Source organism: Halomonas sp. KAO (assembly GCF_015595025.1).
Taxonomy (GTDB): Bacteria; Pseudomonadota; Gammaproteobacteria; order Pseudomonadales; family Halomonadaceae; genus Halomonas.
In genome coordinates, this window is sequence record NZ_JADNRL010000009.1 from 1 (window position 1) to 57671 (window position 57671).

Annotated in this window: 41 protein-coding genes (1 of these 41 running past the window's edge); 29 read left to right on the top strand and 12 right to left on the bottom strand. The window is 60.9% G+C overall.

The genetic code is table 11. The annotated features are described in order from the left end of the window. Positions 1-134: 134 nt before the first annotated feature. The 3 genes from IOC61_RS03180 to IOC61_RS03190 all read left to right on the top strand — a co-directional run bounded on the left by IOC61_RS03180 (position 135) and on the right by IOC61_RS03190 (position 3057). Positions 135-647, top strand: a complete 513-nt coding sequence (locus IOC61_RS03180; protein ID WP_229332894.1) for a glucosamine-6-phosphate deaminase — start codon at positions 135-137, stop codon at positions 645-647. A 1-nt stretch (position 648) separates the two neighbouring features. Beyond that, entirely contained in the window at positions 649-2238 is a 1590-nt protein-coding gene (locus tag IOC61_RS03185; protein WP_324254676.1) for a glycosyltransferase family A protein, read from the top strand. 72 nt (positions 2239-2310) lie between these two features. Then, complete coding sequence (locus IOC61_RS03190; RefSeq protein ID WP_195687429.1) at positions 2311-3057, top strand: hypothetical protein; 747 nt, start codon at positions 2311-2313, stop codon at positions 3055-3057. Positions 3058-3922: 865 nt separating this feature from the next. On the opposite strand, the gene IOC61_RS03195 is transcribed toward IOC61_RS03190, so the two are convergent. Beyond that, positions 3923-4435, bottom strand: a complete 513-nt coding sequence (locus IOC61_RS03195) for a hypothetical protein (RefSeq protein ID WP_195687430.1) — start codon at positions 4433-4435, stop codon at positions 3923-3925. Positions 4436-4822: 387 nt separating this feature from the next. Next, entirely contained in the window at positions 4823-7768 is a 2946-nt protein-coding gene (locus IOC61_RS03200) for a tetratricopeptide repeat protein (RefSeq protein ID WP_195687431.1), read from the bottom strand. 381 nt (positions 7769-8149) lie between these two features. On the opposite strand from IOC61_RS03200, the gene glmM reads away from it, so the two are divergent. Both glmM and nagB read left to right on the top strand, forming a co-directional pair. Further along, the gene (gene glmM, locus IOC61_RS03205; protein WP_195687432.1) at positions 8150-9487 is read left to right on the top strand and encodes a phosphoglucosamine mutase; all 1338 of its coding nucleotides are present in this window, start codon (positions 8150-8152) and stop codon (positions 9485-9487) included. Between the two features lie 38 nt (positions 9488-9525). Then, positions 9526-10296, top strand: a complete 771-nt coding sequence (gene nagB, locus IOC61_RS03210) for a glucosamine-6-phosphate deaminase (RefSeq protein ID WP_195687433.1) — start codon at positions 9526-9528, stop codon at positions 10294-10296. A gap of 3 nt (positions 10297-10299) precedes the next feature. Here nagB and IOC61_RS03215 read toward each other — a convergent pair whose 3' ends face one another. Beyond that, entirely contained in the window at positions 10300-11250 is a 951-nt protein-coding gene (locus IOC61_RS03215) for an IS481 family transposase (RefSeq protein ID WP_195687434.1), read from the bottom strand. 305 nt (positions 11251-11555) lie between these two features. Between IOC61_RS03215 and IOC61_RS03220 the strand changes: the two genes are divergently transcribed. The 20 genes from IOC61_RS03220 (at position 11556) to IOC61_RS03315 (ending at position 34414) form a co-directional block, all read left to right on the top strand. After that, positions 11556-13256 (top strand): glycosyltransferase family A protein, encoded by a 1701-nt coding sequence (locus IOC61_RS03220; protein ID WP_229332895.1) that lies wholly within the window; start codon positions 11556-11558, stop codon positions 13254-13256. Between the two features lie 76 nt (positions 13257-13332). Next, positions 13333-15288, top strand: a complete 1956-nt coding sequence (locus IOC61_RS03225; RefSeq protein WP_195687435.1) for a class I SAM-dependent methyltransferase — start codon at positions 13333-13335, stop codon at positions 15286-15288. Further along, positions 15288-17165 (top strand): glycosyltransferase, encoded by a 1878-nt coding sequence (locus IOC61_RS03230; RefSeq protein WP_195687436.1) that lies wholly within the window; start codon positions 15288-15290, stop codon positions 17163-17165. Before IOC61_RS03225 ends, IOC61_RS03230 begins: the two co-directional genes overlap by 1 nt. Before the next feature lie 61 nt (positions 17166-17226). Then, positions 17227-17844: a hypothetical protein gene (locus tag IOC61_RS03235; RefSeq protein WP_195687437.1), complete on the top strand. Its 618-nt coding sequence runs from the start codon at positions 17227-17229 to the stop codon at positions 17842-17844. 463 nt (positions 17845-18307) lie between these two features. Then, entirely contained in the window at positions 18308-19528 is a 1221-nt protein-coding gene (gene rfbB / locus IOC61_RS03240; RefSeq protein ID WP_195687438.1) for a dTDP-glucose 4,6-dehydratase, read from the top strand. Continuing rightward, a complete protein-coding gene (gene rfbD / locus IOC61_RS03245; RefSeq protein WP_195687439.1) occupies positions 19525-20424 on the top strand; it encodes a dTDP-4-dehydrorhamnose reductase in 900 nt (299 codons plus the stop codon). The genes rfbB and rfbD overlap by 4 nt, the downstream gene beginning before the upstream one ends. A gap of 81 nt (positions 20425-20505) precedes the next feature. Next, entirely contained in the window at positions 20506-21378 is an 873-nt protein-coding gene (gene rfbA / locus IOC61_RS03250; protein WP_195687440.1) for a glucose-1-phosphate thymidylyltransferase RfbA, read from the top strand. A 153-nt stretch (positions 21379-21531) separates the two neighbouring features. Beyond that, entirely contained in the window at positions 21532-21930 is a 399-nt protein-coding gene (locus tag IOC61_RS03255) for a hypothetical protein (RefSeq protein ID WP_195687441.1), read from the top strand. A 66-nt stretch (positions 21931-21996) separates the two neighbouring features. Beyond that, positions 21997-22188, top strand: a complete 192-nt coding sequence (locus IOC61_RS03260) for a hypothetical protein (RefSeq protein WP_195687442.1) — start codon at positions 21997-21999, stop codon at positions 22186-22188. A gap of 143 nt (positions 22189-22331) precedes the next feature. Beyond that, entirely contained in the window at positions 22332-22880 is a 549-nt protein-coding gene (gene rfbC, locus IOC61_RS03265; RefSeq protein WP_195687443.1) for a dTDP-4-dehydrorhamnose 3,5-epimerase, read from the top strand. A gap of 30 nt (positions 22881-22910) precedes the next feature. After that, positions 22911-23957 carry an HAD family hydrolase gene (locus IOC61_RS03270; RefSeq protein WP_195687444.1) on the top strand — a complete coding sequence of 349 codons (1047 nt, stop codon included), beginning with the start codon at positions 22911-22913 and terminating at the stop codon, positions 23955-23957. A 12-nt stretch (positions 23958-23969) separates the two neighbouring features. Continuing rightward, positions 23970-25910: a rhamnan synthesis F family protein gene (locus IOC61_RS03275; protein ID WP_195687445.1), complete on the top strand. Its 1941-nt coding sequence runs from the start codon at positions 23970-23972 to the stop codon at positions 25908-25910. 3 nt (positions 25911-25913) lie between these two features. Then, positions 25914-26906: a hypothetical protein gene (locus IOC61_RS03280; RefSeq protein ID WP_195687446.1), complete on the top strand. Its 993-nt coding sequence runs from the start codon at positions 25914-25916 to the stop codon at positions 26904-26906. After that, entirely contained in the window at positions 26896-27918 is a 1023-nt protein-coding gene (locus IOC61_RS03285; protein ID WP_195687447.1) for a hypothetical protein, read from the top strand. Before IOC61_RS03280 ends, IOC61_RS03285 begins: the two co-directional genes overlap by 11 nt. A 258-nt stretch (positions 27919-28176) precedes the next feature. Beyond that, entirely contained in the window at positions 28177-28668 is a 492-nt protein-coding gene (locus IOC61_RS03290; protein WP_195687448.1) for a hypothetical protein, read from the top strand. A gap of 293 nt (positions 28669-28961) precedes the next feature. Further along, positions 28962-29909 carry a sulfotransferase family 2 domain-containing protein gene (locus IOC61_RS03295; RefSeq protein WP_195687449.1) on the top strand — a complete coding sequence of 316 codons (948 nt, stop codon included), beginning with the start codon at positions 28962-28964 and terminating at the stop codon, positions 29907-29909. After that, entirely contained in the window at positions 29909-32218 is a 2310-nt protein-coding gene (locus IOC61_RS03300) for a glycosyltransferase family 2 protein (protein WP_195687450.1), read from the top strand. Before IOC61_RS03295 ends, IOC61_RS03300 begins: the two co-directional genes overlap by 1 nt. 5 nt (positions 32219-32223) lie before the next feature. Continuing rightward, positions 32224-32523 carry a hypothetical protein gene (locus IOC61_RS03305; RefSeq protein WP_420706327.1) on the top strand — a complete coding sequence of 100 codons (300 nt, stop codon included), beginning with the start codon at positions 32224-32226 and terminating at the stop codon, positions 32521-32523. A gap of 250 nt (positions 32524-32773) precedes the next feature. Further along, the gene (locus IOC61_RS03310; protein ID WP_195687452.1) at positions 32774-33382 is read left to right on the top strand and encodes an acyloxyacyl hydrolase; all 609 of its coding nucleotides are present in this window, start codon (positions 32774-32776) and stop codon (positions 33380-33382) included. A gap of 117 nt (positions 33383-33499) precedes the next feature. Next, on the top strand, positions 33500-34414 hold the full coding sequence (locus tag IOC61_RS03315; RefSeq protein WP_324254677.1) for a glycosyltransferase family protein: 915 nt from the start codon (positions 33500-33502) through the stop codon (positions 34412-34414). A 123-nt stretch (positions 34415-34537) separates the two neighbouring features. On the opposite strand, the gene IOC61_RS03320 is transcribed toward IOC61_RS03315, so the two are convergent. Next, on the bottom strand, positions 34538-35788 hold the full coding sequence (locus IOC61_RS03320; protein WP_195687453.1) for a Hint domain-containing protein: 1251 nt from the start codon (positions 35786-35788) through the stop codon (positions 34538-34540). A gap of 300 nt (positions 35789-36088) precedes the next feature. Then, on the bottom strand, positions 36089-37813 hold the full coding sequence (locus IOC61_RS03325; RefSeq protein WP_229332905.1) for an SLC13 family permease: 1725 nt from the start codon (positions 37811-37813) through the stop codon (positions 36089-36091). A gap of 202 nt (positions 37814-38015) precedes the next feature. Between IOC61_RS03325 and IOC61_RS03330 the strand changes: the two genes are divergently transcribed. From IOC61_RS03330 to cysQ, 4 genes are all read left to right on the top strand, one after another. Next, the gene (locus IOC61_RS03330) at positions 38016-38744 is read left to right on the top strand and encodes a helix-turn-helix domain-containing protein (protein ID WP_195687455.1); all 729 of its coding nucleotides are present in this window, start codon (positions 38016-38018) and stop codon (positions 38742-38744) included. 103 nt (positions 38745-38847) lie between these two features. Continuing rightward, entirely contained in the window at positions 38848-39750 is a 903-nt protein-coding gene (cysD, locus tag IOC61_RS03335) for a sulfate adenylyltransferase subunit CysD (RefSeq protein WP_195687456.1), read from the top strand. After that, a complete protein-coding gene (gene cysN / locus IOC61_RS03340; protein WP_195687457.1) occupies positions 39750-41657 on the top strand; it encodes a sulfate adenylyltransferase subunit CysN in 1908 nt (635 codons plus the stop codon). Before cysD ends, cysN begins: the two co-directional genes overlap by 1 nt. Before the next feature lie 219 nt (positions 41658-41876). Beyond that, positions 41877-42653, top strand: a complete 777-nt coding sequence (gene cysQ, locus IOC61_RS03345; RefSeq protein ID WP_195687458.1) for a 3'(2'),5'-bisphosphate nucleotidase CysQ — start codon at positions 41877-41879, stop codon at positions 42651-42653. A 156-nt stretch (positions 42654-42809) separates the two neighbouring features. Here cysQ and IOC61_RS03350 read toward each other — a convergent pair whose 3' ends face one another. From IOC61_RS03350 to IOC61_RS03380, 7 genes are all read right to left on the bottom strand, one after another. Continuing rightward, positions 42810-44312, bottom strand: coding sequence for a hypothetical protein (locus IOC61_RS03350; RefSeq protein WP_195687459.1), 1503 nt, complete (start codon positions 44310-44312; stop codon positions 42810-42812). A gap of 269 nt (positions 44313-44581) precedes the next feature. Continuing rightward, complete coding sequence (locus IOC61_RS03355) at positions 44582-45922, bottom strand: aminotransferase class I/II-fold pyridoxal phosphate-dependent enzyme (RefSeq protein WP_195687460.1); 1341 nt, start codon at positions 45920-45922, stop codon at positions 44582-44584. Beyond that, the gene (locus IOC61_RS03360) at positions 45919-53490 is read right to left on the bottom strand and encodes a type I polyketide synthase (protein ID WP_195687461.1); all 7572 of its coding nucleotides are present in this window, start codon (positions 53488-53490) and stop codon (positions 45919-45921) included. The genes IOC61_RS03355 and IOC61_RS03360 overlap by 4 nt, the downstream gene beginning before the upstream one ends. Continuing rightward, positions 53487-55103, bottom strand: a complete 1617-nt coding sequence (locus tag IOC61_RS03365) for an LTA synthase family protein (protein ID WP_195687462.1) — start codon at positions 55101-55103, stop codon at positions 53487-53489. Before IOC61_RS03365 ends, IOC61_RS03360 begins: the two co-directional genes overlap by 4 nt. Continuing rightward, a complete protein-coding gene (locus IOC61_RS03370; RefSeq protein ID WP_195687463.1) occupies positions 55100-55876 on the bottom strand; it encodes an SDR family NAD(P)-dependent oxidoreductase in 777 nt (258 codons plus the stop codon). The genes IOC61_RS03365 and IOC61_RS03370 overlap by 4 nt, the downstream gene beginning before the upstream one ends. Continuing rightward, positions 55855-57018: a capsular biosynthesis protein gene (locus tag IOC61_RS03375; RefSeq protein WP_324254678.1), complete on the bottom strand. Its 1164-nt coding sequence runs from the start codon at positions 57016-57018 to the stop codon at positions 55855-55857. The genes IOC61_RS03370 and IOC61_RS03375 overlap by 22 nt, the downstream gene beginning before the upstream one ends. Before the next feature lie 96 nt (positions 57019-57114). Further along, positions 57115-57671: the end of a capsular polysaccharide biosynthesis protein gene (locus IOC61_RS03380; protein ID WP_195687465.1), read on the bottom strand. Its footprint extends 1459 nt past the window's final position; 557 of the gene's 2016 nt are visible here — the last part of the coding sequence; the start codon falls outside the window, past its right edge; the stop codon is at positions 57115-57117.

The following is a 57671-nucleotide window of genomic DNA, read 5'->3' on the forward strand; positions in this document are numbered from 1 at the left end:
CTCGACCATGCGGAGTGAGACGGGCATTCTTATGGGTGTTCATCCGGGCCTCCTGGAGCGGTTGGTTGGTTCGCATCTCCAGTCTTCCGGGTTGGTTCCGGATGAACAACCTATAGAGAGATCACAGCTACTTCATGGCCCAACACCTGTTCGACACGTTGAACCTGCCCCAGGAGAGGGTGCATCTGCCCGATGGCCTGGCAGAGGATAGGGAGGGCGCCTGCGGGGCTTACTCCGCCGCCATTCAGGCCCTGGGCGGATTGGATATGCAGCTGTTGGGCATCGGCTCCAACGGTCATATCGGCTTTAACGAGCCCTACACCCCTTTTTCCAGCCGCACCCATGTGATCGAGCTCTCCGAGCAGACGCGACGCGATAACGGGCGCTTCTTCGACAACCCGGACGAGGTGCCCACCCATGCACTGACCCTGGGTATTCAAGATATCCTGGAGGCCAAGGAGATCCTGCTGGTGGCGACGGGGCCGAACAAGGCGGAGATCATGGCGGAGTTGTTTCACAGCCCGATCGATGAAGCCCTGCCTGCCTCGGCGCTCAAGCAGCATGGTAAGGCGACCATCGTGCTGGATAGCGAAGCGGCGGCGCTGTTGCCTACCTCTCTTCTTGAAACCCAAGCACTGGCGGGTTGAAGTGAGCGTAGATCAGCTGACTACCTCCCCCTGGTTCGATGCCGAGTGGTATCGGGCGCAATACCCCGATGTGGCGCTCTCCGGCCTGACGGCGGAGATACACTACCTGCGTGTGGGGGAGGCACTGGGGCGGCGGCCTTGTCCGAGTTTCGATCCACGCTGGTATCTGGCCGAGTATCCGGATATCGCTCAGGCGGGTGTTAGCCCGCTGTTGCACTTTATCACTCACGGCGAGACGGAAGGGCGTTTGCCCTGTGGGCTGGAGGCCCAGCGCTGGGATTCGGCGCTATGGCGCCAAACGGAGCCGGTAGCGGCCTGCCTGCAGGCGCTGGAGGAGTTGCTGGGCGGTGCATCCCTACCCGAGGCCAGCTATGCGGGGTTTGCCCTGGGGCGCTGGCACGCCTGGCAGGGGGAGTGGGCCAGTGCGGCGGCCTGTCTGGCCCGCCGTCCCAGCGGCAAGGGCGTGTTACCTAGCCACCATGGCCCCGAGTTGCTGACGGTGGAGGCCTTCGGGCGTAGCGGGCAGTTGAGCCGTGCCTGGCAGGCTCTTGCCACCCTGCAGGAGCACGCCCCCGAATGGGCCGATACGCGACTGGCGGTGGCCAATCTGCTGGGGTGGCAGGCCGAAGCCTACCCCGAGGCTACGGCGGCTCAACGAGGCGAGTGGCAGCGACAGCGGCTGGCGTGGATCAATGGCGTATGGCAGCGACATGGCCTGGCGGAAGTCGAGCTCAAAGACCCGTCGGCTCCGCCCTCTTTGGATAACCTCACCCCTCATGCCTCACTCCTCACCCCTCACCAGCGCGAAGCGCGCTCACCCCTCATCACCGTCATCGTACCGGCCTTTAAGGCGGCCAGTACGCTGCCTACGGCGCTTGCCAGCCTGGCGGCCCAGCGTGGGGTGAGCCTAGAGGTGATCGTGGTGGACGATGCCTCGCCAGATAAGACGGCGGAGGTGGCCGAGGCCTTTGCTGCGGGCGATGATCGCTTTCGTGTATTGCGTCAGCCGCACAACCAGGGCGCCTATGCGGCGCGAAACCGGGGGCTGGCCGAGGCGCGGGGGGCGGTTATCACGGTGCATGACAGCGATGACTGGTCGCACCCCGACAAGCTCGCCACCCAGCTGGCGGGGCTTGAGGCCCATCCCGAGTGGATGGCGTGCTGTTCCCACTGGGTGCGCTGTACGCCCGAGCTGATCTTTGGCCGCTGGCGGATGGAGGAGGGCTGGACCTATCGCAACGTCTCCTCGCTGATGTTTCGGCGCGAGGTGTTCGAGGCCCTGGGCTACTGGGACCGGGTGCGGGTGGAGGCGGATACCGAATACTACTACCGCATTCGCGCGGCCTTTGGGGAGCAAGTCATCGGCGAGGTGCTGCCCGGCGTACCGCTCGCCTTCGGGCGCAGCGGGGCGGATTCACTGACCGCCGTGGGGGCCACCCACCTGATCACCCAGTTTGGCGGCGTGCGCGCCGACTACCGCGAGGCCAGCCAGGCCTGGCACCGTGCCGGGGCAGGGCAGCCGCAGCGGCTCTACCTGCCCGCTGAGCCTGGTGAGCGGCCCTTCGCCGTGCCGGAGGCGATGCGGCCTTGATACATTGCCGGTGATGGGTACCGATGTGGCCAAGCCCAGGAACCTGGCCAAGCGTGCGACAGAGAGGGAAAGATGAACATGGACACTGAGCAGGTACCGCTGGAAGCGCTGCTCTCGATCTATCGGCTCCCCGAGGATCTGCGTGGCGAGCTGACGTTTGCGGCGTTGGGTGATGAGGCGCGTCTGGATGTTGCCTCGCCCTTTTTCCAGGGCGAGGGGTATGAAGAACTCAAGAGAATCGGCCTGCGTGATGCTTTGCTGACTTGGCTGGATAAGCTGATGATTCAGCGGGCCGCTGAGGGGCAGCACCCCCACCGGGATGGCGTGCTGCGGCTGGGCGATGGCAGGGCCGTTGTGCAGTGGTTGCCGGAGGGCGCCGCCCAGGAGGCGGCCGACGCTCGCCGCGAGGGGGCGAACCTGCTTCCTTGGCTTCGCCGGGCACTGGAAGGGATCGAGGCGCGGGCAATAGACGACAAGAAGGCGCGTGCCGCTGATCCGGCCAACTGGCAGCGAGAGATCTGGCCAAGCCCCGAGAAGAATCGGGCCATCAAGGCGGTTCTGGCGGAGGAGGGGGAGCGCCTGGGCTTTCAGGTGTTGCCCTCGGGCCAGCGCGGCGAATGGCTCTACGATCTGATCTGGCGGCGGCTGGACGGAAACCGGAACGTGATTGGGATTCCCCTGGCGGTGGAGATCGAGGTTTCGGATAGCCGGCTGGGGGGCATACGCTACGACTTCAACAAGCTGCTCCAGGCCCAGGCGGATTACAAGCTGATGGTCTTCCAGGTGAAGACCCCGGATGAGGTCCAGCAGGCCTTCTAGCGTCTGGTGCAGTCGATCCGTGCCTTCCCCCACACCGATGACTGTCGCTACCTGCTGTGCGGCTGGAGCACGCAGCAGAATGCGTTTCACTATCAGGAGCACGCCGTAGACGTGGGGAGGTAGTGATCTTGCCCTTGAAGATGTCCATGACCACGGCGGCTTTGCGCTTCGCGGTCCATCGCTTGATGGGGTTGTCGTCGCTCATCCTGTCCTCCTGATGGCTGCACTATACCCTGTGCAGCTATGGAGGGGGTCACTTCACTCTAAGACTGGCCATCGCTGAAATGTCGGGTCATCGATAAATCAAGCACCTATGGGGTGAGAGGTGTGGGGCCGTTGATCAGCGCGGCCATATCGAATTGCCGGTGGGGCCGGTAGCGTTGTAGGAGCCGGATTTGTCCGGCGATGGGTTTTCTATTGAGCGAGGCAAGTCATGAAAAAGTCTAACAGGCCATTGTCGAGCACACCGCTATCGAGCGGGTCAGCGCTGCCTATATTGGTCTGGATGTGAATAAAGACAGTCTCTCCGTGACGGCCAGCAAATTGACCAATCAAATTGGTGTTTGTGTCGAAAAATCTACGTATCAATGGAGCTCGGTCTCAAAGTCTTCTTGGTGAGGATCTTGTGCCATTAGGCATTTATCCTGTTGAACTTTTACTCGCTTCTTGTGCTCATCTTCTGTTTCTCCAGGGTTTCTTACTGGGTTCTCTTGGCAGGCTATGTACAATGGCGACGGGTTTACGCCGGTTTTTTGACTCATTTCATGTGGTTGTGTAGCGCTTCGTCTGTTGATATTTAATTCCATGTCGCTATCTGCAGATATGGCTATGTTGTATGCCAAGGCAGTAGGCATGCTGACAAGTATTATGAATGAGAGCTTTCGCATGGTGAATCTCTGAAATCGATAATTTTTCTGGCTTCCCATGCCTCGGTTAATTTATCCGTATCGTTCTCGTTGGTATCCCCCTGGCTAACAATACCGACAACCTCGACAGCCAGGTTTTCAGTGCTTATAACGAAGTCAACAGCTTCGCTGTGTGCCTCATTCGGCATTATCTTGATGTTACTGAGGTTGAGCCTGTCTCCATATATCTCTGGCCATTGCACCCTGAATTTTCTTTTTCCGTAAAATCTCTCTACCTCTCCATGCAGAGGAAAAATTTTATTGATTTTGAAATACCCTAAGTTCAGGGGTACGGGAACGTTGCCAATGTTTCGTACTATGAACTCTACGCGTATGAATCTTGATCTATCGTTCAGGCAGTAGCTATCGGTTTTCTCTGTGTCGATAAATAGCATGGGGTCCTTGTCGCCTCGAATATAAAACCAAAGTCCAGCGGATGCGATGGCTATTATTGTGATAACGGCCAGAATCATGTCAATGTATAACTTTGAAATATGAGGTCTGTTACATATTTTCCTAATGCTGTTTTTGACAGCATGAGATTCGGGTGGTGTAAGATTCGAAGCCAAGATATGAACCTTCTTTTGTATGTTCTTCTGAATCAGGATAGTCCATCAGTCTCGCGATTGATTATGAAAAATTTAGTGCTTAACCCGAGGTGCTGTGTGATTGTTTGGCACGTTGATCTGATAGGATGATGCAACTGTATGATCTATAAAGGTCCAGGCTGTATTCCCACGGTCCGGTACGAGGGAGGGGAGATGTCAATCGCCGAGATGTCGGACCACCGATACATCGGGCTCCCACAACAAATCGGGCGATCGGCGCCGAGGCGTAAAATCGCCCGATAAATCGGGCTCCTACGGGGAGGGGTGTGTTGGGCCGTTGATCAACCCGGCCATATCGAATTGCCCGGTGGGGGTGGTGGCGTTCCAGTAGCCGCGGGTCTTCTTATGGGGCAGGGGAATGTGGATCTGGATCTCTCGGCGCACCCGATAGGCGGGCAGAACGGCAACCCGCTGCCCTGGGGTGTCTGGGTCGCCGTTGAGCAGGTGATGGGCTACGGCGCGGGTAAGTAGGCCGGGCCCGGTCTTGCTCCAGGTGGTTTCGCTGTCGCGGCTGAGTATCGCTTCAACCGCCAGCTCGGAGGCGAGGATAATGGCGGGGTGACCGGGCACGCAGGCGATTACATTATTGCCCAGAATATCGAAGGGTTCGCGGAAGCAGACCAGGTCGGCATCGCTGGGTAGCAGAGCTTCCAGACGGCCGGAGAGGCGGTCGTCGGCATCCACGTAGATGCCACCGTGGTGGCGCAGATAACAGAGCCGCAGCAGGTCGGCTGATTCGGCCACGTTGCTGGCCCGCTGAAAGGCCTGAGCGTAGACGGCACCGAAGGTATCGTGTAGCCAGGCACTGGCTTCAGCCTTGTTGAAGCGTTGGTAGTCAAAGCCGGGCACATCGTGCCAGCTGGTCATGATCTCTGTTACGGCTTCCGGTGGGGTGGGGGCATCCCAGTATTGAAAGATCCGGCGCGGTATCGGTGAGAAGCCGTCAAGCGCCGGCCTGTGCTGAACATGGCGACGAATCACCGGGCTGGCAGCATTGATATAGCGCATGGCCAGGGCGGCCTCATGATCGCCCGGGGGCAGGGCGCGGCGCTCCCGTCGAAGCAGCGAGAGGTCGGTCATCAGGTTGCCGATCACGCTGGGCGCCAGGTGGCCTGAGGCGAGGCGTTGGTGCTGGCCGCGGCGTTGGGCCTCTTGAATCAACTTGCTGGCGGCGGTTTCGTCCTCCTGCAGTATCAATACACGTAGATAGGTGTCCAGCAAGCCGTTGCTATGCAGCCGGTTGCGAACGTTATCTAGCGCGCTACGGGTGTCGTCAAGGCTGCCGGTTTCCAGCAGTATTTCCAGGCGCAGGCGTAGTGCTTGATGACGTTGGGCTGCCGGCAGGGGAGTGTCGAGTATCGCCAAGGCCGTTGAAGGGTAGCCAGCATCCATCGCCAGCCTGGCGTGTAGCACCGGGAGACCGGGGTCGCTTGGCCAACGACGGCGGCATAGGCGAAGGTAGCGTAGGCCCAGGCGGTAGTGTCTGGCGCTTCTGAGCAGATTGGCCAGCTCGCGTGCCTCGGGCAGGGAGCGCTGCTGCCTGGGAGTGTCGAGATGGAAGTCCAGCGCGGCCTGGGCACCCTCGGCGTGCTGAATAAATTGTGCCCTCAAGGCGGGCTGCTGGTGCGCGGGGATATGGCGCAGAAGCCGCTGGCCAAGTGCTTGTGCCTGGCTGATATCCAGGTGCGCCATGGCCTTGTTGAATAGCGCGCGGGCCACCGTCGGGTGTTTGGGGCCTTCGGCGAGAATGCTGCTCAGGGCCAGGTGGGCGATGTCGTGACGATCAAGGCGCTCGGCCAGCATGAATAGTGCCAGTTTGTCGCCCTCCCCGAGGCGTTCGGCTAGCGGCTGCACCAGCCCCAGCGTATCTTGGCAGGCCGTTGCCTGGGTGCTAGTGGAGGCCAGCTTGGCGGCATGTAGCAGCTCGGCCGCGTCGTTCAGTGTCAGTGCAGGCTTGGCCCGGGCTGCATCCAACAGGGCCGGCAGCGGCGAAGTATCGCCCCGCTCAACGGCGACATCCTGAAGCAATGTTAGCCGCTCCAGGCGCGCCTGACGGTGTTCGGGGTCAAGGGCCAGCAGGCGTTCGATGGTAGCCAGTGCGGCCTGTGTGCGCCCGTGGCTTTTATAGAAGCGGCTGGCGGTCAGCAGCACATTAGGGGTGTCGGCGTAGTGCTGGCGTAGCTGGCGCAGGGTATTCAGTGCCTGGCGAGTCTGGCCGCTCTCCTGTTGTAGCCTGAAGTGCAGTAGCAGCAGGCCGAGCTGCTCGGGTAAGGCGCTCAGGGCCTGGTCCAGAAGCTCCACTGCCTGCTCGGTCTCGCCGGCATTGGCCAGCAGCTGGGCATACTGCTGATGCAGCGAGGAGTTATTGCGGTGTGCATGGGCCGGATGCAACTGCACCGCTTCGCGGGCGCGTTCAAGCGCCAGCTCACGCTTGCCTTGCTGGTTCGTGGCCTGAATCCACAGGTGGCGGAGGATCGGCGAGGTGGCGCCATCGGCCAGGGCCTGCCCGGCGACGCGCTCGGCCAGGGCGGGGCTGCCCGCGGCCAGGGCGCTGCGCGCCTGTCTGATGGCCAGGGCCTGAGCCAGACTGCTGCGTAGCGCCAGCGCCTTCTGGTGCTCGGGCTCGCTGTTCAACATGTGCTGGGCTACTGCCAGCGCGGCCCGTGTACGGCCGTGACTCTGATAGAAGCGGGCAATACTCAGCAGCACGTTAATGTTATCGAACTGGAGCCGGCGTAGCTGGCGCAGGGCATCGAGCGCCTGGCCGAGGCGGCCCACTTTGGGCAACAGTTTGATCTGCAATAGCTGCAAGCCGATATCGTCGGGTTTGACGGCCAGGGCCTGCTCCAGCCAAGCCACTGCCTGCTCGGTCTCGCCGGAATTGTCCAGCAGCTGGGCATACTGCTGATGTAGCGAGGAGTTGCTGCGATGCGCATGGACCGGATGCAACTGCACCGCTTCGCGGGCGCGTTCAAGTGCCATCTCACGCTTGCCCTGTGCATTGGTGGCCTGAATCCACAGGCGGCGGAGGATGGGCGAGCTTGCGCCATCGGCCAGGGCCTGCTCGGCGAGGCGTTCGGCCAGGGCGGAGTCGCCTTCGGCCAGAACGCGGCGGACCCGCTTGACGGGTGGCTCCTTGGGAGCCTTGGCTTCGGGCTGGTGAGTATCGAGTGGAGAAATGGATGAGTCTGTTGGCATGCTGGCCCTATGCAAAAGAAAATGTCGTTAAATCAATGGTACTAATATACATCAAACAGGGTGGTACCTTGGGCATGAGCTTGCCCGATAAATCGGGCTCCTACGAGGTGGCTAGCGGTATCGACAACATAAAGGAACCCCGATGAATCGGGTGGCTACGAGATGGTCAGGTAGGGTGACGAGCGCCATCGATAACATGATGAATCACTGAGAAATAAGTCTCCTACGAGATGGGCGGGAGTTAGCCTCATTGCCAATATTAAGAATCATCGATGAATTGGACTTCTGTGGGAGCCTGGTGAGTCACTGGTGTTGTGCGAGCTGGATTTATCCTGCTATGGGTTAGCTGGGAACGCAATATGAACCAACAAAGGTAAGTGTATGCGCAAGTACTTTGGCACCGATGGCGTGCGCGGACGGGTAGGGGAGTTCCCCATGACGCCGGATTTCGCGATGAAGCTGGGCTGGGCTGCGGGTAAGGTTCTCGGCGCCGAGGGCAGCGGCGAGGTGGTGATCGGGAAGGACACTCGTGCCAGCGGCTATATGCTGGAGTCGGCGCTGGAAGCGGGGTTCTCGGCGGCAGGGGTCAATATCGCCTTGGTGGGACCGTTGCCGACTCCGGCCATCGCCTATCTGGCTACCACCTTCCGTGCGAGTGCCGGGGTGGTGATCAGCGCCTCACATAACCCCTTCTTTGATAATGGCATCAAGCTGTTTGCCGCCTCCGGCCGTAAGCTGACCGATGCTCAGGAGATAGAGATCGAAGGCTGGCTGGATAAGGCCCTGAACGACGGTATGACCTGTGAACCCTCGTATCGGCTGGGCAAGGTCAGGCGCATTGGCGATGCCGGCGGGCGATACGTTGAGTACTGCAAGTCGCACTTTCCCGGCCGCCAAAACCTCAGCGACCTGACCATTGTTATCGACAGTGCCAACGGTGCTGCGTATCGAGTCGGCCCGACGGTCTTTCGCGAGCTGGGGGCGGAGGTGATCAGCCTGCACGACCAGCCCAATGGCGTGAACATCAACCAGGAGTGCGGCGCCACGCACCTGGCAAGCCTGCAGGCGGCGGTGATCGACCACAAGGCTGATCTAGGTATTGCCGTGGACGGCGATGCCGATCGGCTAATGATGGTCGATCACACCGGAGCGGTCGTAGATGGGGATGAGCTGCTGTATATGATGGCGCAGATGGCTCGAGCCGAAGGCTATACTGGCGGGGTGGTGGGCACTCAGATGAGCAACCTTGGCCTTGAGCTGGCGCTGGGGGGACTGGGGATTCCATTCAAGCGCGCCAAGGTGGGTGACCGCTATGTGATGGAGCAGCTGAATGCCACCGGTTGGCGCATTGGCGGCGAAAGTTCGGGACACCTGCTTAGCCTGGATCACGCCGCCACCGGCGATGCGATCATCGCCTCTGTGCGCGTACTGACGGCGTTGCAGCAGCAGGGCGTGACACTGCATCGGGCCAAGCAGGGGATGCAGAAGCTCCCCCAGACGCTGATCAATGTGGCCTATAAGGCGAACGCAGGAGTGGACCCGCTCGAGGCGTCCGACGTCAAGGCGGCGGTAAGCCGTGCCGAAATCCAGCTAGGCGATGCCGGTCGGGTACTTCTGCGTAAGTCCGGCACCGAGCCACTGGTGCGCGTGATGGTGGAAGCTAAAGATGCCGAGCAGGCCAGCCGCTGCGCCGAAGAGATTGCCAGTGCGCTGTCGTAGGGTACGCGTTATCGTTAACTTAACTAGGCCCATGTTTCATGTACAAGATATTCGAAACGGTAGATGACGTATCTCGGTACACCGCACAGCGTCTGCTGGACAAGATCCTGGCCAAGCCCGCGGCAGTACTAGGCCTGGCGACGGGGGGCACCATGGAACCGGTGTATGCCCAGCTGGTGCAGATGCTGCAGCAGCAGCCAACAGACCTTTCCCGGCTTACCACCTTCAACCTGGATGAGTATATCGGTCTGACGGAATCGCATGTGCAGAGCTACCGCTACTATATGGACGAGCACCTGTTTGACAAGTTGAACCTGCCGCGGGAGAGGGTGCATCTTCCCGACGGCATGGCCGAGGATATCGACGGGGCGTGCCTGGCATATTCCGCAGCCATTCAAGCCGCGGGAGGGCTAGACCTGCAGCTGTTGGGCATCGGCTCCAACGGCCATATCGGTTTCAATGAGCCCTACACCCGCTTTTCCAGCCGCACCCACGTCATCGCACTTTCCGAGCAGACACGACGCGATAACGGACGTTTTTTCTCCGACCAGGATGAGGTGCCTATCCATGCACTGACCCTCGGTATCCAGGACATCCTCGAAGCCAAGGAGATCATGTTGGTGGCCACAGGACCCAACAAGGCAGAGGTTATGGCCGAGCTGCATCACAGCGGCGTGGATGAAGCCCTACCCGCCTCGGCATTGAAGCAGCACGACAACGTAACGATTGTTCTGGATAGAGAAGCGGCGGCTCTGCTGCCGTCTGCGGAGTGGCGGGCTGTTCAAACGGTGCAGCTGTTGGCTGGGTAACCGCTAATTGTGTAAACCCACCAGGTTGTTCACGGAAAGCCCCAGCCGGCTCACCGGAGGCTGATAATTCAGGCTGGCATGCGGTCGATGCCAGTTGTACTGATGGAGCCAGGCGAGTAGATGCTGGCCTCGCTCCTTCGAGCTCTTGTACGACCGGGCATAGGCCCATTCGCGCAGCGCGGCTTGAATGAATCGTTCTGCTTTGCCGTTGGTGCGGGGCGTATAGGGGCGAGTACGCTTGTGCTTCAGCCCCAGCCGCCGGCACAGGCGGTGAAACGCTCTGGATCGGTAGCAGGCGCCATTGTCGGTGAGCACCCGCGTGAAGCGAGTCCCCAGCCCTCGGTAATAGCGCATGGCCTCCAACAGCGCGTAACACGCGCTCCAGCCGGTTTCATCGGAGTAGCGACTGCCGAAGGCCACCCGCGAGTGATCGTCGATGGCGATGTGGACATACTCCCACCCTGCGCCACGCGTGGCCTGTTGGCGATCGCCGGTGACCCGATGGCCCGGGCGCTCGAAGCGGCCGAGCTTCTTGATATCCAGATGCAAGAGATCCCCGGGGGCGGCGTGCTCATAGCGATTATCGGGCCTTGGCGGCGTCAGCGCCGCCAGACGATTCAGCCCTTTGCGCTTCAGAATGCGCGCCACTGTGCTCTGGCCAACCCCCAGCGCCTGAGCAATCTGGCGATAGGCCTGGCGTCGCTGACGCCGCTCGACGATCTGCTCCACCGTCGTTGCGTCGGTCGCCAACGGGCTTCGGGCCGGGCGTGACCGTCGGTCCTGGAGCCCCTCCTGCCCTTCCTCTCGGAAACGACGCACCCACTTATAGACTGTTCTCACACTGACGCCTTGAGCTTGCGCAACCTCTCTGGGCCGTAACCCTTCATCGATGACGCGAGCGGCCAGCAGGGCTCGACCATGCGGAGTGAGACGGGCATTCTTATGGGTGTTCATCCGGGCCTCCTGGAGCGGTTGGTTGGTTCGCATCTCCAGTCTTCCGGGTTGGTTCCGGATGAACAACCTATAGAGAGGTCACAGCTAATCGCCGCTGTGTCGGACCATCGGTACATCGAGCTCCTACGCGGCGGGTGGTGCACCTGGCATTGGTGGTGTATCTGGCATTGGTGGTGCGCTTGGCATTGGTGGTGCGCTTGGCATTGATGGTGCACCTGGCATTGATGGTGCACCTGGCATTGTAGGAGCCGGATTTATCCGGCGATTGGGGGGCAGAGGGCTTCTGGTCGTCGATTGAGTCGCCGATGTGTCGGACAGCCGATACATCGTGTTCCAACACACAGGCAGATGGTATGCAGTCAGAGAAGGATCTCCTCGAACAGTCTCCCTGGTTCGATGCTGAGTGGTACATGGCTCAGTACCCTGATGTGGCGCTTTGCGGCCTGGTGCCGGCGGTGCACTACCTGCGCATTGGTGAGTGCTTGGGGCGTCGGCCGGGTCCGGAGTTCGACCCGGCGTGGTATCTAGCCGAGTATCCGGATGTAGCCAGGGCCGGCGTTAGCCCGCTGCTGCACTTTCTTCACCATGGCGAGACAGAAGGGCGGCAGCCCCGACGACTCGAGGCACCGTCGCTCGAGCATGAGCTCTGGCGCCAGCATGCCGGGGAGCCTGACCTGAGCCTTGACGCTTTGCACCAACTGTTGCATGTGGAGGGGCGCGAGGCGAGCTATGCCGCCTGGGCTCTGGCACGCTGGTACGCCTGGCGAGGGGCCTGGACCCGGGTGGCCGAGTTGCTGGCCGAGCGCGACCATGCCTTGGTGCGGAGTCTGCCTCATGGCCCGGCGTCGCGGCTTCTGGAGGTCGATGCGCATACGCGCCTGGGGCAGTTCCCCCAGGCTGAACGATGCCTGCAGGCTTTGGAGAGGGAGGCGCCTGAATATCATGACACGGCACTGGCGCGTTCCAATTTGCTAGCGGCGTGTGATGATGCGGTAGGCGAGCCGAAGCGGAGTGATGATGAGCGCCTGGCGTTGATCAATGACATATGGCGCCGCCATGGTCTGGCCGAGGTGAAAATAGCCCATAGTGATAAAGGCTTGGGCTTGGGCTTGGGCTTGGGCTTGGGCTTGGGCTTGGGCTTGGATAGCCTGGTAGTAAGCCAAATGGACCCCTGCGACGGTGGGGTGGGTAGACCATTACTGGGTAAATCGGGTTCCTACGAAGTAGGGGAAGGCCTGGTATCCGTTATCGTCCCCGCCTATAAAGCCGCCACCACGCTGCCCACGGCGCTGGCTAGCTTGGCGGCCCACCACGGAGTGAATCTGGAGGTGATCGTGGTGGACGATGCCTCGCCGGATGAGACCGTCAAGGTGGCCGAAGACTTCGCGGCGGGCGATGCGCGCTTCCGGGTGCTTCGCCAGCCATACAATCAGGGGGCCTATGCGGCGCGTAACCGGGGGCTCTCCGAGGCGAGAGGTGAGCTCATCACCGTGCACGACAGTGATGACTGGTCGCACCCCGAGAAGTTGGCAGTTCAGGTACAGGGGCTGAGGTTGAACCCTGAGTGGATGGCGTGTAACTCGCACTGGGTGCGCTGCTCACCGGCATTGGTGTTTGGTCACTGGCGGCTGGAGCAAGGCTGGATTTATCGCAATACGTCATCGCTGATGTTTCGTCGTGAGGTATTGGAGACTCTGGGTTACTGGGATCGCGTACGGGTGGATGCTGATACTGAGTACTACCACCGAATTCGCGCTGCCTACGGGGGAAAGGCACTAGGTGAAGTGTTGCCTGGAGTGCCGCTCGCCTTTGGTAGGGCAGCAGAGAGTTCGCTTACCGCGGTGGGGGAGACACATCTGGCCACCCAGTTTGCCGGCCTGCGCCATGACTATCAGCAGGCGGCGCGTGCCTGGCATCGGCGTGCCGGGAGCGATACTCGCCAGCTTTATCTTTCTGCGCACCCCGAGAAGCGTCCCTTCATGAGTCCGACGGCCATGCTGCCTTGAACGGCCTTTTTGCGTACCATTCGGTTTTATTTGACTGACTTTCCGATTTCCAACGACGTCCGAGCGGGAACATCACGTGAATCATCACCCCCAAGAAATTGTCCAGCACAGCCATCATGATGTGACGACACCGACCCCTATCGGCCACCTGGCACAGGGCTCGATGTTCTGGCAACCCGATTACCTGCAGCCTTCGGCCTGGCTGGAGCATCTACCGGCGCTGTTCTGGTTGGTGGAAGCGGTAAAGCCGAGCCAGTGCCTCACACTGGGGGTGCACCAGGGGGCGGCGCACTTTGCGGTATGTCAGGCGGTGAGCAGACTGCGCCTGGATGCGCGCTGTTACGGCGTGCAGCCCCGTGATGCACTGGAGGGCGAAGCGGCTCAGCATTACCAGGCAGTGCAGGATTACCACGCGCGTAACTACAGTGGTGTTTCTCGATTGATGGACACCTCCCCACAGGCGGCACTGGGGCAGTTCGCGAAGGGCAGCATCGACCTGCTGGTATTTAATCTTCCACCCGAGACGGCCAATGCTCATTCGCTGGTGGATATGGCGCTGTCGCGGTTGTCCAACCGTGGTGTGCTGGTATTGCCGCATATTGAGCGTCGTGAGCCGGGCATGCGTCTGCATGAGGTCTACGAGGTGCTGGCTCAGCGCTATCCCTCGTTCGCCTTTGTACATGGCGACGGTATGGGCGTGGTGGCGGTAGGGCAAGCGCCTGGACATACACTGACTACGCTGCTGAATGCCACGAAGAGCCCTGAGTCACGCCAGGTGTTGCGCGATGTGTTTCAGCGTCTCGGGCGCAGCTGTGCCGATGGGGTAGAGAGCCAGCAGGCCCGCCTGCGTGCCGAGCGGTTGAGTCGGGATCTCGAACAGCGTGTCCATGAGTTGGAGGAGCTCCAGGTATTGCAAGCACGCTATGCCGATGAGCTGCAAGAATCCCGCCAGCGGCTGGCCGAGCAGGGCCAGAGTCACGCCCGTGAGCAGGGACAGCTGGAAGCTCGGGTGAGCCTGCTGCAGGAGTTGCGCAACGAGCTGCAAGAAGAGCTGCGTGAGCTACGCTCCCAAGGCACCGGCGCTGTGGCGGATGATCCCCGGGCGGCGGAAGACACTAGTATATGGCAGCAACGCCTGGCTGCAATGGAGGCTGAGCGGGATGAGGCCAAGGCCTCGTTGGAGACACGCTTCCAGGAGCTGGCTCAGCTGACACGCATGTTGGAGGAGCAGCGTAGTCAGGTCGAGCAAGTTCAGCGTGAGCGCGATGAAGCCAAGGCAGAGGCTAGGCAGGCGCGCCAAGATCTGGTCGAAGCACAACAGTCCCGTGAGCTCGCTGAGGCGAAGTTGAGCGAGTTACAGGGCGAACTCGAGCAGGCCAGGAGCGTTAGCGCCGAACAGGAAGAGGTGTCCGAGCTACGCGAGGCACTGGCCTTGGCTCAAGCCAATATTCAGGAGCGTTTCTCCGAGCTGGCCCTTCTCACCCAGATGCTGGAAGAGAGTGAACAGATAAGCAGCGAGCAGGTCGTGAGATTGGCCGGCAGCGGTGTTGAGCATGAGGTTGAGGATGCTCACCCTGATCTGGAGGAGCAGGAGCAGGAGCAGGAGCAGGAGCAGGAGCAGGAGCAGGAGCAGGAGCAGTACGAACCTGAAAGCGGCGATCTGGATGGGGTGGCTGTTACGACAGCGCTTGTGGATGAGCAGCCACCTGCAGGCTTTCTGCCCGGTGGGATCTATAGGAATGACCCAAAGCGCTTGGAGCAGGATATCGCGCTGCTTGAGCAGAGTGAGATGTTCGATGCCGCCTGGTATCTCGAACGCTATCCCGATATCGCCGAGCACCATCGCTTTGGCAAGGAACCCGCGGCCCACTATCTACTGCATGGCGGCTATGAGGGGCGCAATCCGGGGCCGGAGTTTGATTCGGAGTTCTATCTGCAGCGCTATAGCGATGTGCGTGATATGGGTATCAACCCGTTGGTGCACTATCTATGCTATGGGCACCAAGAACAGCGACTGGTGCGTGAAGAGTGATGTTGTCGGCTCTCCTGCAGCAGCGCCTTGTTGCTCTGGGGTGGTTCGATGCTGAGTGGTATTCTCGGCAATATCCCGATGTGGCCGCCAGTGGGTTGGTCCCCTGGGAGCATTTTATCCGTTATGGCGCCCAGTTGGGGCGCCGGCCAGGGCCTCGTTTTGACCCTCAAGGTTATCTAGCAGCTAACCCCGATCTCCGGGGGGCCGCGGTAGTAGCGCTGATTCACTACCTTCAGCATGGCCAGGCGGAGGGACGCTCGCTAGAGCCGGTGGCGCCACGCCGAGAAGATGAGGGGAAGGCCGAGGAACAGCTCGAGAGCGAGCGCGCCTGGCTAGCGGCAAGCGAGCTGTTCGATGATGAGTGGTATCTGGCGGAATATCCGGATATTGCCCGCGTCGGGCTGGACCCTCGGCGCCACTATCTTCTGCATGGGGCAGCCGAGGGCCGTGACCCAGGGCCCTGGTTCGATACGCGTCACTATTTGAGCCAGCTGCCGTTGGAGCAGGCGCCGCTGCCTGAAGGCAAGGCCCCCTTGCTGCACTATCTTACTGTGGGTAAGGCATCAGGACTCAAACCCTGGACCCAGCCGTCAAAGCTTCCCTCCTGGTATCAGCACGGCGCACCGTCCGATGACGGTGTGCTGCGGGCCCTCTATGTGCTTTCGGTGCGCACCGGCGGCACACCTCAGACCAATGAAGACCTGATGCACGCGCTGCAGGGTGAAGCGGAGTGCCTGGTGCTGCGTTGCCGTGGCCCGGTCATGCTATTGATGCTGTATTGTGAGGGGCGCTATCTACCACTGACACGCCATGTGCTGGCCGAGGTGCCAGAACCGCTGCCGCATCGTAGCGCGGAGTACGATCGGGTCGTGGCTGTGTGGTTGAAGCACTATCGTGTCAGCCTGGTGCATATCCGCCATATCGCCTGGCATGGGCTAGGGCTTCTGGAGGTGGCCAAGCGTATAGGTATTCCAACGGTATTCTCCTTTCATGACTACTATGCCCTATGCCCTTCGGTAAAGCTGCTGGACGAACAGCAGCGCTTCTGTGGCGGGCGATGCACGACTTCCGCGGGGGAGTGTAGCCAGGAGCTCTGGTCCGCTGATCAGGTTCCGCCGCTCAAGCATCGCGCTATCCATGAGTGGCAACGCGTGTTCGCCGACGTGCTACCGCTGGCCGACGCCTTGATTACTACCTCACTGAGGGCGCGCGAGATCATTACCGGCATCTACCCACAGCTGGACGATGCCCGCTTTCGTGTGATTCCCCATGGGCGTGACTTCGGCCGAATGCATGAACTGGCCGAACCGCCGGTGCCTGAGGAACCGCTGAGAGTGGTGCTCCCGGGCTTTATTTCGTTGGCCAAAGGCGGAGCATTGTTGCAGGGGCTGGCGACTCGGGCACGGGCCTTGAACCTTGAGCTACATGTGGTGGGTAGTGTAGATCGTGTCTTTGCTATGCCCGCCGGTGTAATTGTGCATGGTCGCTATCAGCGCGAACGCCTGCCCGAATTATTGGCAACAATTCGCCCCCATGTAGGCGCGGTGCTTTCTATCTGGCCCGAGACCCACTGCCACACCCTCACCGAGCTTTGGGCCTGCGGTATTCCGGTGGTAGGCATCGATCTAGGCGCGGTGGGCGAGCGCTTGGCTGAAAGTGGCGCCGGCTGGCGAGTGGCAGAGCGGACATTGCTAGCGGTATGTCAGACTCTTGAACAGGCCGCAGACCCGGAGGAGTGGCACGCCGCCCACGCCGCGGTAAAGCGCTGGCAAGTCGGCGTTGGTCAGCAAGAGACCTGCGCCTGGATGGCAGAGCGCTACCTGGCAGTTTACCGGGAGGTTTGCCAGGCCGGATCGAAAACCGTAGGAGCGCCATAAGACGTTGTAGGGCAGGCACAGAAGAATACTGTTAGGCAATTGATAAGAGATAAGGGAGCATATGACAAGGCCGACCACTGAGACACAGGTTATTGACATTCAGCGTCAGCTGAATGAGGCAGAAATGGTGCTGGAGACGACTCTTGAGGCCCTGACGCGGGCCAGCCGCGAACTTGAAGAGCAGCGTGCTCGGCGCGATGCCCTGCGTCTACAGCTGCAGGAACTTGAGTCACAATCGGTACAGGCCGGTGAGGTTGTTGGGGCTAATGATAAGAAAGAGCAGGCGGAGCAAGAGATCGGAAAGGAGCAGGCTGGAGGTGGTCCAGCTCTTGCCAGTGGGGTGGCGACGGGTGCGGTGCAGGAAATAACACATGAGCAGCGCCTGTCACAGCTGAATCACCGCAAGTTGCTGCAAGAGTCCGAGCTGTTCGATGCCGGCTGGTATCTGGCGACCTATCCGGATGTGAAGCAGGTCAAGAAGTATTCCCTGTCACCTCATGAGCACTATCTGATGTACGGTGGGTTCGAGGGCCGTAACCCGGGGCCGACATTCGATTCTGCCTTCTATCTGGCGCAGTACCCGGATGTTGCGGCCAGTCAGACCAATCCGCTGGTGCATTATCTATTGTACGGCCATAAGGAAGGTCGGCAGATTGCTCGGGGGCAGAGCAGAGCTTGAAACGGAGTTACCCAAGGTGGGGCCAGTCGATCCGGGGAGAGAGTGGTTGTACGAACAAACGCGCAATCTTAACCGGAGGAGCGTCACTCTCACCGTAATCGACGAAGTGAAGCTTACAAGCCCAGGCAGATGCCTGGGCTTGTGCGTATATGGACGACGTATCGCGATGGCTGCAGTGGTTTGCCGTTAGTGTCTTCGATCTCCTCTTGAACTTTCTTGAATTTTTTGATCCTGGAGATGGTCGTTTTGATGCCCCGAATGGCTGGGGTACTATGCACGCCCATATCTTCTTATGCCGAAGCTCATCGAGGTTTTGGTCGGCGGTAGCGTGTCGGTTCGCCACTCACGATTGACGACGCCCAGCTCCCGGCTCAGGCCGGGTTTAGGTGCTTTCAGCTTTCAGGAGCGAAGCGACGCTCGTCAAGCTTTGGATCTCCACTCATCCTTTTACGGCTTTTCCTCCATGTCCAAGATCTTTCTGATCACCGGCGGCGCCGGCTTTATCGGCTCTGCCGTGGTGCGCGAGCTTATCGCCAATACCGGCCATCGCGTGGTCAACGTCGACAAGCTGACCTACGCCGGAAATCTGGAGTCGTTGGCCAGCGTGGCCGATAGCCCTCGCTACACCTTCATTCAGGCCGACATCTGCGACGCCCCGGCCATGCAGCGCGCCTTCGCCGAGCACCAGCCCGATGTGGTGATGCACCTGGCCGCCGAGAGCCATGTAGACCGCTCCATTGACGGCCCCGCCGAGTTTATCCAGACCAATGTGGTCGGCACTTCGGTACTGCTGGAGGCCGCCCGCAATTACTGGAGGGAGCTGCAGGAGAGCGATCCGGCCAAGGCCGAGGATTTTCGCTTTCACCATATCTCGACGGATGAGGTCTACGGCGACCTGGAAGGCACCGACGATTTGTTTGTCGAGACCACGCCTTATGCCCCCAGCTCACCGTACTCCGCCAGCAAGGCCAGTTCGGATCACCTGGTGCGCGCCTGGCAGCGCACCTTCGGCCTGCCCACCTTGATCACCAACTGCTCCAACAACTATGGGCCCTATCACTTCCCCGAGAAACTGATTCCGCTGATGATCCTCAACGCCCTGGCCGGCAAGCCGCTGCCGGTGTATGGCGACGGCCAACAGATCCGCGACTGGCTCTATGTCGACGACCACGCCCGTGCATTGATCAAGGTGGCCACCGAAGGCGAGGTAGGCGAGACCTACAATATCGGCGGCCACAACGAGAAGACCAATCTCGAGGTGGTGGAGACGATCTGTGACCTGTTGCAGGAGATGGTGCCGCTCCGAACCCCATCGCCGATATGTCGGACCACGGACAAACCCGGCTCCTACAATGGCACCGATGGTGCCGATGGCACCGATGGTGCCGATGGTGCCGAGGGGGGCTGTGGTGTTGTAGGAGCCGAATTTATTGGGCGATCGGCGGAGTCTGTAGGCGTTGATCATTACCGAGACTTGATTACCTTCGTCACCGACCGCCCCGGCCATGATCTGCGCTACGCCATCGACGCCGGCAAGATCGAACGCGAGCTGGGTTGGGTGCCCGAGGAGACCTTCGAGACCGGCCTGCGCAAGACCGTGGAGTGGTATCTGGCCAACGAGAGCTGGTGGCAGCGCGTACTGGACGGCAGCTATCAAGGTGAGCGGCTGGGGGCCGGGGTATGAAGATTCTGATAACAGGTGGCAATGGCCAGGTCGGCTTCGAGCTCAAGCGTCAGCTCTGCCTGCTGGGCGAAGTCTACGCACCTGATCGTGCCGAGCTGGACCTAGCCGATGCGGCGGCCGTTGATCAGTGGCTGGAAGAACACCAACCTGGGCTGATCGTCAACGCCGCGGCCTACACCGCAGTAGACAAGGCCGAGGAGGAGCCCGAGCTGGCTCGCCGGCTCAACGCCGAACTGCCGGCCCAGTTGGCTGAGTACAGCACCGCGCGTGGCCAGTGGCTGGTGCACTACTCCAGCGACTATGTCTATCCCGGCGATGGTGAGGCATTCTGGCAGGAGGAGAGTGCCACCGGTCCGCTGAGCGTATATGGCCAGACCAAGCTCGAAGGCGACCAGGCAGTGCAGGCCAGTGGGTGTCACCATCTGATCTTCCGCACCAGCTGGGTCTACGGCGCCCGGGGCAACAACTTTATGAAGACGATGCTGCGCCTGGGCCGCGAGCGCGATGCTTTGAAGGTAGTCAGCGACCAAATCGGCGTGCCTACTCCAGCGCGGTTGATTGCCCAGGTCACTGTCCTGGCGATTATGGATGGCATCGCCCGACAGAGTCGGGCTCCTACACTGCCCAGCGGCATCTATCATCTCGCACCGCGCGGCGAGACCAGCTGGCACGGCTTTGCCTGCGAGATCTTCCGCCTGGCCGCGGAGAGGGGCGAGATCCTAGCCATCACGCCGGACAACGTCGCGCGGATTCCCACCGCGGAATACCCGACCCCGGCCCAGCGGCCGCTTAACTCGCGCCTCTCGCTTGATAAGCTGGAGAAGGCCTTGGGCATCCAGCTGCCTGGCTGGCAGGAGCAGCTGGCGCTGACAGTGGAAGAGTATCTCTCCCTGTAGGAACGCGATTTATCGCGCGATGACCCACTGATCGCCCGATCAATCGGGCCCCTACAATTCATGACTCACGGACGAACAAACATGGCACGTAAAGGCATCATCCTTGCCGGCGGCTCCGGCACCCGTCTACACCCCATTACCCGTGGCGTCTCCAAGCAGCTGCTGCCGATCTACGACAAACCGATGATCTACTATCCCATCTCGGTGCTGATGCTTGCCGGTATCCGCGAGATCCTGATCATCTCCACCCCGGAAGACCTGCCCCAGTACGAAAATCTTCTGGGTAGCGGCGAAGATTTCGGCTTGCGCTTCGAGTATGCCGTGCAGCCTAGCCCCGATGGCCTGGCCCAAGCTTTTATCATTGGTGAGGACTTTATTGGCGACGACCCGGTCTGTCTGGTGCTGGGCGATAACATCTTCCACGGCCAGCACTTCAGCGAGCAGCTTAAGCGCGCCGCGGTCCAGCAGAGTGGGGCATCGGTATTCGGCTACCTGGTCAAGGACCCCGAGCGCTTCGGCGTGGTGGAGTTCGACGAGCAGGGCAAGGCCATCTCTATCGAGGAGAAGCCCGCCGAGCCCAAGTCGCCCTATGCGGTTACCGGACTCTACTTCTACGACAACGATGTGGTGGAGATCGCCAAGACGGTCAAGCCGAGCGCGCGCGGCGAGCTGGAAATCACCAGCATCAACAATGCCTACCTGCAACGTGGTGACTTACGCGTGGAGCGCCTGGGCCGCGGCTTCGCCTGGCTCGATACCGGCACCCATGACAGCCTGCTCGAGGCCGCCCAATATGTGCAGACCATCGAGCATCGGCAGGGGCTGAAGGTCGCCTGCTTGGAGGAGATCGCCTGGCATAACGGCTGGATCACCACCGAACATCTGCTGGCCTGCGGCACCGCCCTGAAGAAGACCGGTTACGGGGAATATCTGCTGCGGATTGCAAAGACGTAGGAGCGCGATTTATCGGGCGAAGGCATCGTCAATCGCCGGATAAATCCGGCTCCTACGGGGCGGGTGCCTCCATGCTGTTGTAGGAGCTCGATTTATCGAGCGATGGGAGGGCCTTAAGAGCACGATCCATCGCGCGATGACTATCTGGTAACTATGCTCAACTCTCTCCTCCAAGCCTATTCAAACCATCCCGACCCCAGCGATCCCGCTCAGCGAGTCAGCTTCGGCACCTCGGGCCACCGTGGCACCTCGCTAAACGGCAGCTTCAACGAGGCGCATATCGCCGCCATCGTGCAGTCGGTAGTCGACTACCGTCTCCTAGCCGGCATCGAAGGCCCGCTGCTCCTTGGGCGCGATACCCATGCACTCTCGCGGTCCGCCTGGGAGACTACCCTGGAGGTGCTGGCCGGTAGCACCGATGGCCTGATTATCACCCCGCCGCATAATCCGCCGGAAGATGGTGGCATCAAGTACAACCCGCCCCACGGAGGCCGAGATCACCGGCTGGCTCGAAGAGCGTGCCAACCGCTACCTGGAGGCCCAAGGGGGTGATCAGAAGGGGAGGGCATCAACCGTGTTCCGCTGGAGCAGGCGCTGACGCATGTCCGCGAGCAGGACTTGGTCGGCGACTATGTAGCGACCCTGGGTGACGTCATCGACTTGGCCGCCATCCAGGCCAGCGTCTTGTTCGCCGCCCGTCCCAGGGGCACCGAAGCGCTCTACAAGCTCTACGCCGAAAGCTTCCAGGGCGAAGAGCACCTCAATAACCTCATCGCCGACGCCCAGGCCCTGCTTGAAACCGCTTTGTAGGCGTGCGATTTATCGCGCGATAACTCGATACCCCTTGTAGGAGCCGGATTTATTCGTGGTCCGACATATCGGTGATGGATAAGCCAGCAGCGATGAAGCCGCTATCGACCGATAAATCGGGCTCCTACTTAGATGAGGAACTCATGCACTACGAAAAACTCGCCATCCCCGACATCGTCCTCCTCACGCCTAAGGTCTTCGGCGACGAGCGCGGCTTCTTCATGGAAACCTTCCGCCAATCAGAATTCGAACAGCACTGTGGCGATTACACCTTCGTGCAGGACAACCACAGCATGTCGGCCCACGGCATCCTGCGCGGCCTGCACTATCAGCTGGAAAAGCCCCAGGGCAAGTTGGTACGCGTCACCCGCGGTGAGGTGTTCGACGTGGCGGTGGATATGCGCCAGTCGAGCCCCACCTTCGGCCAGTGGGTCGGAGCCACGCTCAGCGCCGACAACAAGCAGATGCTATGGGTGCCGCCGGGCTTCGCCCATGCCTTCTATGTCGTAAGCGACGAGGCGGAATTCCAGTACAAGTGTACCGACTACTACAACCCCGGCGATGAGTACTGCATCCGCTGGGATGACCCCAGCCTGGCCATCGAGTGGCCGCTGGTGGGCGGCAGGGCGCCGCGGGTATCCGAGAAGGATGGGCAGGGCGATTCGTTTGTGGATGCGGTGAAGTTTGCCTAACAGCGAGCTTCTTTCTATGAAAGGGATAGCATGAAAGAGACTTATACGGCACTGAAGGAGTTTGGCGCCACCTTCCTGGGACCCGCCTTGACGATGTATGCGCGGGCGGTTGAGCAGGAGGCGCACGACAAGTTACCGGTTTGCCTCGCCAGGGAAGGGTGGCTGCTGCACCAGTTACTTACACACCTCTATGATGAGGGGCTGATTCACCTGGATAGAGCGCCCATCTATCTGAAGGTATCGCGCACCCTACTGTTCCGGGCCATGCTGGGCGAGGCAGCGACCTGGGATATTGCCCTGAAGATGGAGTTCGAGGGCACCCTTCTGGAGCTGTTGATGAAGCGCTTCGGCCTGCAGATGCACGAGGCCTTCGCGTCAATGCCTGCCGAAGTGCTTGGCTTCAAGCTCTCGCTTCCCGAACAGGCGGACGAGGTGAGGGAGTGGCTGACGCCACATGCCGAACGTCTGAAGCAGCAAGCAGCCCCGACCCATCAGGCCGCCTACCGTTATTTTCAGGATCAGGGGCTGACCCAGGAAGAGGTGATGCCGCTGCTGCTGGATGTCGGTTACGCCGGCTCCATCCAGAAGCTCTGCACGCGTTTTGTTCAGCGCGATACGGCGGGGCTCTATTTTATTGCCACCAAGCCGGGCAAGCAGTCTCTCGGAGACCAGGTGGCGACCATGAAGGGGGTTTTCCGTGAAGGCGTGGCCTGGAAGGAGGACTACACCCTGCTGGAGCGTTCGCTGCTGCTCGAGTGCATGATGACGGCACCCCATGGCCAGGTGGTGGATATTCGGCAGAGCCAGGATGGCGACTACCTCTTCTTTTACGGCAGAGAGGCCTCCAGCCAGCGCTACTATCAGAACCTGGAGGCGGTGCTGGAAGGCGCCAGAGAGGCCGTGACCGAAGCATTGCGCAATAAGGTGACCTACAGCGTCGAGGAGGTCGAGTCGCTCTACGAGGTATTCGCGACTCGGCCCGGTGCCATTCCCCAGGCGGCCTGGCACCTGTTCACCGCCGACGATGACATTACCGGTAACGGTATGGTCAACCCGCTGCAAATCTTCGGGATTTAAACAGGTGCTCTTATGATCAATACTCTTAAGTCGCTTCGCAAGAATCTGAAGCTTGCGCCTGCCAAGGCTGGCGTCGACTACGATGAAATGACAGCTGATGCGATGTCATTAGGGCTTTTTAACCCTGAGTGGTATCAACAACAATACGGTAGACATTTCGTTAGTGATGTCGATGCCTTCAAGGACTACGTTCACAAGTCACGTTTTTCGCCAGTTAACCCATCTCTATCCTTCGACAGTGAGGCATATCATCGAGCCTACATAGATGTATTCCATGGCCAGATCAGTCCGCTTCTCCACTACCTGAGGCATGGCCGGAAAGAGGGCAGAATCTATTCCCCATTTCAGCCACGTTGGCAGCCAAGCAGTACTTTGACTCCTGCCCGTGCAGTGAGTGAAAGTGGGAGAAGGCTCAGGGTTGCAGCTTGCCTGCATATCTTCTATGACGATTTCATTGATCGCTTCGCTCATGCCTTGGATGCTTTCCCCATCGAGTTGGATGTATTGCTGACACTGGCCAAGGAAGAATTCTCAGAGCGTGCCAGGCGTGTTTTCGAGAGACACCCTAAGGTGAGGCATCTCGAGATCAGAGTGGTGCCCAATCGTGGGAGGAATTTTGGGCCTATGCTGGTTGAGTATGCCGAAACACTTCAGCAGTACGATCTTTTTTGCCATCTTCACTCGAAGAAATCGCTCTATTCCGGCAAGGAGCAGACACAATGGGCAGATTACTTGACGGAGTACCTGTTGCGAGAGCCTGCCGTCACCAGCGGAGTGCTCAACCTGTTTGCTGAACAGAAAGAGCTCGGCATCTACTACCCCACGACCTTCTGGATGATGCCAACATGGGTCAACCATCTCACCATGAACGCGATACCCATCCGCGAATGGGAAGAGCAGTTGGGCCTGCCACCCACCGGCGGTTTCCTGAGCTACCCGGCTGGCGGCATGTTCTGGGCCCGCCCGCAGGCGCTCAAGGAGTTGTTGAATAAAGCATGGCAGTATGAAGACTTTCCTGCCGAACCGCTGCCTAACGATGGCTCCATGCTTCATGCGCTTGAGCGTGTGATAGGCAAGCTGGCAGAGAAGAATGGTTATAAGGAGTTCTTCTACTACCCGCCTAGTGGCCAGTTTACCAAGGATCAGTCCTACGCCTTTTCCAGCTACAAGGGAGGCGGCATCGATCAACATCTCCCAGCCATTCGTGCGAACGAAGTGGTCAGCTTTGATGTGTTCGATACTTTGGTGAGACGCGAGTATACCGTACCGGATTACGCCAAGCTCAAGTTGGGACAGCAGCTGGCTAACGCGGGAAGGGTCGAGTCAGCGGAAGACTTCGTCCAACTGCGCAATGCGGCCGAGTTAGAGCTCAGAAAACGTGCCGAATTCAAGGGCGACGTGTCCATTACCGACATCTATGCAGAACTGGCAAATCAGCTGGGCGCCACTGGCCAGGAAGGCAAGCGTTGGATGCAGCAGGAGTTCGAACTCGATCTAAAGATGATCCTGCCAAAGAATGAAATGGTGGAGCTGTTCAACAACTTGGGAAGCCTGGGGCATAAGCTTTGGGTGATCTCCGATACCTACTACACTCGTGGCCAGGTCGGCCTGATGCTCAAGAAGGCCGGCATTACGGTGCCCTATTGTCTGCTTGTCTCCAGTGCGGAGCAGAAGCGCAAAGACAATGGCACCATGTGGCGCATGGTGAAGCAGGACCTGGCGGAGGAGGGCATTACCCGTTATCTGCATATCGGTGACAATGTAGTGGCCGATGCCCAGCTGCCCGGTGACCTGGGCCTAACGACCTTCCATATCCTTCATCCCATGGACAAGTGGCAGGCTCTCGGCTTTCCCACGGTGCTGCAGGGCGATGATGCGATGGATGAAGGCCAAATTCTCAAGTGGGGCAAGCTGGTGAGTCAGGTTGGCCGCAATCCGTTTATTGGTGAATAATACATGAAGAAGTTTGTAGTCCATGCCGGACCTCATAAGACTGGCACGACATATATACAGTCACTTTTGCATAACAATAGAGATGCGCTCCACTCTCAGGGTGTTGTTTATCCTGAAGCGTATTATTTGTTTCTTGGGCACCATTACCTTCTTAATGCCTTAAACGGTAGTGAGAGTTGCGATGAGGTTAGACGTAAGATTCTTGACGCAACTGCAGGTGCTGAGACTTGCATTATTTCAAGCGAGAACTTTATATCTTTGCATCGCTCGGGGCTGATTAAGCTGAAAGATGCCTTCCCTGAGGTCGAGTTTAGGTTTGTTCTATATTCTCGAAGGCCTTCTATTCGTCTTCTTTCAAGATGGCATGAGCTGGTTAAGCAAGGTAGCTTTCAGTCATTGGAAAGCTATTTCATTTCCCATCTTATGAGGCCTATGCAGAGTAGAGACGTTAACATAGTCCATTACCTAAAGGATCTGGCATCTATTTTTGGTGGGAGCTGCCATCACCTAGTTGATTATGATACTGCAGCTTATGATAAGAATATCATGAGCTGTTTTTTTAAGGCGGCTGGGATAGATCCGGTTGTTAAAGATCAAGATTCGGTCGTTAACAAAATGGAGAGACTTGAGGAGGTGGAGATTATAAGGGCGCTTAACTACAAGGCAAAAAAAATGGGAATTCTCAAAGCGAGTAATATTCGTGAGGCTTACTATAGAGCAAAGAGTGAAGATGCTGGCCTCGTTAGCAGGGTGGAATCCCTTGTTGACTTGATGAAAGGATTTTCTAATGTGCTGGCATTGGGTGATGCAGGATTTGATGCCGGAGTTAGGAGGTTGCTCGATTTAAATTATTCTAACAGGTTTGTTAATAGGATAAGCACGCCTGAAAGAAAGGAATATATAGTTCCCTCAGCAGATTGGACGATGGATGCGGAAGCCCTGCAAGGACTTGGTGATATTTCTAAAGTTGTTTTTGAGAAGACTTATGAGAAATGAAAGTAAATTTCACCTAAATAGAGATGTAACTCTTTTTGTTGGCAAGGTTTTTGTGAAGTATCATTTTAAGGATTTTACGCGTCCTCTAATAATCACGTTCTCCCCCGATGGAGTAGGACTTCTTAGTAAAGAGAAGATTGCCTCTGGAGTATCACCTTGGGGTTTTAGTTATATAAAAAAAATTGGCTACAACGTTATATCATTTGCTGAGTTGGCTGAAAACAGATCTTACTATAGAGATAAAAGTTTTCGGGAGAGAATTTTTGATTTTTCCCGGTCCTTACCAGATTTTTCTGAAAGGATAGGCTATGGAGGAAGTATGGGGGGGTATGGGGTTTCTGCATATTCAAATGTTTTAGGTATTAGTCGGATGTTGCTATTTAATCCGATTTCAACAAGAAATAGGGCCGTGGCCACTTGGGATTGGGAAAAGAAAAGGTCGCTTGATAGTTTTAAATTTGACTGGGGGGGCGACTATTCTGATGGCGCAGAAAGTAATGCATCAGGATTTGTGGTATATGATCCTCTATACCAATGTGATAAGCTGCACGCGATAAGGTATTCACGGCTCGTAAAACTTAAGTTTCCGGGGGTTGGTCATGGGGTAAGTGAGTTTTTAAATCAAATGGGAGAGCTTGACTGGCTCGTGAAAAGCTTTTTAAACAACGAGCTAGATTCACGTAATTTTTTTAAAAAAATTCGTAAGCGAAGAAGAATCGAAAGATACTATTCTTGGATGTTGAGTAATGAAAATGAATACTTGACTCCAAATAGGCGGAATGTGATAGAGAAGTTTAGAGACTTTTACTTTTCATCTCCTCGGAGAGGGATGAAAGGCTTTGTAAAGCTTTCTGTGAAAGATGTTGATGTGATTCGTGATGCTGCCTTGCTGATTGAAAACTCAGACGCTGATCTTTCTCATCAGCTCCTTCTGGTAGCTAAGAAAGCTAGGCCGAATGGGGTTTTGATAAATAAGAAATTAAATCAGTATAAGACTAAGTATGGTGTTTAGTTTGTTTATAATTTCACTCGCTTAAAGGCTCTGGTTGTTTTGTCTGCTAGGCCCTATCTGACAGCGTAGTTGTCACCCAAACGGATTGAGAAGTGATCATCGTGCGTTACCCCCCCAGCGCGGAAGGAAGCCATCCTCAAGCAGATGGCACCGCTCACGATCATGACCATCCATGCGTTTTCCCAGATTGCAGAATAAAGATCCTCCATTGCCAGCCCCAATGTCCGGGTGACCGAGACAGGGTTGCAGGTCGTGCAGATGGAGCGCAATACGCGCTCCGATACTTCTAACGAGCTTTCTCGGGACAAGTCAGAAATTCATAATATCCAAGAGCGCCTACATGTGGTTAAAGATCGTATTCAAGAAGCCACCATTCGGTTTCCTGTCGATGGCATTGATGGTCTACACAATGGGGGCATTCGTCTGAATGATGTGCTGATGGAAGAGGTTCCCAAGAGTGCCTCCTTAGTGGTGGAGGCTCGAGTTTTGCCTTCTGATATAGATGTCATTGAGGTCGGTATGTTGGCAGATCCGCGCTTTCCTGGCTTTAAAGCTGCCAGTACTCCCATCCTCGAGGGGAAGCTAGTTGACCTGTCTCCGGATAGTTTTATCAACGAGAAGGATGGAGCGTCGTTCTATCGAGCCAAGCTCGTCGCCGATGAAGCGTCGCTCAGAGAGCAGCTTGGGAGCTTCAGCCTGATTCCCGGTAGCCGGTGGAATTGGCCATCAAGACCGGGGCTCGCGTCCTGATGCAGTATCTTGCCAAGCCGGCATTGAATGTAATGTGCTTCGCACCTCTCTGCTCGAGCATTGAGGGTGAGCAAGTCACGCTGCCTCTTCAAAATCGATGCGTCAGAACGCCTGCTTTGTGGCAACATGGATGGTTTTCTGGCAGCCAACACTGTCAGCTTGGGCTACTGTTTTCTCAGCGGCTGGAGTGAGATAGCAAGGTGTAATATCGATTGAGGATTGCAACGGCAGTGACCATTAGTGAATTTATGTAACTTTCCAACCCAGACAGAGTCGTTTTCTTGATATCTTTTGTGCATATTCCCAAAACAGCCGGCACCAGCTTTCGCCTCGGCGCCGAGCGCTGCTTCGGTAAAGAACAGATCGTCTACGACTATGGCAAGGACTCTCCCGCCACTACCCCCTTGACTGTTGACACCCTTTACGCAGAGCCTAAAGACTTCTGGAGTTTCAAAAGCCTTTGCGAGCGAAAAAGGGCTTCCATGGTGGGTGGACACGTTAATGCCAACCGATTCGTTTCGCTCTTCGGTGTTGATCAAACGCTGACCTTTTTACGAGAACCCCTGCAGCGCATGGCCTCCGAATATGCCCATTTCGTACGCCACTACGAATACAAGGGCAGCTTTCACGATTTTTATTCTCGAACGATCATGCACAATCGCCAGAGCAAGATACTGCATGGTGTGGATGTGGAGGCGATCGGCTTCGTGGGGCTGACGGAGCGCTACGCGGAGAGCTTGGAAGTGCTTAATGCGCGTTACGCAATTGATATCCCACAGCGCGAGGATAATATCGGCAGGAAGCGCCTGGAGGCGAAGCATGAGATCTCCGCCGAGGATGTGGCCGAGTTCAAGCGCCTGAACAGGCGCGATATCCGACTCTATGACCAGGTAACCGAGCTGTTCGACCAGCGCTTCCGGTTGTTTCAGGAAGGCAAGTCCTGGGCCCATGCTCGACTGGTGGAGGTGAAGCCCCAGGGCATCGCCGGCTGGGCCTGGTGGGCAGGTGAGCATGATGAACCGGTAGCTGTGGAGGTATGGGTCAATGGCAAGCATCTGGAAACTATTGCCGCAGTGGAACTTCGCCCTGGTCTATGTCGCCTGCTACCGCCCCGGGGTGGTTATGTCGGCTTTCATCTACCGGTAAAACTGAAGCCCAGTGATAAGGTACAATGCCGTATTGCCAGCACCGGCCAGTGGTTTCCGTTGAAGCCGAGCCGGGTACCCAAGCCGGAAGCCTAATGAACGCACGGAATCGCGAACGTATTGACAAGGGTTCACGCTGGCTCGCCGGCTGGCTGAACGATACCCCGTTGGCTCGCTTGCCCCTGCCTAGGCTGCAACCCCGTCACCAGCTGCTACGGGTGGATGTCCAGGGGGCGGGGTATAAGTGGCAGGCCATAGGTGATGATCCCCAGTTTCTGCTGAGGCGTGGCTTACCGCTACCTGGCTGGCAGATGCTGGAAGTGGGCATGAAACATGACCAGCCCAGCGTAGCGGTAAAACTTTACATGGACACTGGTCAGGGCTTCAGCGAGGCCCAGAGTGTTTACCTGCCGCTGAAGAGTGGTCGAGTTAGCAAGCGTCTGTTCTACATTCCCCGCCGGCTTAGGGCCCTGCGTTTTGACCCCATGGGGCATGAGGGACGCTTTACGATTACTCATCTGCGATTTGCCTGGCTGACACCATGGTTTGCCCATGATCGACTGGCCCAGCGCTTGGCCAATATGCATCATGAATACCGCAGCCTGTCAAAGGCGGAGGTATTTCCAGCGCTTAAGCAACAGGCTCGTGCTGCTGGTCGCCGCTGGCGCGAGTTGGCGTTGGAGCATTACGATGCCACCTTTGAGCGGCGGAGCACTCGGTATAGTTACACTCAATGGCTGAGCAAGCGGCGTCGGCTTTCGCCCGAGCATATTCGGCGTGTGATCGACAAGTTGCCACGCAAACCGCTGATCTCGATCGTGATGCCAGTGTACAACCCGCGAATCGAATGGTTGCGAGAGTGCCTGGACTCCGTGCTGGCACAGCACTATCCGCATTGGCAGCTGTGCATTGCCGACGATGCCTCGACCGAGCCCGAGGTGCGCGAGGTACTGTCCGAATATACCGCCCGGGACGGACGCATCCAGGTGGTGTGTCGCGAGGACAACGGCCATATCTGCGCGGCCAGCAACAGTGCGCTGCAGTTGGTGCGTGGAGACTTCGTTGCGCTTCTCGATCACGACGACCGTCTGTCGCCCTATGCGCTGTTTCATGTGGTAGAGGCACTGCATCGTCATCCCGATGCCGGATTGCTCTACAGCGATGAGGACAAGCTCAATGAGGCGGGGGAGCGCTTCGACCCACACTTCAAGCCGCAGTGGAACCCCGACCTGCTGTTGGCACAGAACTATATCGGCCATTTTGCCGTGTATCGCACGGGATTGTTGCGTGAAGTGGAAGGCTTTCGCGAGGGCTTCGAGGGCAGCCAGGATCATGACCTGGTGCTACGTGTCAGCGAACGCTTGGCGGCCGAGCAGATCGTGCACATTCCTCATGTGCTCTACCACTGGCGAGCCGGTGCCGGTTCCACGGCGCTGGATAGCCGCGAGAAGGATTACACGTCACAGGCCGGGCTCGCCGCGGTTCGCGATCATATTATTCAGCGGGTACCCGAAGCCAGCGTCGAGATGGGCCAGTACCCCAATACCTATCGGGTGCGCTGGCCGCTGCCTCGGCGGGTGCCGCTGGTGAGCCTGTTGATTCCCACCCGGGACCGGGTGGAGATCCTCAAACCTTGCGTGGATGCCATTCTCGAGCGTACCGACTACTCCCGCTTCGAAGTGCTGATCCTGGATAACCAGAGCAGCTGCACGGCCACGCTGGACTATATGCGCGACGTATCGGCCAGGGACGCGCGGGTACGGGTACTGCGCTGGAATGAGCCCTTCAACTATTCGGCGATCAACAACTACGGTGCGCTGTATGCCCGCGGCGATATCCTGGGGCTGGTCAACAATGATATCGAGCCACTCAACAGCGAATGGCTATGTGAGATGGTGCGCCAGGTGTGCCGCCCGGAGATCGGCTGCGTGGGGGCCAAGCTCTACTATCCCAACGATACCCTGCAACACGCCGGAGTGATCTTGGGTATCGGCGGCGTGGCGGGGCACGCCCACAAGTACTTTGATCGCAACTCACCTGGTTACTTCACGCGCCTGCATCTGGCCCATAACCTGTCGGCCGTCACCGGTGCTTGCCTGCTGGTGCGCAAGGCGGTATTCGAGGAGGTGGGTGGGCTCAACGAGGAGCATCTTGCCATCGCCTTCAACGATGTGGACCTGTGTCTGAAGGTGCGTGAGGCGGGCTATCGTAATCTGTGGACCCCCTATGCCGAGCTCTACCACCATGAGTCGGTATCGCGCGGCGCGGACGATAGCTCAGCCAAGCGTGCTCGGGCCAATGGTGAGGCAGACTATATGCGCCGCACCTGGGGCAAGACGCTGGACAGTGATCCGGCCTATAACCCCAATCTTACGCTGGTGCATGAAGATTTTTCGCTGCGGTGATGGGCGTGCTTAACGCCACCCACCTCGAGCATTTGGTGATCGCCATGGGGCTGCAGGTGGTGCTATGGCCAATACTGGGCTGGCGCGCGGCGGGATGTTCCATCGTGGCCGTGTTTCTGGGGCGTGAAATCTCCCAGCATGAGGCCAGAGGCGGCGGCGCGAACGCAGTGGACTGGTATTATGGCTTGGTGAACCATTGGAACTCTGACTCGCTGCTGGATGTGTTCTCTGCGTTGCTTGGGGTGTTGATCGTGACCGTTGTGGTAGGGAGTGTGTTGCACCTGCGTGGCCAGGAGAGGGCATGATACACTTCCATGCTAAGACGCACTGATTGTTGTTAAACGATGGGGTTGGTGTTAAACGATGGGGGCGCGACTGACCGAGAGTGTTGACCTTCTCGAGTTGGTCACGCCCCTCTTGCGTTCTTAAGGCCGTGATAGGGGCCGGCTGGATGTGCGGGGGGCGGGCATAGCGGTTGGCGCGCCGGGACCCAATCGGTGCAGGAGCCTGATTTGTCGACTCTAATATAACAGGATAAACAATATGGGAAGTGATATGAAACTGGGAGTCTCTGCGTGTCTTGTGGCGCTGGCAATGCTGGCTGCAGGGCCGGCTTACTCCTGGTATGAGCCCGCCGATGAGTACCACGCTCCAGCCAACGGCTGGGCGGTTGGTGTGCACTCCGGCAGGGCCATCAAGGAAAGCCTGCGGACCGGTGAAGCGTTTCTGCCGACTGAGTGGGAGTTCAAGGACTACTATGTGACCAGCATTGGCTTGCGCAAGGAGGTGTGGCAGCTGTGGCGGCACTCTCGTATCTTCACTGAAATGAACGTGTCATGGATCAGTGGTGATGAAGAATATGCCGAGGCGTTTGTCACTCCCACGATCACCTGGGATACCTTCCCCTGGGATCATGTGGTAGATACGACGGCAGCACTTGGGGTGGGGCTTTCTTATACCTCCAAGACGACTGAACTCGATGAAATAGATCAACGCTGGATGGCCTCCATGATCGTAGAGCTGGAGGTGCAGCCGGCGTCGTGGGATTCCTGGTCCATGTATACTCGCATTCACCATCGCTCCAATGCGGGGGGAGTATTTGGTGATGAGAATGATGCCAAGGGAAGCAACTTTCCCTCTCTTGGGCTTCGCTACCATTTCTAGGTCGTCCGAGTGATTAGCGAATCTCGCTGGCTGGTGTTAAGTGATGGGGCGCAACCGACCGAGGATATTTATTTTCTCGCGTCGGTCGCGCCCCTTCTGCGTTCTCAGGGCCACGCTGTGGGGCGGCTAGATGTGCGTGGCTGGCGGTGGCGGCTGGCGCGTTGGGTGTTGTCACGCCAGCTGGGGGCCAACCTGGTGCTGGCGCGTACCCTGCCCGAGCGCTCGCTGCGCTGGCTGGAGCGCGAACGAAGCCGGTTCGGCCGCATCCTCTATCTGGTCGACGATGACCTGGCGGCGGCGGGGAGCGACATGACCCTGCCGGACGCCTACCGAGGGCGCATGGCTCGGGCCGCCGCCCAGCAGCCCCGGCTCCTGGCGCTGGCCGATGAGGTAGTGGCCTGTAACCCCTCGCTGGCCGAGCCGCTGCGGGAGCGCCACGACAAGGTGCGGGTGATGACGCCGCCGCTTATCGCGCCACTGCCATCGCTTGAGCATGTCACGCAGGGCCCGTCGGTCGAGCGGCCGTGGTGCCTCGGCTTCCATGGCACCCGCGCGCACCTGGCCGATCTCGAACATATCGCTCCGGCCCTCGAGGCCCTGCAGACAGAGCGGGAAGATACCGAGCTCGAGCTGATGCTCGGCGAGCATGCGCCGCCGGCGTTGGCGAGTCTTCCCCGAACAAGCTGCCCGGCGCCGCTGGCCTGGCAGAAGTTCCGCGACTATCAGGCCGAGCGGCGGGTGCATATCGGCCTGGCACCGCTACTCGAAACGCCGTTCAATCGCGGCAAGTCGTTTATCAAGTTCCTGGATATCGCGGCCATGGGCGGGGTAGGGGTCTATGCCAATCGCGCCCCCTATACCGAGATCCTCGAGCATGGCGTCAACGGTCTGTTGGTGGATGACGACTCCGGCGAGTGGCGGCGCTGTTTACACTGGCTGCTGGAACACCCGGGGGAGGCCCACCGGATGGCACATGCCGCCGCCGAGACGGCGCGGCGGCATGTGTTGCGAGAGCTTAATATCGGCGATTAGGTGCCACGGGATAGTGGTAGGGAGCGTCGGGTGGAGGCGTAAAAAAACCGGCCGGGCACGCGAGGCGTGTCCGGCCGGTTAATTCTGTCAGCTAACTTACACGGCTAAGGCCGAAATCTGGGCTTAGGCCGTCTTGGCGGCGTAAAGCGCATCCTCGATGTTCAGCTGCTGGCGAACGGAGAGCGGCAGCAGGCGACGCGAGGCGATGCGGTGGCGGGGCATCTCGACGATGCGGGTCTCGTTGCCGTAGAGCGCCACGTACTCGGCATAGTTGTCGAAGGCCTGACGGTCGATATAGTCGACGTAGGTCTCGGCCGGAGTGCCGTTGGCGATGATCACCTCGTGGTTTTCGGTCTCCACGTGGTAGTAGGTGACGATGGCGGGCAGCTCCTGGCTCGGCACGAAACGAATGGTGTCGTGGTTGACCAGCACGCCGGCGTTGATCACCAGGTCATCGATGATCAGGCCATGGCCCGCGGTCAGGGTCAGGTCCTGGCTGGGGATGTTGTCACCCAGCGCGCCCTGGGAAACGCGTACCGCCTGGAACTTCTCACCTGCCGCCACGGGGCGCAGGCTCTGACGGCCGATCCACTTCACGGCAACGGTCTCGCCGCTGGCGGTCAGGATGCTGTCGCCGATGGCCAGGGTCTCGACGGTGGTTTCACCCTCGGGGGTGGCGATCAGGGTGCCGGCGGCAAAGCAGACCGGCTCACCAGGGAAGGTGAAGCCTTCATTGGCGAGGTCGTTATTGATGTCGCTGTTGCTTCTGCCATTGACCCAGTCGTTATACTCCTGCTGGGTCATATTGATCTTGGCGTTGACGCGTGTTTGGAGCGCACCCAAACCGCCGCCTTTTAGATGCAGGGCGCCGTCACGGTAGGCATCTGTAGCCAGCCCATCATCCAGTTCCCAGGTGTCACCGCCAGCCAGCTGAAACTGATCGCCGGCCTTGGCGCCGTTGACGTTGAAGTTAACGGTGCTGAGAACACCCAGGTCCGGCTTGTCGTAAGTAAAGGTCCCCGGCTGTTCCCCGGTGAACTCGACGTTCAGAGCGTTCAGGCCGTCCAGCGCGCTGACCGTAGACGACTCAAGATTCATGCTGCTGTTGCCATCGACCTTGAACGTTGTGTTGTTCAGAAGACCGACGTTGAGCAGGCCTTGATCGATATTCATCTCGCCGCCGTTGGTGGCGGTGAAAGTAGGCTGTGCACCGGTCTGAACGCCCGCGATGCTGTTAACGTCAGCTGCAACGCCGTCGACGATCAGCTCCGAGGAGCCCAGCGCGGTAATGTTGACGGTGTTGTTGTCGTCGGCATTTTGATCGTTGATTGTATGGGAGCTGTTTTCAAGCAGGTCCAAATCGAGTAAGGCCATTCTTCGTCCCCTGTCTTCGAATAATTGGAGTTAACCCAGCGATTCACGGCAAAGATCAAGGTGACTCTATATTAGAGTGTATGGCTGAATCAGTAAGATAAAGACTCGATTTATGTAAGATTTTTCCTACAAGGAGTCTGCGCTTATAGGAGGGTAACGACGATGATTTCAAGATGGAGATGCTGCAATCGCGCGATAAATCGCGCTCCTACGAAGGTGCCATGGAGATGTAGGAGCCGGATTTATCCGGCGATTAGGGCCAACCATCGCCCGATAAATTGGGCTCCTACGTATGTTGGATTAGAACGGAAACACCAGCGGCGTCAGCACCAGCACCCCGGCGGAGTAGGTGAGGCTGACCGGCAGGCCGGTGCGCAGGAAGTCCGCCATCCGGTAGCGCCCGGGGGAGTAGACCATCAAATGGGTCTGGTAGCCGTAGGGGATCAGGAAGCAGGCGCTGGCGCCGTAGGCCACGGCCATGACGAAGGGCAGGGGGGCGACGCCGAAGCCCTGGGCGGTGCTCCAGGCGATGGGAAAGGCGAGCGCCGCGGCGGCGTTGTTGGTCACGGTTTCGGTAAGCAGCAGCGTCAACAGGTAGCAGCCGATAAAGGCGGCATAGACGCCATAGCCAGCGAAGAGCGTCTGCATGCCTTGGGCGAGCAGATTAGCGGCGCCGGAACTCTCCAGCCCCTGGGCGATGGCCAGGGCTGAGCCGATGATCAGCCACAGCTCGAACGGGAAGCGCCGGCGCAACTCGGCGGGGGTGAGTATCTTGCCGGCCACCAGGCCCGCCATCAGCAGTAGCAGGCCGTGGAAGAGCGGCAGCAGCTCCAGGGCCGCCAGGCCGATGACGGCGGTAAAGCCGGCAAGCGTCAGCCAGCTTTCGGTGGGCTTGAGCCGCGGGCGCTTGAAGCTGCCGCTCAATAGATGGAAGTTGCGCTCGATATTGCGGTGCTGCCGGAAGTCGCTGCCTACCGCCAGTACCAGGCAGTCGCCTACCCGCAGCGGGATCTGGCCCAGCTGCCCTTCGAGCCGCCTGCCGCCACGGCGAATCCCTACCACGCCGGCATTGAACATGCTACGAAAATCGACGTCCTGAAGCGTCTGCCCGGCCAATTCCGATTCATGGGAGACCACCACCTCCACCAGGTTGGTGGCCAATAGGTCATCGGCCTGGCGGCCGAATAGCTTCAGGCCTGGGAAGCGCTGCAGCGCCTGCACCTTGCCCACCTCGCCGGTGAATACCAGGGTATCATCACTCTGCAGGATCTCCTCCGGCCCCACCGGGCTGATCAAGCGCCCCTCCCGCTCAACCTCCAGCAGGTAGAGCCCTTCCAGGCTGCGCAACTCGTTCTCCTCGATACTCTTGCCGATCAGGCTGGAGCCGGCCTCGAGTTCGGCGGCCAGGAAGTAGGAGAGCTTCTCCGCGGTGTCCTCTGGCGCGTGTGCCGGCAGCCGCTGGGCGCGCCATAGCAAGACAGTGAAGGTAAGCAGGGCCACGGGAATGCCCACCAGACTGAACTGAAACATGCCCAGCTCGAAGCCCCCCCGTCCCAGGGCGAAGGAGTTGACCACCAGGTTGGTGGAGGTGCCGACCAGGGTGGTGACGCCACCGAGGATCGAGGCGTAGGAGAGCGGGATCAGCAGCCGCGAGGGCGCGATGCGTTGCTGGCGCGAGATGGCGCCCAGGAAGGCGGCGACCACCGCCGTGTTGTTGAGAAACGCTGACAGTACGGCGCTGGCACCCATCAGGCGTGCCGTGGCGGTCTTCTCGTTGCCCTTGAGCAGTCGCTGTGAGAGCCAGTCGAGCAGCGGGGTGCGTTCCAGCGCCAGGGAGACGAGAAGCAGCAACAGCAGGGTGGCAAGCGCCGGGTTGGTGTACTGGGCCAGCAGCGTCGGGGCATCCACCAGTCCCAGCAGCAGGTAAGCGCCGGCCAGGCTGACAAAGGCGATGGCAGGACGTACCAATCCACTGATCAGCAGGCCAACGAGTCCGGCAATCGAGAGAAGCACTGCCCAGGTCATCACGCGTCGTCCTTGAAGGCGTTAAAGGAGATAGGATTCCAGCTTGTGGGATTCTACTTGAGCTTTTATGATAATGTCGATTTCAATCGTTTAAAGATTATGATTAATAATAGATTTATCACATTGAATCAACGGGTTACGAAAATATTTGAGAACTAAACATTTAACGCCCGAAGAGCTGAATAGGCGTCGACTCCAGGCCGTGAGGCTACGCCTCGATGGCCAGACGGTCGCCGCGACGGCGACGCAGACGGGACTTTCGGCGCCGACCGTCTCGGCGGCCTGGAAGGCCTTTCGCGAGGGCGGTTGGCAGGCGGTGCCGGTGCGTCCGCGCGGCCGAAAGGTCGGGCAGGCCCAGCGACTGGATGGCGCGGCCCAGCAGGCGCTATGCGCCCGGCTCGCCGAGCAGCCCCCGGCTCCTGAAGCTGCCTGGAGCAGTGAGGGAGTGGCCGAGGCGCTGAAGGCCGATGGGCATAAGATCTCGCCGCGCGCGATCGATCACTGGCTGGAGGCCCACGACCTCAAGCCGTCGCCACTGTTGCTGGAAGGGCTCGAGCGACACCGCTCTGTTACAGGGCGCTGGTATCGCCACCAGGCTGAACCAGTACTGGAGAGGGTGCGGCGCGCCGATGGCGCTCTCTGGCAGGGCGGGGTGCGTGTATCGCAACCCGGTGAAGCCCTGGCTGGTGAGCCCCGCCGCTATCAGCTCTACCTGCATGGCAAGCGCGGCAAGCTCTATAGCCGCTGCCTCGCGGTGCCGCCGCGGGCAGAGGACTACCTGGTCCTGTTCAATCGGCTGCTCGACCAGGCCGATGGCAAGCCGGTGGTGCTGATCTTTCGTGGCGCCTGGTTCGACCGGGTGCAGGAGATTGGGGGCTGGCTCCAGGAACACCCAGATTTTCGGCTGTTGCCTTGGCCGGCTAGTTCGTAGGAGCGCGATTCATCGCGCGAATCTTGCCAAGATCGCCGAAATGTCGGACCACCGATAAGTCGGGCTCCTACAACATTAATTTCACCCACAACAGGCTAACGACATGACGTCACTCACCCATCTTCAGAAGCTGGAAGCCGAGAGCATCCAGATCATGCGAGAGGTGGTCGCCGAGACCGAGAATCCGGTGATGCTCTACTCGGTGGGCAAGGATAGCGCGGTGATGCTTCACCTCGCGCGCAAGGCCTTCGCGCCGGCACCGCCGCCGTTCCCGCTGTTGCATGTGGATACGCGCTGGAAATTTCGCGCCATGTACGACTTCCGTGACCAGATGGCCAAGGAAGTGGGCATGGACCTGCTGGTGCATATCAACCCCGAGGGCATCGAGAAGGATATCAACCCCTTCACCCATGGTTCGGCCATCCATACCGATGTGATGAAGACCGAGGGGCTCAAGCAGGCGCTGGACAAGTACGGCTTCGATGCCGCCTTTGGCGGTGCCCGCCGCGACGAGGAGAAGTCGCGTGCCAAGGAGCGGGTGTTCTCGTTCCGTACCGCTCAGCATCGCTGGGACCCGAAGAACCAGCGCCCCGAGCTATGGCGGATTTATAACACCCGCAAGCACAAGGGTGAGTCGATTCGTGTCTTCCCGCTCTCCAACTGGACCGAGCTGGATATCTGGCAGTACATCTACCTGCAAAATATCCCAATCGTGCCGCTCTACTACTCCGCCGAGCGTCCGGTGGTCGAGCGCGACGGCGCCTTGATCATGGTCGATGACGAGCGCATGCCGCTGGAGCCCGGCGAGGTGCCGATGATGCGCAAGGTGCGCTTCCGTACCCTGGGCTGCTACCCGCTGACCGGTGCCATCGAATCCGAGGCCGACACGTTGCCTGACATCATTCAGGAAATGCTGCTGACCAAGACCTCCGAACGCCAGGGTCGCGTTATCGACCACGACAGCGCCGCCTCCATGGAAAAGAAAAAGCAGGAAGGATACTTCTGATGTCTCATTCATCCGACATGATCGCCGGCGACATCGAGGGCTACCTGAAGTCGCACGAGCACAAGGGCCTGCTGCGCTTCATCACCTGCGGCAGCGTCGATGACGGCAAGAGCACGCTGATCGGGCGGCTGCTGTTCGAGTCCAAGCTGCTTTTCGAGGACCAGCTGGCCGCCATCGAGGCGGACTCCAAGCGGTGGGGCACCCAAGGCGGCGAGATGGACTTCGCGCTGTTGGTCGACGGCCTGGCCGCCGAGCGCGAGCAGGGCATCACCATCGATGTTGCCTATCGCTTCTTCTCCACCGACAAGCGCAAGTTTATCGTCGCCGATACCCCCGGACATGAGCAGTACACCCGTAATATGGTCACCGGCGCCTCGACCGCCGATGCCGCCATCCTGATGGTCGACGCGCGCCAGGGCATCCTGCCCCAGACTCGCCGCCATAGTTTTTTGATGTCGCTGATCGGCATGCGCCATATCGTGGTCGCCATCAACAAGATGGACCTGGTGGATTACTCGAAGGAGCGCTTCGACGAGATCGCGGCGGAGTATCGTGAATTCGCCCAGCAGCTGGGGCTCGAGGAGGTGACCTTTATCCCGATGTCGGCGCTTAAGGGCGATAACGTTATCGAGCCCAGCCCGCACATGCCCTGGTACCACGGCACGACCCTGATGGGCTACCTGGAAACCGTGGAATTGGATGAGGAGCGCCTGCAGAATCAGCCGTTCCGTATGCCGGTGCAGTGGGTCAACCGTCCCAATCTGGACTTCCGTGGCTTCACCGGCATGATCGCCAGCGGCCGCATCGCGCCGGGCGACGAGATCCGTGTGCAGCCCGGCGGCCAGACGAGCCGCATCAAGCAGATCTATACCTTCGACGGCGACCTGGAACAGGCGATCGCTGGCCAGTCGGTGACGCTGCTGCTGGAAGACGAGATCGATATCTCCCGGGGGGATGTGATTTCCGGCGTGGAGCAGCAGCCGGCCGAGGTCGCCGATCAGTTCGAAACCAGCCTGGTCTGGATGCACGAGGAGCCGCTGCTGCCGGGGCGCCCTTACCTGATGAAGCTGGGCACTCAGGCGGTGTCGGCCACGGTGACCGATATCAAGTATCAGGTGAACGTCAACACCCTGGAGCACACCGCCGCCAAGCAGCTCGACCTCAACGGCATCGGTGTGTGCACCCTGAGCCTGAACAAGGCCGTGGCCTTCGATGCCTACACGGACAACGCCGACACCGGCGGTTATATCCTGATCGACCGGATGACCAACAATACGGTCGGTGCCGGCATGTTGCACTTCGCCCTGCGTCGCAGCCAGAACATCCATATGCAGCATGTGGATATCGACAAGAAGGCACGTGCGGAGTCCAAGGTACAGCAGCCCGCGGTGCTGTGGTTCACCGGGCTCTCGGGTGCCGGCAAGTCGACCATCGCCAATCTGGTGGAGAAGAAGCTCTACGCCGCCGGTCAGCACACCTATTTGCTGGATGGCGACAACGTGCGTCACGGCCTCAACCGCGACCTCGGCTTCACCGATGCCGATCGCGTCGAGAACATTCGCCGCGTGGGCGAGGTGGCCAGGCTGATGACCGATGCCGGCCTGATCGTGCTGACGGCGTTTATCTCTCCGTTCCGCAGCGAGCGTCAGATGGCCCGCGAGCTGGTCGAAGAGGGCGAGTTTATCGAGGTGTTCGTCGACACCCCGCTGGAGGTCGCCGAGGACCGCGATCCCAAGGGGCTCTACAAGAAGGCGCGTCGCGGTGAGCTGAAGAACTTCACCGGCATCGACTCCGCCTACGAGGCACCGGAGGCCCCCGACCTGCACCTCAAGACCACCGAGATGAGCAGCGACGAAGCCGCCGACGCCGTGATCGAGCTGCTGCGTAAGCGCCAGATTGTTTCCTGATCGTCGCTAACTGCAACCTACTGCAACCTGTAGGAGTGCGATTTATCGCGCGATTGAGAAGCTGGAAGTCCCGGGCCCTGCCCGGGGCTTTACGCCTTAAGCTGTAAGCCTTACGTTTGCCGCTTCGCGGCGTAGCCCCCCCTGAAATCCGAGTTCAGGGGTTCTTACAGCGTAAAGCTTACGGCTTACAGCTTTACCACCTGGAAAGGAATTCAACAGATGGATCTTTCAACACTGCTCGATAGCGTCGAGGGGATCGCGAAGCAGGCCGGCGATGCCATCATGGCCATCTACTCCCGCGACTTCTCCATCGAGGAGAAGGAGGACAAGAGCCCACTGACCGAGGCGGACAAGGCGGCTCATGAGGTGATCGTGGCGGGCCTGAATGCGCTTCCCGAGGGCGTCCCGGTGCTCTCCGAGGAGGATGCCGAGGGCTTCACCGGTGCCGATGCCAACGGTCGCTACTGGCTGGTAGACCCGCTGGATGGCACCAAGGAGTTCATCAAGCGCAACGGCGAGTTCACCGTCAATATCGCGCTGATCGAGGATGGCCGGCCGGTGCTGGGCGTGGTCGTTGCCCCGGCTCTCGAGGTCTCCTACCTGGCCGCTCAGGGCGTGGGCGCCTTCAAGGTGGAGTGGGGCGAAGGCAAGGATAGCGAGCGTCAGCCAATCCATGTTGCCGGCAAGCCCGCCGAGGGCGCCACCTGGCGCGTGGTGGGCAGCCGTTCACACCCCAGCCCCGACCTGGCCGAATGGCTGGAGAAACTGGGCAGCCACGATATGGTGCCGATGGGCAGCTCGCTGAAGCTGTGTCTGGTGGCAGAGGGCGTGGCAGATGTTTACCCGCGTCTCGGCCCCACCTGCCTGTGGGACACCGGCGCCGCCCATGCCGTTGTCGAACAGGCGGGTGGTCGAGTCGAGACCCTGGAAGGCACCCCGCTTAGCTATGCCACACCCAGCGAGAAGCTGAATCCCTATTTCATCGTGTGGGGGTAACGCCCCCATCGCTGGGTAGGTGCCGGGTTTATCCGCGGGCCGGGATGTTCGCGATCAGGAAAAGTCATCGCCGCAATGTCGGTGGTTCGACATGCGGCGATGTCTTGGGCGGAAGGGTTACACTAATCGTATTTCCCTTAGCTTATAGTCTGTTCGTTATAAGCTATACGCAATGGAGGCTTGCACGGCATCATATTCGGTATCGCTGTCGCCCACTGTCGTTTTACCGGATAGGTTGAAGGTCATATTGGTGCCGAGCCGGTGTGCTACACCAAGCTTCACTTCAGTCCGGCTGTCGTCCTCGCTTTCCAGCACGGACGCAGCACCATCGAAGTCGCTGGTAACGTCTTCATAGTAGGTGACACTGCCGAAGAGACGACCTGCGGCAAGTTGGGTGCTTAGGTTGATACCACCAAAAGCCTCACCCAGTTTGGCACCGATATTGTGGCTGTAGCTGTCGTCGAGGTCGTCGTCCAGGTAGGCGCCGCCCAGAGTCACACCGGCCAGCAGGTTTTCGTTGCTGCCGAAGCGTGGTAGGTAATAGGTACCCGCAACACGCGCACCATAGCGATCGCCATCCCACTCGGTGGTGGGGTTACCGTAGGAGTATTCCCCTTCAAGATCCTGATAGAGTAGGATCCCGCTAAGCACCAGGTTGTTATTTAATAGATTGATCGCCGCGTAGGGAGCAATAAGGTTACCGCTTAGATCGGAGTTGCCATAGTCACTGGTCAGGTCGAACTTGCTGTAACCCGCCGCAACCCCAGCCAGTACATTGCCCATGCGCTTGTCGATACCCGCCATGGCGGCCTTCGAGTCACCATCGTACTTCAGGCCTGCGGAGTTGCCCGAGAGATCGCCCACCTCGGTTGATACCCAAAGGCTTAGCCCCTCGGAAAGGTTGAACCGATCCGAATCTTCGGTCGAGTTGCGGTGCAGGCTATGGTTACTGGGCGCCATTGCCACATCGATTTGCTCGCTGAGCATGCCAAAGCTCTGTGCCATGGCCTGCTTCTGAGCGGCACGCAGGGACTTGTCTGCGTTCAGGACGCCCAGTATAGAGGCAATCTCATTGATTTGATCACCCGTGATATTATCGAGGCGGCCGCTGAAGAGAACTTTGCCCCCTCTGTTCCGGATAGTGACTGGCGTCTGGCCATTAAACTGGGTGAGGGTCGTATCGGAGGGCAGTTCCAGCGTATACGGTGTGCCATTGAGCTTGATGTCGAATGTGCCGGTCTTGTCGATATCCCCCAGCGAGCCGCTCCACTCCAGCGTTACCGGCCGTGTTTCCGTGATGGCACTGATCGTAAAGCTGGCGTTCTGGCTAGGGTTGTCGTAGGCGCTCTCCAGGCTGGAGGCGGTAGTTGTGATATTGACCTTCTTGCCATCGATAATCAGGTCTGCGTCATTCGTTGCCAGCACATCGGACAGGTAGCGATTGCCATCAAGGGTGGCGATCTTGAGCGTTGAGCCATTGTCCAGGGTGATCGTCTGGCTTGGCGTGTTGAGGTCGGCATCACCCGCCAGGTCACCAATGGTGGGCATCGAAGCGCCGATATTGACCAACTCGTTGAAGCTGAAGGATTGAGCACTCGCCATAGTGCTAGCGGTGAGGGCAATAATGCCTGCGGCCAGCACGATTGGTTTTTTTTGCATATCAATTCCCTTTGAGCATGGAAGAGTGGTTACTTTATTAGTATTTGTACATTACTGGGTCTCGAGCAAATCAACAACTGCTTGTATATATGCTGGCAGGGTGTCTAACACCGGTCCTGGTAATGGTGTTCGTGGGGCATTGCATTGTAGGGGGCGGATCTGGCCGGCTGGCGACCATATCGCGCGATACCTCTCGCTTTTACGAGGCGAGGGCGCCTGGTAATGGTAATCGCTCGATAAATCGCGCTCCTACGATGTTGCTGCGACAGTTATACCGTCATGGCATTGGCTAGGGCGCTCAAGGTCTGGTCGATCTGCTCACGGGTGTGCTCGCAGCTGAGGAAGAAACGCAGCCTGGCGCTCTTCTCGGGAACGGCGGGGTGGAGGATAGGTTGGACGTTGATGCCCTGTTCGAACAGGTCGTGGGAGAGCCTGGCGGCGAGGGGGGAGCTGCCGACGATCACCGGGATTACCGCGGCGCCGATGCTGTGGCCGGTGTCGAACCCCATCTCTCGAGCCTGCTCCAGAAAGTAGCGCGAGATGTCATGCAGGGCCTGGACCCGTTCGGGCTCCTTCTGCATCAGCTGCAGTGCGGTAAGCGCCGGGGCGGCGACCTGGGCGGGCATGCCGACGCTATACAGAAACCCCGGTGCCAGGTAGCGCAGGGTCTCCACCAGGGCGGTGCAGCCGGCGATATAGCCGCCGCAGCCGGCCAGGCTCTTGCTCATGGTGCCCATCCAGATATCCACCTCGTCGGCGGGCAGGTCGAAGTGCTCGCGCAGGCCGAGGGCGTGATCGCCCAACACCCCGAAGGAGTGGGCCTCATCGACCATCAACCAGGCCTGGTGGCGGCGCTTGAGTTCGATAAAGCGCGGCAGGTCCGGCACATCGCCATCCATGCTGTAGAGCCCTTCGATCACGATCAGCACACGCTCGAACTGGCCGCGATGCCGGGTGAGCATTGCATCCAGCGCCGCGGCGTCATTGTGGGGGAAGGGAATTCGCTTGGCCCCGGAGAGCTGGGCCCCCACCAGTGAGCTGTTGTGAATGTACTCATCATGGAGCACCAGGTCCCGGGGGCCCAGCAGATAGCCGAGGGTGGAGACGTTGGTGGCATGCCCACTGACGAAGGCGACGGCGTCTTCCACCCCGTAGGCCGCGGCGATGGCCTGCTCCAGTTCCCGGTGGATCGGGCGCTCACCGGAGACCACGCGGCTGGCCGAGACTGAGCTGCCGTAGCGCTCGAGGGCCTGCTGGCCGGCGTGGTTGACCCGCGGGTCGCCGGAGAACCCCAGGTAGTTGTAGCTGGCGAAGTTGATGACCTCGCGGCCCTCGATGATCGAGGTGGCCCCGGCATTGCCCTCATGCACCTTGAAGAAGGGATCCGTCAGGCCGAGCCGACGCGCGCCCTCGCGCATCATGCTGATCTGCTGGTAACCGGGGTGCGCGTCGAAGCGGGTAAAACGTTCCGGCACGCGGCTGGTCGTGCCGGCCTCAGGCGGTGTCCCCGGTGCCGTCGACAAGGGCGCCCCCGCCTTGTCACGCGGACGCTGGCGCTTGCGGGACTGGGCCAGTAGCTGGTTCTTGAGCTCGACACGGCGCTGACTCATGACGGGGCTCCCTCGTTGTGCCTGGCATCCGGGGCGAGCTCGTCGGCACCATGCTGGCTGGTCAGTGCTGCGAGGTGCTCGCCATCGTCCGCCTCCTGGTCGCCGCCATGCTGCAGCTTCTGAATCAGCACCCCGGCCAGCTTGTCGATGGTGGAGGCTTCACTGAGCACCATCACCGGTACATTGATACCGATACGTGACTCGATGGCAGTCATCAGCTCGACCCCCATCAGCGAGTCGAAGCCCATCTCGTAGACCGAGCGCTGGGTATCGATCTTCTCCTCATCGATCAGCAGGATGGCGGCGAGCTCGGCGCGCAGCAGGTCGATCACCGCCGTGTGCAGCTCCTTGGGGCTCAGCGTGGCGAAGAGCTCCGCGAGGTTGTCGCCGTTGTCATCGTTATGGCCATCATCATCGGCCTGGCGGGCGATCTCGTTGAAACGCGGGCTCTGGGCGGTAGGCAGGAAGCGCGCCAGGGCCGACCAGTCGAGCTCCAGCACGCCCAGGCTGGGGCCGCCGAGCTGCTCGTCGCGACCCAGCAGCAGCTGTTCCATCACCCTCAGGGCATCATCGGAGCGCAGTGCCGCGCCACCCAGTCGCTCCTGCAGGGCGTCGCGGGTGCGGGTGTTGCGGGCCAGGAAGCCCACATCCTCGATGGCCCCCCAGCGCAGGCAGGTGGCGGGCAGGCCCTGGTGGCGACGCGCCGCCGCCAGCGCCTCGAGCCAGTGGTTGGCGGCCACATAGCTGGCCTGGCCCGGGTTGCCGAACAGGGTGGTGGCCGAGGAGTACATGACGAAGAAGTCCAGATCGGCGCCGCGGGTCAGGGCATCCAGATGGCGGGCGCCGTCGATCTTGGGGGCCAGCACCCGGCGGATGCGCGCCTCGTCCAGGTTCCGAATCAGGCCATCGTCGATTACCGTGGCGGCATGCACGACGCCACGCAGGGGGGGAAGCGTGGCACGGCACTCGCCGAGCAGCGCCTCCAGCGCCTGGCGGTCGGTGATATCGCAGGCCGCGGCCACCACCTCGACCCCCATGGCCTCGAGCTCGGCGATGCCGGCCCGGGCCTCGTCGCTTGACGAACCGCTGCGCCCCACCAGTACCAGGTGGCGGGCGCCGTTTTTCGCAAGCCACTGGGCGGTCTTCAGGCCGAAACCGCCCAGGCCACCGGTGATCAGGTAGCTGGCCTCGGCCGGTAGGCTGAGGCCAGCCCCCGGCTTGTGTCGGAATTCCGCGGGAGCCTGGGCCTGTTCGTGGGTGACCACCACCTTGCCGATCTGGCGTGCCTGCTGCATATAGCGGAAGGCCTCGACTACCTGCTGGCTTGCAAAGGCGGTATAGGGCAGCGGGGTGAGGGTGCCGTCCTGGAACAGCGCCATCATCTCGCGGAACAGCTGGCCGGTGAGCTCGGGAAGCTCCTTCATCAGCTGATCGGAGTCGATGCCGAAGTAGCTGAGGTTGTTGCGGAACGGGCGCAGCCCGATATGGGTGTTCTCGTAGAAGTCGCGCTTGCCAAGCTCGAGGAAGCGGCCGAATGGGCGCAGGGCGCGCAGGTTCTGGTTGATCGCCTCGCCGGCCAGGGAGTTGAGCACCACATCGACGCCGCGGCCTTCGGTTACCTCGAGAACCTCCTCGCCGAAGGTCAGCGAGCGCGAGTCGTAGAGGTGCTCGACCCCCAGCAGGCGCAGGAAGTCACGCTTCTCGTCACTGCCGACGCTGGCATGGATCTCTGCCCCCAGCCAATGGGCGACCTGGATGGCGGCGATGCCCACACCACCGGCGGCGCCGTGGATCAGGATCTTCTCACCCGGGGCCAGTCGCGCAAGGTGCTTCAGCGCGTAGTAGACCGTAAAGAAGGTGGTCGGGATCGTGGCCGCCGCGGCGAAGCTCACGCCCTCGGGCACCGGTGCCACGGCCTGGCGACTGGCGATCAGCCGGTCGCTGAAGCTGGCGGGGCCGAAGCCCACCACCGCATCGCCCACCGCGAGATCCTCCACCCCGTCGCCCACGGCGGCGACCACGCCGGAGAACTCCAGGCCCAGGGTGGGGCCGGCGAAGCCGTTCTCGATCGCCTCGTCCGAGAGCAGGCCGAGGGTGTACATGACATCGCGGAAGTTAAGGCCTGTGGCCTGAACGTCGATCTCCACCTCGCCGGGGCCCGGCTGGGGCAGCGCGACCGGCGTCCAGCGCAAGTGGCGAAGCTGGCCAGGCAGTTCGAAGCCCAGGGTCATCGCCTGGCGTTCGCTCGGCTGCGGCTCCTGGTCGGTCTCGGCAGCGGGAGTCGGAGCCGGCACGGTACGCAGACGGGTGGCGAAGCGCTGGCCATCGCCGTCGAGCACGATCTCGGTTTCGGCGTCGGGGGCGGTCAGCTCGTCGAGCAGCGCCTCGATCACGGCATCATCGAGATCCCCTGAGGGGAGGTCGAGCAGGCGGACAGCGTAGCCGGTCGATTCGTTGGCCAGGGAGCGGCCAAAGCCCCAGAGGGCGGCGTCCAGATTGGGGGCGTCCTCCGAGGGGGAGCCGGCCCCCTCTTGCCACATGGGGGCGACGCCGCGGGTGATCAGCCATAGGCTGGCTTGCTCGCCGAGGGGCTCGAGGCACTTGGCCCACTGCATGGCGTGCTCGCAGCGCTGCTCTCCCTGGCGTAGATCGATGATAGTGACGGGTCGCCCTTCGCCATTCTCGATGGGGTCGACGGCAGCAGTGACCCGGGCCTGGTGGCCGCGGGCGGCCAAACCGGCGGCCAGACGCTCGGCCAGAGAGTGACCAGTGTCGTCGGCGATCAGCTGGTAGCTGACCGTCTCGACGCTTTCCCCAAGGGCAGAGCCCAAATCCTGCTGAGGGTCCTGATGCCATTGAGCATGGACCAGGTAGGCGCCGCGCTCGTCGTCTTCCAGCGGGATCTGTTCGATATTGCCGGCGCCGAGGGCTGCGAGTTCGGCGATAACGTCGTCGCGTTCCATGGCCTGCAGCAGGACGCCTTCGTCCTCGAGGCCAGGGGTGGCCAGCAGGATGTCGAGCCAGGCGCTGGGCTGGGTGCCGACTACCAGCAGCTGGGCACCGGGGGCCAGGCGCTGGGTCGTGGCCTGCAGCAGGCGACGGTTGCGTTCGCGGTGACCGGGCTCGAGGCTGACCAGGGCCAGCTGGGCCTGGGGTCCCCGGACGGCGGCGTCGTCCAGGCACTCGATATCGATCAGCGGGAAGCGCTGCTGCAGCTGCTCAGCCTGGTGCCAGGCCTGCTCGCCCACGCCGAGGATGGAGTAGTCGCAGCGATCGGGGTCGAGCAGATCGCAGAGCCGTTCCCCCAGCGCCGGTGCGGCGGCACCGGCCTCGAGCAGGCGCAGGCGCTGGCCGGCGGGCAGCTTCTCGAGAACCGAGGGCAGCGCCTGGCGCAGGGCCCCGGCGATCGCCTGCCAGCCGGCGGCCCCCGGTAACTGGCGCGTCAGGTTGGCCAGGACATCGGCGTTGAGGCCCAGGTCGTCGGCCGTGGCCTGGCCCTCCAGCAGCGCCGCGAGGTGCAGGCCGAAGCGCCCCAGGCGCTGTACCGGCGCGAAGTGGTCGGGATAGTCGCGCACCAGCAGCTGCCAGATCGCCTCGGGAGCGACCGCTTCCTCGTCATCCGTCAGCGTCCAGCCCTGTTCGTCGGCCTCGAGGCGGCCAGCGGCCTGTAGCAGGGCGAGCAGCTGGTCGAGCAGCCGGCGGCTATCGAGATGGGCCCGCGAGAGTTCGCGGTAGCGCGCCTGGGAGAGGGTGTTATCCGTATTAGCCAGTCGGCGCAGGGCCTGGGCGGCGAAGGCGTCGGCCAGGCTGTCGAGTAGTGGGTCGACTTCGTTGGCGTAGCGGCGGCCGGTCAGGCGCGTGAAGTCGTCGAGCAGGCTCGGCATGGCGGCATACAGGGCGCCGAGGTCGAGGGCATCGACGCTGCTGTGGCGCGGCGCCGGGGTCAGCGCCACATCCAGATAGCTGAAGCGCTGGTGGTGCTGACGACGCAGGCGAATCGCCTTGAAACGTGTCTCGCTGAGCACCGCCACGGCCTGTCCGTCGGCATCGAAGAGCTCGAAGTCGGCGGTGAAGGAGTGTGGCGCGCGCTTGAGCATGCGCGCATGGGCAAGCGTCGGCACGCCGGCATCGGTGAGCAGCTGGAGGCGGCCGACGCGCACCGGCACGAAGGCCATGCCGTCGCCGTCGATCCCTTGCCGGCGAGCCTCCTCGGCCAGCAGCGGAATAAACAGCTGGAAGGCGCTGTCGAGGATGCCGGGGTGCAGGTTGAGGGGCTCGAGGGTGTCGCGAACCGCGGCGGGCGGTTCGATGACCCCGAGGATGCTGTCACCCTCGACCCAGGTCCGGGAAATCGCCTGGAAGGCGGGGCCGTAGTGCAGCCCCAGCCGTTCGGCCTCGGCGAGATGCTCGGCCAGGCGGATATCGGGCTCGCGAGTGGGCAGAGGCGGGGCCTGGCGGCGCAGCAGAAAGCCACGGCTCTGCTCCATGACGCGGCCCACGGCATTGAGCTGCCACTCGCCTTCGGCCAGCGGTTCGCGAGAGCGAATCTCGAGACGGCCATCCTCGGGGGCGAGGTGCAGGCGCATGCGGCGGCCATGCTGGCCGTCGAGCAGCAGGGGAGCGCGGATCTCCAGCTCCTCGAGGTCCAGGAGCTCGGCATCATGCCGGTGGCGGGCGGCGGCCAGGACGAGTTCGACGAAGCCGGCACCGGGAAACACGGCCCCTTCGCCGACCACATGGTCGGCCAGCCAGGGCAGGCGGCCGGTATCGAGCTGGCTCTCCCAGGTATGGTCTTGCTGCGCCAGGCGATAGCCGAGCAGCGGATGTTCGTAGTCGCGTTCGAGCAGCTTCTGACCCTCGGCGGTGCCGGTGAGCCAGTAGCGTTCACGCTGCCAGGGGTAGCGGGGCAGCTCGACGAACTGGCCGGCGACCGGGAACCAGCGGGTGTGCTGCAGCGGCATGCCGCTGAGCAGTGCCTGGCCGATGGCCTGGGTCATGCATGCAGCGCCAGGCTTCTCGCGCTCCAGGGTAGCGAGCACTTGGCCGTCGCTCTCGCGGTCACGCAGGGCATCGCTCAGGTAGCGACGCAGAATGGGGTGGGCGCCGATCTCGATGAACAGGCGGGTGCCGTCGTCGATCAGCGCCTTGATGGCGTCGTCGAAGCGCACCGGCTGGCGAATATTGTGCCACCAGTAGTCAGCACCCAGCTCGCGACCGGTCAGGCGCTCACCGGTAACCGTGGAGATATAGGGGAGCGTCTCCTCGCGGGGGGTGATAGCCCTGAGCGAGTCGATCACCCCGGCCTCGATGGGGTCCATGGACGGGCTATGGAAGGCGTAATCCAGCGGCAGACGCTTGGCGAAGGTGCCGGCCTCCTTCAGGGCCTGCTCGAGGCGCGTCAGGGCGGCCGGGTCGCCGGCCAGGGTGACGCCCCGTGAGCTGTTGATACCCGCCAGGTGCACCCCCGGGTAGTCGCCGGTGGCGAGCCACTCCTCGATCTCCCGCTCGCCGAGCGCCACGGCGCTCATCTCGCCCTGGCCCCGGGTCTTGCCCTGGTGGTGGCTGCGGAAGTAGATGACCTTGACCGCATCCTCAAGGCTGAGGGCGCCACAGGCCCAGGCCGCGGCGACCTCACCCACGCTATGGCCCGCCACGGCGGCTGGCGCGATGCCATGGTGGCGCAATAGTCGGGTGAGGCCGACCTGCACGGCGAAGAGCGTTGGCTGGGCGATCTCGGTCTGAGCCAGTCGCTCCTCTGCATTAGGCCCCTCCCCACTACCACCCTCACCGGTGCGCCCCTCTTCGTTGCGCCCCTCGAGCTCGGCGCGCAGCGAGAAGTCGCCATAGCGCTGAAAGAGAGCATCCACCTCATCCACTGCGACGGCGAAGATGGCCGAGCCTGCCAGCAGGTCGGCGCCCATGCGTGCCCACTGGCAGCCGTTGCCGGCATAGATAAAGCCGGGTGCGCTGGGGTCGACCAGGCGTTGCCCCAGGGTGACCTCGGCGGGATCCTCCTGGTCAGGGTCGGCGAAGGTGGAAAGCAGGCGGGCGGCCTCGGCCTTGCTGTCGGCAAACAGCAGGGCGCCATCCCGATGGTGCTCGCGATGGTGGTGCAGGCTGTGGGCGATATCGTAGAGGTCGGCGTCACTCTCCTGGAGCCAGGCGGCGAGGTCGCCGGCCATGGCCCTAAGGGCGGGCTCGCCGCGCGCCGAGAGGCGCAGCGGCAAGGCACCGCGCGGCTCGGTGGCGCTGTGGGGCCTGATAGCGTCGTACGACTCAGCGGTGGACGCAGGCTGCGGCGCACTCTCCAGGATAACGTGGGCGTTGGCACCGCCGAAGCCGAAGGAGTTGACGCCGATCACCAGGCGGCCCTCGGGCTTCAGGGGGTGGGCCTCGGTCACGACCTCGAGATTCCACTCATCGAACTTGATGTTGGGGTTCAGCTTGCGGATGCCGATGGTCGCGGGCACCTCGCGGTGCTGCAGGCTGTAGAGCGCCTTGGCCAGGCCGGCCACACCGGAGGCGGTCTCCAGATGGCCGACATTGCTCTTCACCGAGCCGATGGGCAGCGGTGTCTGGCGGTGCTTGGCCAGGGCCTCGCCGATGGCACGGGTCTCGATGGGGTCGCCCACCGCGGTGCCGGTGCCGTGAGCCTCCAGGTAGTCGATCTCGTCGGGTGAGATGCCGGCCTGGGCGTAAGCCTGGCGCATCAGTGCCACCTGGGCGCTGGGGTTGGGAACGGTCAGCCCTGACTTGTGGCCATCGGTGTTGACCGACGAGCCCGCCACCACGGCGAGGATGTGGTCGCCATCGGCCATCGCCTTGTCGTAATCCTTGAGCAGGAAGAGTCCGGCCCCTTCGGAACGCACATAGCCGTTGCCGTCCGCGTCGAACACCTGGCAGCGACCGGTGGCGGAGAGCATGCTCGCCTTGGAGAAGATGATGAAACCGTAGGGGTGCAGGTGCAGGCTGATGCCGCCGGCGAGCGCCATATCGGTTTCGCCGGAGCGGATCGCCTGGCAAGCCTGGTGAAAGGCAACCAGTGACGAGGAGCAGGCGGTATCCAGCGACATGCTCGGCCCATGCAGGTCGAACACGTAGGAGAGTCGGTTGGAGGCGATGCTCGAGGTATTGCCGGTGGCGGTGGAGGCGTCGATAGCCGCCATGTCATCGGCGATGCGATAGGCATAGTCCATGCTGGCGATGCCCACGAAGACCCCGCACTGGCTGCCGCGCAGAGTGGAGGGCACCACGCCGGCGCTCTCCATGGCCTCCCAGGCCAGCTCCAGCAACATGCGCTGCTGGGGATCCATGCTGGTGGCCTCGCGCGGAGAGATGCCGAAGAATTCGGCATCGAAGCCGCTGATATCTCCCAGGCTACCGGCGGCAAAGGTCACGCTGGTACCGGGGTGGCGGCGGTCGGGGTGCTGGTAGGCCTCATGGCTCCAGCGATCCTCGGCGACGTGGGTCACCAGGTCCTTTTCGGCTTGCAGATCACGCCAGAACGTTTCGGATGTAGTACCCGGAAAACGGTGGGCAGCGCCGATAATGGCAACACGTCGAGTCATGCTTGCTCCTGCGAGTGACGCCGAGGCGCCACGCTTGTGTCCTTGGGGGTGTTATTTACGACGTCCTGTCGACTGGGTGAGCAGGGTTGAGTGTATTCAACAATCTGTTGAAGCAGTTCAACACCCAGTTCAGCGACGTGACGCTGAAGAGGGCACCGTGGTGGCCGGGATCGCTGCGTCGACCAGATCAGGTAGTCCGTGGTGCCTGCTGGATCGCCCAGGTGGCCATAGGCCTTGTCCATGATGGGCACATGATCACCATACCAGCACAGCAGGCCACCTCGCGTCTCCTGAGCCAGGCGCTGGCTCACGGCGCCCAGCATGGCGTCCGCATTGCCTAGATGGCGCAGGTAGACCGCCAGATCGTCGAATCGTGCGCGCTCGCTGTCGCAGTCGACGTCTCGCGCCAGGCGCTTCCAGTCCTCCTTCCTGGGCGGCTCCAGATTCAGCGGGCCATGATTCTCCATGGTGATGACAAGGATGAAAAGTGGCTGGTCGTCGGCGGTGTCGAGGAGTCGGCACACGCGCTCGGCTAGCGCCGCATCGCCGATATACTGACCATCCTTCTCACAATCATCAAAATCACCGATATCCAGAAACTCATCGATGCCAAGCGCCGGCAGTACGCGATCACGCTGGTAGAAGCTGGCGGGGTAGGGATGTATGGCCACGCAGCGATAGCCCCACTGCTTGACCGCACGTAGCAGGTTGGGGGGCGGCTGGAGCGAGAAGCGGGCATAGGGGCTGAACTGGTGAATCCCCAGTCCTTCTGGTGTCAAGCCACTGAGAAAGGCGGCCTCCGTGCGAACCGTATTGGCGCCCCAGGCGGGCACCGTCAGTGGGCCATGAGAGAGGCTCGTGGCCTTTAGCCGGTCCCAGTGGGGGAGCACGTCCGGGCAGACGGCATCGCTCCAGCGACGCGGGTCGAAGAATGACTCGCTCTGCACCGCCACCACATGGGGCAGCCCATCGCGATTGACGGTGGGCGGAGTGCGGAACTCCTGCGGCGATCGCCGCTCGTCCAAGGGTTGCTTGAGCCGGCGCGCATAGCTCCATAGATAGGCGTAGAGCCCCAGCGCGACCAGGTCTTCGGCGGGCCGCAGGGTAATCGCCGGCAGACGCCGCAACCCGGCCACCATCAGGCCAATACCCGCCACCGTCAGTGCGGCGACGGAGAGCAGGGCGGCCTTGGTCCCCACGTCGTCGAGCCACCAGGGCTCGAGCCACAGGAAGGCGGCGATGGCGAAGGCCCCGGCCAGGCTTGCGCCGATCGCCAGCCCGATGCCGAAGAAGGGCACGTAGAGGCGCGGGTGACGCATGGCGTCGAGGAAGTAGGCGAAGTCCTGCGCCAGAAAGGGTTCCTTGAGCGAGTGCCACTTCACGTGGTGGCTCTGCAGCAGCACCAGCTGGAGAGAGAGGATAAAGGCGGTGGCAAACCAGGGGCGCTGCACCACCAGCAGATAGGCGGCATACAGCAGGCACCAGGTGCCGAGATGCACCAGCAGGGTCGCCGGTGGACGTTGCCAGCATGGCGTGACCCGGGGGCGCACCAGACCCTCCAGCAGGAGGCTGGCCCCACCGCCCAGCGTAAAGGCGAGCAGTAGGGCCGTCATGGCTTAACCCCGTAGCCGAACCAGCCCACCAGACGCTGGGCGAGGCCGGCGGGGAGCACGGCCAGACACCAGGTGCCGAAGGCCAGCGGGAAAGGAAAGCTGATGCGGGCGCGATTGCGCTGGACGCCGCGCCGAATGACGCGGGCCGCCCGCTCGGCCGACCATAACCAGGGCTTGGGGCCCGGCATGCCATGGGCCATGGCCGAGGCGACATAGCCCGGCATGACCACGGTAACCCCCACCCCATGGGGGGCCAGCCAGCCGCGCAGGGCTTCCCCATAGGCCTTGATGCCTGCCTTGCTGGCACTGTAGCTGGGAGTGGCCGGTAGCCCATGCCAGGCCGCCAGCGAACTGATAAAGACGATCTGACCGCTGCCCCGCGCCTGCATGCGTGGCGCGAGCTCCTGAGCGATACGCATGGGCACCCGTAGATTGAGCGTCATCAGCCGGCTGGCGGCGTCAACCCCCTCTCCGTTGCCGTCTGGCTGGTGACTGATATTGATACCGGCGGCCAGGATGACCAGGTCCGGCAGGCGAGCGTCCCTGAGCGTTTCCAGCCAGCGGAGCAGGGCGTCGGTGTCGGTCAGGTCGTGAGGCGACAGGGTGACCTCGGCCCCCAGGGCGAGGCATCGTCCGGCGAGCGCTTCCAGCGCTTGACGGTTGCGTCCGTTGAGCATCAGCTCGACGCCGGGTTCGGCATAGGCCAGGGCCAGGGCACCGCCGATGGCGCCGCTGGCACCGGTAATCAGGATCAGGCGGCGTTCGGCAAGCATGACAACCACGATTCCAGAGTGGAGTGTTCGGCTTCCAGCTGCGGCAGGGCATGGGTGATGGCCAGCTCGATGCCCTGCCGACAGTAGAAGCCGCCATTGATCTGGGCGCAGTGCAACAGGGTGGTAAGAAAGGCCTGAAGCAGTGCTCTGTCCGGGGGCGTTGCCTGCGTCCAGAACTTGTCCAGTGAGCCCGCGTGGGTTAGCCCCGGCAGGGCGTAGATCGGGTCGCTAAGGGTCAGCGTGGGGCAGCCATTCTCCAAGGCGACCAGCCCCGAGGTGCTGTTGACGGTGACCATGCCGGCCGCCTTTTTGAGCAGCAGGTTGAGATCACCAGTCTCCAGATAGTGGATTCTCCCAGTCAGCCCCAGCTCGGCCTCCAGGCGGTTCAGGGTGGCGGCATAGTCGACCAGCCCCATGTCCAGTGGGTGGTTCTTGACCACCAGCCGTGCCTCTGGCGCGGCGTGAGCGGCGAAGGAGCGCAGGGTGGTGTCGATGACCTGGCGCATATCCTTGAACGGTGAATGGTCGCGGATCTGGGCGTCGCCATTGAGCTGCAGGGCCAGCACAAAGTAGGGGGCATGCCCCGTGGCGAGCCGTTGAATGCAGGCGCTATCACGCCGGTGGCGCCGTGTTATGCGTAGCCTGGTGAAGCGCTTGATATAGCCCAGATATTCACGCGGGGCCGTGACCGGGGCGTGGTTGCGATAGGCGGGAAAGGTCAGCGGGTTGACCAGCCCGGCGAGATGATAGGCGACGTCATGCATGGCACGTACCCGAAAGCGCGTGCGAAACCGGCTCGTCGCCGGCGCCGGGTCGAGCCTTGGGGCGACCTGCCGATACCAGGCGGGGTCTCTGGGCAGCAGCGAGTGTGCATTGACCCCTTCGCGCTCCAGGGTGACCCAGAAGGGGCGCAGGTAGCCCTCCTCGAACACATGGTTGCGCACGCCCCGGGAGCGAGCCACGGCGATGGCCGGGCGATGCACCGGGCGGCGGTCGCCGAACATCACCTGGTCGGTGATAGCGTATCGCTGGTAGAGGTCGGCCAGGAAGGTCGGCAGTTGTTCCAGGCGACCGCGAAAGTGGTGCTGGGTCAGTCCTCGGCGGTAGAGGCGATCCCCCGCATTGAAATTGACCACATGCACCCGATGTCCACGCGCGCCTAGCCGCTCGCCGAGCCGACGAAAAAACGGCGTGCAGGGGCCTTGCAACAGTAGAAAGGATCGTCCTTGGTCGCGCATCTAGTGTCGTCCGATGAAGTGGTTACGGTACCAGCGATAGAGGCGGTGGGGCAGTGACGGCGCGCCGGTGGTGCGTCGCTGCTGTTCCAGCAGGCCGACGACCGTTTCGACGTTGACGAGCCGGCGCGTGCGTGGCTCGACATAGGTGGGGTAGCGAATCAGGCAGCCGGCCACCAACTCATCCAGGGTAAGCCGGCGGGTCCGCCTCGGGCAGGTTGGCCCGCGATGCCGAGTGAGCCCCCAGCCCGCATAGAACGGCACTCCCCATGTCGTCACCGGGCACCCGCGCAGCAATGCCTCGAAACCAGCCAGTGAGCTCATGGTATGAAGTTCATCGACTCGATCGAGTAGTGCCGTAATACTTATGTCTGTCAGAAGGCAATCATACAGCTGTTTTGCCTGGGCATCGAGTTGTCCAACACGGGCGCCGCTCACGACATCAGGATGCGGTTTGTAGAGGAGATAGGCATCGGGGTGGGCAACCCGCACGCGGCGAATCAGCTCGGCGTTGGTGGCTATGTTGGGAGCGCCGAGGCGTGCCGAGGCGTCGCTCTCCA

Bases quoted from the DNA above. Each gene is read 5' to 3' on its own strand.
- nagB (WP_195687433.1), top strand. From the start codon at position 9,526: ATGTACAAGATATTCGAAACGGTAGATGACGTATCTCGGTACACCGCA.
- rfbD (WP_195687439.1), top strand. From the start codon at position 19,525: ATGAAGATTCTGATAACAGGTGGCAATGGCCAGGTCGGCTTCGAGCTC.
- cysN (WP_195687457.1), top strand. From the start codon at position 39,750: ATGTCTCATTCATCCGACATGATCGCCGGCGACATCGAGGGCTACCTG.
- IOC61_RS03290 (WP_195687448.1), top strand. From the start codon at position 28,177: ATGGAGCGCAATACGCGCTCCGATACTTCTAACGAGCTTTCTCGGGAC.
- IOC61_RS03300 (WP_195687450.1), top strand. From the start codon at position 29,909: ATGAACGCACGGAATCGCGAACGTATTGACAAGGGTTCACGCTGGCTC.
- cysQ (WP_195687458.1), top strand. From the start codon at position 41,877: ATGGATCTTTCAACACTGCTCGATAGCGTCGAGGGGATCGCGAAGCAG.
- IOC61_RS03220 (WP_229332895.1), top strand. From the start codon at position 11,556: ATGTGTCGGACAGCCGATACATCGTGTTCCAACACACAGGCAGATGGT.
- IOC61_RS03370 (WP_195687463.1), bottom strand. From the start codon at position 55,876: ATGCTTGCCGAACGCCGCCTGATCCTGATTACCGGTGCCAGCGGCGCC.
- IOC61_RS03320 (WP_195687453.1), bottom strand. From the start codon at position 35,788: ATGGCCTTACTCGATTTGGACCTGCTTGAAAACAGCTCCCATACAATC.
- IOC61_RS03270 (WP_195687444.1), top strand. From the start codon at position 22,911: ATGAAAGAGACTTATACGGCACTGAAGGAGTTTGGCGCCACCTTCCTG.
- IOC61_RS03235 (WP_195687437.1), top strand. From the start codon at position 17,227: ATGACAAGGCCGACCACTGAGACACAGGTTATTGACATTCAGCGTCAG.
- rfbA (WP_195687440.1), top strand. From the start codon at position 20,506: ATGGCACGTAAAGGCATCATCCTTGCCGGCGGCTCCGGCACCCGTCTA.
- IOC61_RS03230 (WP_195687436.1), top strand. From the start codon at position 15,288: ATGTTGTCGGCTCTCCTGCAGCAGCGCCTTGTTGCTCTGGGGTGGTTC.
- IOC61_RS03275 (WP_195687445.1), top strand. From the start codon at position 23,970: ATGATCAATACTCTTAAGTCGCTTCGCAAGAATCTGAAGCTTGCGCCT.
- IOC61_RS03355 (WP_195687460.1), bottom strand. From the start codon at position 45,922: ATGAGTCAGCGCCGTGTCGAGCTCAAGAACCAGCTACTGGCCCAGTCC.
- IOC61_RS03365 (WP_195687462.1), bottom strand. From the start codon at position 55,103: ATGACGGCCCTACTGCTCGCCTTTACGCTGGGCGGTGGGGCCAGCCTC.
- IOC61_RS03255 (WP_195687441.1), top strand. From the start codon at position 21,532: ATGCTCAACTCTCTCCTCCAAGCCTATTCAAACCATCCCGACCCCAGC.
- IOC61_RS03310 (WP_195687452.1), top strand. From the start codon at position 32,774: ATGAAACTGGGAGTCTCTGCGTGTCTTGTGGCGCTGGCAATGCTGGCT.
- IOC61_RS03360 (WP_195687461.1), bottom strand. From the start codon at position 53,490: ATGACTCGACGTGTTGCCATTATCGGCGCTGCCCACCGTTTTCCGGGT.
- IOC61_RS03195 (WP_195687430.1), bottom strand. From the start codon at position 4,435: ATGATTCTGGCCGTTATCACAATAATAGCCATCGCATCCGCTGGACTT.
- cysD (WP_195687456.1), top strand. From the start codon at position 38,848: ATGACGTCACTCACCCATCTTCAGAAGCTGGAAGCCGAGAGCATCCAG.
- IOC61_RS03285 (WP_195687447.1), top strand. From the start codon at position 26,896: ATGAGAAATGAAAGTAAATTTCACCTAAATAGAGATGTAACTCTTTTT.
- IOC61_RS03280 (WP_195687446.1), top strand. From the start codon at position 25,914: ATGAAGAAGTTTGTAGTCCATGCCGGACCTCATAAGACTGGCACGACA.
- IOC61_RS03200 (WP_195687431.1), bottom strand. From the start codon at position 7,768: ATGCCAACAGACTCATCCATTTCTCCACTCGATACTCACCAGCCCGAA.
- rfbB (WP_195687438.1), top strand. From the start codon at position 18,308: ATGTCCAAGATCTTTCTGATCACCGGCGGCGCCGGCTTTATCGGCTCT.
- IOC61_RS03325 (WP_229332905.1), bottom strand. From the start codon at position 37,813: ATGACCTGGGCAGTGCTTCTCTCGATTGCCGGACTCGTTGGCCTGCTG.
- IOC61_RS03180 (WP_229332894.1), top strand. From the start codon at position 135: ATGGCCCAACACCTGTTCGACACGTTGAACCTGCCCCAGGAGAGGGTG.
- IOC61_RS03350 (WP_195687459.1), bottom strand. From the start codon at position 44,312: ATGCAAAAAAAACCAATCGTGCTGGCCGCAGGCATTATTGCCCTCACC.
- rfbC (WP_195687443.1), top strand. From the start codon at position 22,332: ATGCACTACGAAAAACTCGCCATCCCCGACATCGTCCTCCTCACGCCT.
- IOC61_RS03190 (WP_195687429.1), top strand. From the start codon at position 2,311: ATGAACATGGACACTGAGCAGGTACCGCTGGAAGCGCTGCTCTCGATC.
- glmM (WP_195687432.1), top strand. From the start codon at position 8,150: ATGCGCAAGTACTTTGGCACCGATGGCGTGCGCGGACGGGTAGGGGAG.
- IOC61_RS03215 (WP_195687434.1), bottom strand. From the start codon at position 11,250: ATGAACACCCATAAGAATGCCCGTCTCACTCCGCATGGTCGAGCCCTG.